This window comes from Catellatospora tritici (genome assembly GCF_019083965.1).
In the GTDB taxonomy this organism is placed as follows: Bacteria; Actinomycetota; Actinomycetes; order Mycobacteriales; family Micromonosporaceae; genus Catellatospora; species Catellatospora tritici.
Genome location: NZ_JAHRCY010000005.1, coordinates 57,672 through 115,342, shown reverse-complemented (window position 1 = coordinate 115,342; position 57,671 = coordinate 57,672). Strand labels below are relative to the sequence as shown.

General features: G+C 73.2%; 38 protein-coding genes (2 of these 38 cut by a window edge). 25 read left to right on the top strand and 13 right to left on the bottom strand.

Translation table 11 applies throughout. The features are described from left to right. The 3 genes from KUA19_RS44525 to KUA19_RS12720 form a co-directional block, all read left to right on the top strand. Window positions 1-2,111, top strand: the 3' portion of a protein-coding gene (locus tag KUA19_RS44525; RefSeq protein ID WP_217396169.1) for a non-ribosomal peptide synthetase. The gene continues 916 nt to the left of window position 1, outside the view; the window shows 2,111 of its 3,027 coding nt (coding positions 917-3,027); its start codon lies off the left edge, out of view; its stop codon occupies window positions 2,109-2,111. Beyond that, window positions 2,108-10,303, top strand: coding sequence for a non-ribosomal peptide synthetase/type I polyketide synthase (locus KUA19_RS12725; RefSeq protein ID WP_217396168.1), 8,196 nt, complete (start codon window positions 2,108-2,110; stop codon window positions 10,301-10,303). The genes KUA19_RS44525 and KUA19_RS12725 overlap by 4 nt, the downstream gene beginning before the upstream one ends. A gap of 179 nt (window positions 10,304-10,482) precedes the next feature. Next, the gene (locus KUA19_RS12720) at window positions 10,483-10,947 is read left to right on the top strand and encodes a hypothetical protein (protein ID WP_217396167.1); all 465 of its coding nucleotides are present in this window, start codon (window positions 10,483-10,485) and stop codon (window positions 10,945-10,947) included. 20 nt (window positions 10,948-10,967) lie between these two features. Here KUA19_RS12720 and KUA19_RS12715 read toward each other — a convergent pair whose 3' ends face one another. From KUA19_RS12715 to KUA19_RS12700, 4 genes are all read right to left on the bottom strand, one after another. After that, complete coding sequence (locus KUA19_RS12715) at window positions 10,968-11,351, bottom strand: hypothetical protein (RefSeq protein WP_217396166.1); 384 nt, start codon at window positions 11,349-11,351, stop codon at window positions 10,968-10,970. 171 nt (window positions 11,352-11,522) lie between these two features. Next, window positions 11,523-13,829: a M28 family peptidase gene (locus KUA19_RS12710; protein ID WP_217396165.1), complete on the bottom strand. Its 2,307-nt coding sequence runs from the start codon at window positions 13,827-13,829 to the stop codon at window positions 11,523-11,525. A 95-nt stretch (window positions 13,830-13,924) separates the two neighbouring features. Beyond that, complete coding sequence (locus KUA19_RS12705) at window positions 13,925-15,361, bottom strand: pectinesterase family protein (RefSeq protein ID WP_217396164.1); 1,437 nt, start codon at window positions 15,359-15,361, stop codon at window positions 13,925-13,927. 1 nt (window position 15,362) lies between these two features. Then, window positions 15,363-16,847 carry an RICIN domain-containing protein gene (locus KUA19_RS12700; RefSeq protein WP_254549190.1) on the bottom strand — a complete coding sequence of 495 codons (1,485 nt, stop codon included), beginning with the start codon at window positions 16,845-16,847 and terminating at the stop codon, window positions 15,363-15,365. A 337-nt stretch (window positions 16,848-17,184) separates the two neighbouring features. Between KUA19_RS12700 and KUA19_RS12695 the strand changes: the two genes are divergently transcribed. From KUA19_RS12695 to KUA19_RS12680, 4 genes are all read left to right on the top strand, one after another. Next, window positions 17,185-19,359 carry a sigma-70 family RNA polymerase sigma factor gene (locus KUA19_RS12695; RefSeq protein WP_217396163.1) on the top strand — a complete coding sequence of 725 codons (2,175 nt, stop codon included), beginning with the start codon at window positions 17,185-17,187 and terminating at the stop codon, window positions 19,357-19,359. A 543-nt stretch (window positions 19,360-19,902) separates the two neighbouring features. Further along, window positions 19,903-20,439 carry a GNAT family N-acetyltransferase gene (locus tag KUA19_RS12690; protein ID WP_217396162.1) on the top strand — a complete coding sequence of 179 codons (537 nt, stop codon included), beginning with the start codon at window positions 19,903-19,905 and terminating at the stop codon, window positions 20,437-20,439. A gap of 148 nt (window positions 20,440-20,587) precedes the next feature. Continuing rightward, window positions 20,588-21,214, top strand: a complete 627-nt coding sequence (locus KUA19_RS12685) for a helix-turn-helix transcriptional regulator (RefSeq protein ID WP_217396161.1) — start codon at window positions 20,588-20,590, stop codon at window positions 21,212-21,214. A 32-nt stretch (window positions 21,215-21,246) separates the two neighbouring features. Continuing rightward, window positions 21,247-21,699 (top strand): DUF3291 domain-containing protein, encoded by a 453-nt coding sequence (locus KUA19_RS12680; RefSeq protein WP_217396160.1) that lies wholly within the window; start codon window positions 21,247-21,249, stop codon window positions 21,697-21,699. A 72-nt stretch (window positions 21,700-21,771) separates the two neighbouring features. Here the strand turns inward: KUA19_RS12680 and KUA19_RS12675 are convergent, their stop codons facing one another. Next, window positions 21,772-23,562 carry a bifunctional metallophosphatase/5'-nucleotidase gene (locus KUA19_RS12675; protein WP_217396159.1) on the bottom strand — a complete coding sequence of 597 codons (1,791 nt, stop codon included), beginning with the start codon at window positions 23,560-23,562 and terminating at the stop codon, window positions 21,772-21,774. A 340-nt stretch (window positions 23,563-23,902) separates the two neighbouring features. Here KUA19_RS12675 and KUA19_RS12670 point away from each other — a divergent pair, with 340 nt between their 5' ends. Further along, a complete protein-coding gene (locus KUA19_RS12670; protein WP_217396158.1) occupies window positions 23,903-27,040 on the top strand; it encodes an AfsR/SARP family transcriptional regulator in 3,138 nt (1,045 codons plus the stop codon). A gap of 56 nt (window positions 27,041-27,096) precedes the next feature. Here KUA19_RS12670 and KUA19_RS12665 read toward each other — a convergent pair whose 3' ends face one another. Genes KUA19_RS12665 through KUA19_RS44520 form a run of 3 tightly spaced genes read right to left on the bottom strand, consistent with a single transcriptional unit; the run spans window position 27,097 to window position 29,016 of the window. Then, complete coding sequence (locus tag KUA19_RS12665; RefSeq protein ID WP_308167419.1) at window positions 27,097-27,927, bottom strand: LLM class flavin-dependent oxidoreductase; 831 nt, start codon at window positions 27,925-27,927, stop codon at window positions 27,097-27,099. Further along, a complete protein-coding gene (locus tag KUA19_RS44960; protein ID WP_372451789.1) occupies window positions 27,867-28,211 on the bottom strand; it encodes an LLM class flavin-dependent oxidoreductase in 345 nt (114 codons plus the stop codon). The genes KUA19_RS12665 and KUA19_RS44960 overlap by 61 nt, the downstream gene beginning before the upstream one ends. Continuing rightward, complete coding sequence (locus KUA19_RS44520) at window positions 28,153-29,016, bottom strand: CPBP family intramembrane glutamic endopeptidase (RefSeq protein WP_217396157.1); 864 nt, start codon at window positions 29,014-29,016, stop codon at window positions 28,153-28,155. Before KUA19_RS44520 ends, KUA19_RS44960 begins: the two co-directional genes overlap by 59 nt. Window positions 29,017-29,090: 74 nt before the next feature. On the opposite strand from KUA19_RS44520, the gene KUA19_RS12655 reads away from it, so the two are divergent. The 7 genes from KUA19_RS12655 to KUA19_RS12625 all read left to right on the top strand — a co-directional run bounded on the left by KUA19_RS12655 (window position 29,091) and on the right by KUA19_RS12625 (window position 38,963). After that, entirely contained in the window at window positions 29,091-29,921 is an 831-nt protein-coding gene (locus KUA19_RS12655; RefSeq protein ID WP_217396156.1) for an aldo/keto reductase, read from the top strand. Window positions 29,922-30,179: 258 nt separating this feature from the next. Further along, window positions 30,180-34,382, top strand: coding sequence for a type VII secretion EssC family protein (locus KUA19_RS12650; protein ID WP_217396155.1), 4,203 nt, complete (start codon window positions 30,180-30,182; stop codon window positions 34,380-34,382). 112 nt (window positions 34,383-34,494) lie between these two features. Continuing rightward, window positions 34,495-34,797, top strand: a complete 303-nt coding sequence (locus tag KUA19_RS12645; RefSeq protein WP_217396154.1) for a hypothetical protein — start codon at window positions 34,495-34,497, stop codon at window positions 34,795-34,797. Window positions 34,798-34,807: 10 nt separating this feature from the next. Beyond that, a complete protein-coding gene (locus KUA19_RS12640) occupies window positions 34,808-36,445 on the top strand; it encodes a hypothetical protein (protein ID WP_217396153.1) in 1,638 nt (545 codons plus the stop codon). Window positions 36,446-36,480: 35 nt separating this feature from the next. Further along, the gene (locus KUA19_RS12635; protein WP_217396152.1) at window positions 36,481-36,756 is read left to right on the top strand and encodes a pyrophosphorylase; all 276 of its coding nucleotides are present in this window, start codon (window positions 36,481-36,483) and stop codon (window positions 36,754-36,756) included. Window positions 36,757-36,816: 60 nt separating this feature from the next. Continuing rightward, the gene (locus KUA19_RS12630; RefSeq protein WP_217396151.1) at window positions 36,817-38,211 is read left to right on the top strand and encodes a protein kinase domain-containing protein; all 1,395 of its coding nucleotides are present in this window, start codon (window positions 36,817-36,819) and stop codon (window positions 38,209-38,211) included. Beyond that, entirely contained in the window at window positions 38,211-38,963 is a 753-nt protein-coding gene (locus KUA19_RS12625; RefSeq protein ID WP_217396150.1) for a LamG domain-containing protein, read from the top strand. The genes KUA19_RS12630 and KUA19_RS12625 overlap by 1 nt, the downstream gene beginning before the upstream one ends. Before the next feature lie 91 nt (window positions 38,964-39,054). Here the strand turns inward: KUA19_RS12625 and KUA19_RS12620 are convergent, their stop codons facing one another. Further along, complete coding sequence (locus KUA19_RS12620) at window positions 39,055-39,606, bottom strand: hypothetical protein (protein WP_217396149.1); 552 nt, start codon at window positions 39,604-39,606, stop codon at window positions 39,055-39,057. A gap of 225 nt (window positions 39,607-39,831) precedes the next feature. Here KUA19_RS12620 and KUA19_RS12615 point away from each other — a divergent pair, with 225 nt between their 5' ends. Next, window positions 39,832-41,052, top strand: a complete 1,221-nt coding sequence (locus KUA19_RS12615; protein WP_217396148.1) for a serine hydrolase domain-containing protein — start codon at window positions 39,832-39,834, stop codon at window positions 41,050-41,052. A gap of 73 nt (window positions 41,053-41,125) precedes the next feature. Here KUA19_RS12615 and KUA19_RS12610 read toward each other — a convergent pair whose 3' ends face one another. From KUA19_RS12610 to KUA19_RS12600, 3 genes are all read right to left on the bottom strand, one after another. Next, window positions 41,126-44,374, bottom strand: a complete 3,249-nt coding sequence (locus tag KUA19_RS12610) for a GH92 family glycosyl hydrolase (protein WP_217396147.1) — start codon at window positions 44,372-44,374, stop codon at window positions 41,126-41,128. A 219-nt stretch (window positions 44,375-44,593) separates the two neighbouring features. Continuing rightward, on the bottom strand, window positions 44,594-45,760 hold the full coding sequence (locus KUA19_RS12605) for an anhydro-N-acetylmuramic acid kinase (RefSeq protein WP_217396146.1): 1,167 nt from the start codon (window positions 45,758-45,760) through the stop codon (window positions 44,594-44,596). 13 nt (window positions 45,761-45,773) lie between these two features. After that, entirely contained in the window at window positions 45,774-46,385 is a 612-nt protein-coding gene (locus KUA19_RS12600) for a HEAT repeat domain-containing protein (RefSeq protein WP_217396145.1), read from the bottom strand. Window positions 46,386-46,504: 119 nt separating this feature from the next. Here KUA19_RS12600 and KUA19_RS12595 point away from each other — a divergent pair, with 119 nt between their 5' ends. From KUA19_RS12595 to argJ, 4 genes are read left to right on the top strand one after another with little or no spacing between them, the layout of a single operon-like run. Continuing rightward, window positions 46,505-47,620, top strand: coding sequence for a GNAT family N-acetyltransferase (locus KUA19_RS12595; RefSeq protein ID WP_217396144.1), 1,116 nt, complete (start codon window positions 46,505-46,507; stop codon window positions 47,618-47,620). Next, window positions 47,617-48,864, top strand: a complete 1,248-nt coding sequence (locus KUA19_RS12590) for an ATP-grasp domain-containing protein (RefSeq protein ID WP_217396143.1) — start codon at window positions 47,617-47,619, stop codon at window positions 48,862-48,864. The genes KUA19_RS12595 and KUA19_RS12590 overlap by 4 nt, the downstream gene beginning before the upstream one ends. Continuing rightward, entirely contained in the window at window positions 48,861-50,078 is a 1,218-nt protein-coding gene (locus KUA19_RS12585; RefSeq protein WP_217396142.1) for an MFS transporter, read from the top strand. Before KUA19_RS12590 ends, KUA19_RS12585 begins: the two co-directional genes overlap by 4 nt. Window positions 50,079-50,101: 23 nt before the next feature. After that, window positions 50,102-51,259, top strand: coding sequence for a bifunctional glutamate N-acetyltransferase/amino-acid acetyltransferase ArgJ (gene argJ / locus KUA19_RS12580; RefSeq protein ID WP_217396141.1), 1,158 nt, complete (start codon window positions 50,102-50,104; stop codon window positions 51,257-51,259). On the opposite strand, the gene KUA19_RS12575 is transcribed toward argJ, so the two are convergent. Continuing rightward, window positions 51,247-52,299 (bottom strand): acyl-CoA dehydrogenase family protein, encoded by a 1,053-nt coding sequence (locus KUA19_RS12575; RefSeq protein WP_217396140.1) that lies wholly within the window; start codon window positions 52,297-52,299, stop codon window positions 51,247-51,249. The genes argJ and KUA19_RS12575 overlap by 13 nt on opposite strands. A gap of 296 nt (window positions 52,300-52,595) precedes the next feature. On the opposite strand from KUA19_RS12575, the gene KUA19_RS12570 reads away from it, so the two are divergent. The 5 genes in view from KUA19_RS12570 to KUA19_RS12550 are tightly spaced (at most 17 nt apart) and all read left to right on the top strand, a layout consistent with a single transcriptional unit that may run on beyond the window. Continuing rightward, the gene (locus KUA19_RS12570) at window positions 52,596-53,315 is read left to right on the top strand and encodes an enoyl-CoA hydratase/isomerase family protein (RefSeq protein ID WP_217396139.1); all 720 of its coding nucleotides are present in this window, start codon (window positions 52,596-52,598) and stop codon (window positions 53,313-53,315) included. Continuing rightward, window positions 53,312-54,673 carry an asparagine synthase C-terminal domain-containing protein gene (locus tag KUA19_RS44515; RefSeq protein ID WP_217396138.1) on the top strand — a complete coding sequence of 454 codons (1,362 nt, stop codon included), beginning with the start codon at window positions 53,312-53,314 and terminating at the stop codon, window positions 54,671-54,673. The genes KUA19_RS12570 and KUA19_RS44515 overlap by 4 nt, the downstream gene beginning before the upstream one ends. Before the next feature lie 2 nt (window positions 54,674-54,675). Beyond that, on the top strand, window positions 54,676-55,416 hold the full coding sequence (locus KUA19_RS12560) for an NRDE family protein (protein WP_217396137.1): 741 nt from the start codon (window positions 54,676-54,678) through the stop codon (window positions 55,414-55,416). Next, window positions 55,413-56,798, top strand: a complete 1,386-nt coding sequence (locus tag KUA19_RS12555) for an aldehyde dehydrogenase family protein (RefSeq protein WP_217396136.1) — start codon at window positions 55,413-55,415, stop codon at window positions 56,796-56,798. The genes KUA19_RS12560 and KUA19_RS12555 overlap by 4 nt, the downstream gene beginning before the upstream one ends. A gap of 17 nt (window positions 56,799-56,815) precedes the next feature. Then, a protein-coding gene (locus tag KUA19_RS12550) for an acyl-CoA synthetase family protein (protein ID WP_217396135.1) crosses the window boundary here: on the top strand, window positions 56,816-57,671 show its 5' portion. 248 nt of this gene lie beyond the right edge of the window; only the first 856 of its 1,104 coding nucleotides appear in the window; the start codon lies at window positions 56,816-56,818; its stop codon lies beyond the right edge, outside the window.

Genomic DNA, 57,671 nt, shown 5'->3' with positions numbered 1-57,671 from the left:
CGTTCGACCGCCTGGTGGAGGCGCTGCGGCCGCCCCGGGACCCGGCTCGGCTGCCGCTGGTGGACATCCTCGTCACCCACACGGCCGACGGGCTGCCCGAACTCGACCTGCCCGGCCTGTCGGCGCGGGTGCGGCGGCTGCCCACCGGCCTGGCCAAGGCCGACCTGACCGTCGAGGCCGCCGCCGGGGACGTGCACCTGGAGTTCGACCGCGACGTGCTCGGCCCGGACACCGCCGACTGGCTGGTCAGGGCGGTCACCACCCTGGTCGCCGCGCCCGACGAGCAGCCGCTGTCCGAGGTGGATCTGCTGTTCCCCGGGCAGGCCAAGGCGCTGTCGGCGTACGACGACGGGCCTGCCGTGACGGCGACGCCCGCGACGATGCCGCAGCGGTTCGCGGCGGTGGTCGCCGCCCACGCCGACGCGCCCGCGGTGGAAGCCGACGACGGCACCCGCACCTACGCGCAGTTGGCCGATGAAGTGCACCGCTGTGCGGCGGCGCTGGTACGGGCCGGGGTGCGGCCCGGGGATCGGGTGGGCGTACGCGCGGCCCGGTCGGTGTCGTGGCCGGTGCTGATGCTCGCCGCGATGTACGCCGGGGCGGCTCCGGTGCCGCTGGACCCCGGCTACCCGGCCGCCCGGCTGGAGGCGATGACGACCGCCGCCGCAGCGGCGATGGTGCTGGACGCGCCGCTGGACGCCGAGCCGCTGCCACTGCCGTCGGTCACCCCCGACGACCTCGCGTACGTGATCTTCACGTCCGGGTCGACCGGGCAGCCCAAGGGTGTCGCGGTCGAGCACGCGAGTCTGGTCCGGCTGGCCGACCACACCATCGCCCGGTTCGGCCTCGGGCCGGGCGACCGGGTGCTGCAGTTCGCCACCCCGAGCTTCGACGCCGCGATGTGGGACCTGGTGCTGGCGCTGTTGTCGGGCGCGACGCTGTGCCTGGCCGCCGCCCCGGCGCTGCTACCGGGACCGGTGCTGCGCGCGACGCTGCGCGACCGGCGGATCAGCTACGTGCTGGTGCCGCCGAGCGCGCTCGCGCTGGTGCCCGCCGACGAGCCGCTGCCCGACCTGCGGGTGCTGGTCAGCGGCGGCGAGGCGTGCCCGGCCGAGCTGGTGCGGCGGTGGGCGCCTGGACGGCGGTTCTTCAACGCGTACGGCCCGACCGAGAACACGGTGGTGGCGACCCTGTGGGAGGCCGCGCCCGGCCAGCCGGTCACGCAGCCGCCGCTGGGCGAACCTCTGCCAGGCGTGGGGGTGCACCTGCTCGACGAGGCGATGCGGCCGGTGCCGCCGGGGGTGCCCGGGGAGATCTTCCTCAGCGGCGCGGCCCTGGCCCGTGGGTACATCGGACGCGACGACCTGACCGCGGCCGCGTTCACCACCGGGCCGGGTGGCAGGCGCTGCTACCGCACCGGTGACCTGGCCGTGCGCGACGGCGCCGGGCGGCTGCGGTTCACCGGCCGCCGCGACGGACAGGTGAAGATCCGCGGGTTCCGGGTGGAGCCCGCCGAGGCCGAGCACGCGCTGCGCGCCCAGCCCGAGGTGACCGCGGCGGCGGTGGTCGCGCGGACTGGCCCGGTCGGGACGGAGCTGGTCGGCTACTACGTCGCGGCCGGGGTGCCCGGACCCGCCCCGGACGGACTGCGGGCGGCGTTGGCGCGGACGCTGCCGGGGTACCTGGTCCCGGCGCATCTGGTCGCCGTTCCGGCGCTGCCGGTCACGGCCGGCGGCAAGCTGGACCGTGCCGCGCTGCCCGACCCGGTCGTGCCCGTGCGCAGCCGACCACCCCGGCCGGGCCTGGAGCAGACCGTCGCCGCCGCGTGGTGCGAGGCGCTGGGCCTGGCCGAGGTCGGGGCCGAGGACAACTTCTTCGACGTCGGCGGCCACTCACTGGCGCTGGCGCGGGTCCACGCCCGGCTCTGCGTCGACCTGGGCCGGGACCTGGCCGTGGTGGACCTGTTCCGCCACCCGACGGTCGCCGCGCTGGCCGCGCACCTGTCCGGACCCGACACCGTCGCGGCCGCGGCCGCCGACGGGCGCGACCGGGCCGCACAGCGACGCGCCGCCCAGCAACTGCGCCGCCCGACCGGTGGAGGCGGGCGGTGACCAGGATCGCGGTGGTCGGCATGGCCGGGCGGTTCCCCGGCGCGGCCGATCCGGAGCAGCTGTGGCGCAACAGCCTGGCGGGCATCGAGTCGCTGAGCCGGTTCGACGTCGCCGACCTGGCCGCGTCCGGGCTGGACCCGACTCTGCTCGCTGACCCCGCGTACGTGCCCGCCGCCGGGGTGATCGACGGGGTGGACCGGTTCGACGCCGCCCTGTTCGGCTACTCCCCCCGCGAGGCGGAACTGCTCGACCCGCAGCACCGGCACTTTCTGGAGGTGGTGTGGTCGGCGCTGGAGCACGCCGGACGCGACCCGCTCGGGCTGGACCTGCCGGTGGGCGTGTTCGGCGGCGCGAGGCTCAACACGTACCTGGTGGAGAACCTGCTGCCGCACCGGGGCGGGTTCGACGACCTGGCGCTGCTGGGCACGCTGGTCGGCAACGACAAGGACTTCCTGGCCACCGGGGTCGCCTATCGGCTGGGGCTGACCGGGCCCGCGATGACGGTGCAGACGGCGTGCTCGACGTCGCTGGTCGCCACGCATCTGGCCTGTCAGAGTCTGCTGTCGGGCGAGTGCGACCTGGCGGTGGCCGGAGGCGCGGCGATCGCCGTGCCGCACCTGGCCGGATACCGCCACCACCAGGGCGGCATCTACTCCCCCGACGGACACTGCCGGGCGTTCTCGGCCGACGCGGCGGGCACCGTCGGCGGCTCCGGGGTGGCCGCGGTGGTGCTGCGGCGGCTCGACGACGCGCTCGCCGACGGCGACCCCGTGCACGCGGTCATCCTCGCCTCGGCGGTGAACAACGACGGCCGTCGCAAGGTCGGCTTCACCGCCCCGAGCGTCGAGGGCCAGACCCGGGTCATCGCCGAAGCCCTGGCCCTGGCCGACGTGAACGCCGCGACTGTCGGCTACGTCGAGGCGCACGGCACCGGCACGCAGCTGGGCGACCCGATCGAGGTCACCGCGCTGACGGCGGCGTTTCGGGCCGACACCGACGCGGTCGGATACTGCGGCCTCGGGTCGGCGAAGCCCAACGTCGGCCATCTCGACGCCGCCGCCGGGGTGACCGGCCTGATCCGGGCGGTCCTGGCGGTACGGGACGGGATGGTCCCGCCGACCGTCCACTTCCGGCACCCGAACCCGGCCACCGGCCTGGAACGCAGCCCGTTCTTCGTGGCCGCGACGGCGCAGCCGTGGCGGGTCGCCGGGCCGCGCCGCGCCGGGGTCAGCTCGTTCGGGATCGGCGGCACCAACGCGCACGTGGTGCTGGAGCAGGCCCCGCCACGACCGGCCACCCCCGTCGGGGCCGGGCCGGAGCTGCTGGTGCTGTCGGCGGCCACGCCGCAGGTCCTCGACACCGCGCGCGAGCGCCTGGCCGAGGCGCTGACCGGCGCGGACCTGCCGCTCGGGGACGTCGCGGCGACACTGCGACACGGCCGCACCCCGATGGCGTACCGGCTGGCCGTCGTCGCCGACGACCCGGCTCGGGCCGCCGTCGCGCTCGGCCGCGCCGCGCCGTCGACGGCCGACGCCGATCCCCGGGTGGTGTTCCTGTTCCCGGGCCAGGGAGCGCAGCGGCCCGGCGCGGGAACGCACCTCTACCGGACCGAGTCGCACTACCGCGACGCGATCGACCATGCCGCGGCCGTACTGCGTCCGCGGTTGGGCCTGGACCTGCGCGATCTGCTGCACGCCGACCCGGACGACCCGCAGGCGGCGGCGCTGCTGACCCGGACCCGGCTGGCGCAGCCCGCGCTGTTCGCCACCGGCTGGGCGCTGACCCGGCTGTGGCGGTCGTGGGGGGTCGAACCGGCCGCGTTGGTCGGGCACAGCCTGGGCGAATACCTCAGCGCGACCGTGGCCGGGGTGTTCGCGCCCGACGACGCGCTGCGGCTGGTGGCCCGGCGCGGCGAGCTGATGGACGCGCTGCCCGGGGGCACGATGCTGGCCGTCCTGTCCGGTCCGGAGGCCGTCGCCGACCTGGTCGGCGGTGAGGTCGCGCTGGCGGCCGTGAACGCGCCCCAGGTGTGCGTGCTGTCCGGCCCGGATGAGCGGATCGCCGAAGTGGCGGTCGAGTTGGCCGGGCGCGGCGTGCGGACCCGGCCGGTCACGACCTCGCACGCGTTCCACTCGCCGATGATGGCCCCGGCGGCCGACGCGCTGCGGGCCGAGATCGCCACCCTGCGGCTGGGCACCCCGGCGATACCGTTCACGTCCAGTCTGACCGGTCAGTGGATCACGCCTACGCGGGCGGCAGATCCGGACTACTGGACCGAGCAGCTGCTGAGTCCGGTGCGGTTCGGCGACGCGCTGGCGGCCGCGACGGCTGCCGGGGCGGGTGTGCTGCTGGAGTTGGGACCAGGGCGCACGCTCACCGGGTTGGCGTCGGCGCAGGTGGGGGCGGGCTGGGCGGCGTACCCCGGGCTGGACGCGGGCGACCCGGCGACGGTACTGCGCGCGATCGGTGCCGCGTGGTGTGCGGGCGTACCGGTGGCACCGTCGGCCGCCGACGCCGGCAGGCTGTGGCGTCGCGTTCCGCTGCCGACCTACCCGTTCGACCGGCGCCGCTACTGGATCGACCCGCCTCGCCGTGCCACCGGGACGGCGCCCCTGCCGACGGTCGCGCCCGAGACTCCGGTGGCCGAGAGTCCCGTGGCGGAGACCGGGATGCAGCCGGACGTCGCCGCCCAGGTCGCCGAGATCTGGCGTGAGCTGCTGGGCGCGGCCGAAGTGGACAACGACGACGACTTCCGGGCCGTGGGCGGGCACTCGCTGCTGGGTGCGCAGCTGGGCGGCCGTTTGCAGGCCCGGTTCGGGGTGCGGCTGAACCTGGGCGACGTGCTGGCCGCCGGGACGCTGGGCAAGCTGATCGAACTGGTGCGCGAAGCCCTGTCCGAGGGCACCGTCGCCGCGTCACGCGTCGTTGCCCGCCCCGCCGACGCGGGCGCGCCGCTGACCTTCGCGCAGCAGCGGCTGTGGGTGCTGGAGCAGCTCGACCCGGGCACCGCCGTCTATCACCTCCCGTTCGTGCTGCACCTGCGCGGACCCCTCGACGTGACCGCCCTCGAACGGGCGCTGTCGCGGGTGCTGGCCCGGCACGAGGTGCTGCGCGCCAGGTTCACCGTCATCGACGGCGACCCCGCCCAGCCCGCCGCCGCGCCGCAGCCGGTCACGCTGACCGTGCACGAGCCGGGCGACCTGGACGCCGAGGTGCGTCGCCCGTTCGACCTGGCCACCGGACCGGCGATCAGGTTCCGGCTGGAACGGCTCGGCCCGGACGAGCACCGGCTCGTCGTCACGGCCCACCATCTGCTGCTCGACGGCTGGTCGGTCGGCGTGCTGGTGTCCGAGCTCGGCCGCGCCTACGCCGACCCGGACGCCGACCTCGGCCCGGCGCCGGTGCAGTGCGGCGACGTCGCCCACTGGCAGCGCGCCGCCGACACCGGCGGCCTCGACTTCTGGACCGAAGCCCTCGACGGGTACGACGACCAGCCCGCGCTGCCCTTCGGCTCGGCCACACCCGGCACGATGCCGAGCGGACGCGGCGGACGCGTCGAGGACCACCTCGACCTGCCCGCGACGCCCCGGCTCTACCCGCTGCTGCTGGCCGGGCTGGGGGTGCTGCTGTCCCGGCTGGGCGGCGCGGACCGCCTGGTCGTCGGCAGTCCCGTCGCCAACCGGCCGCACCCCGAACTGGAAGAGACCGTCGGCCTGCTCGCCAACACCCTGCCGATCCCGCTGGACCTGCGCGGCGAACCCACCGGGCGGCAGTTGCTGGCCCGGGTGACGTCGACCGTCGACGAGGCCCTGGCCCACCAGCAGGTGCCGTTCGAGCGGATCGTCGCGGCGGTCGGCGGCGGCCGTCGCGCCGAGCAGCATCCGCTGTTCAACGTGCTGCTGGTGCTGCAGAACGCGCCGATGCCGCCACTGCGGCTGGGCGAGCTGGACCTGACCGTGCAGGACGTGCACACGGGCACCGCGAAGTTCGACCTGACCGTCGACGTCACCCCGGTCGACGGGCGGCTGCGGGTGTCGTTCGAATACTCCGCCGACGCCTGGTCGGCACAGACCGCCGGGCGGATGCTCGCCCGGTATCTGCGGCTGCTGACGGCGCTGGCCGCCGACCTCGACCGCCCGGTCGGGCAGCTGCCGCTGCTCGACGCCACCGACTTGGCCGAGATCGCCGATTGGACGAGCACATCCGCGCTGCCGGAGCGGACCGTCACCGAGCTGGTCGACGCGGCCGTCGCCACGACACCCGACGCCCTGGCGGTGTCGGCGACAGACGGTGAGCTGACGTACGCGCAGCTGTCGGCGCGGGCCGACGCGGTGGCGGAGCTGCTGCACCGGGGCGGCGTCCGGCCCGGGGACCGGGTCGCGGTCTGTGCCCCGCGCGGGTCGGGCAGCGTCGCCGCGCTGCTGGGCGTCCTGCGTACCGGGGCGTGCTACGTCCCGCTGGATCCGTCGTATCCGGCGCCGCGCCTGGCCGCGATGCTCACCCGGGCGCAGGCTCGGCACGTGCTCACCCTCGGCGAGCCGGAGTTGCCGATCGAGGGGCGGACAAGGCACCGGATCGAGGACGCGGTCAGCGGACGGCGTGCGCCGCGGCATCGGGTCGAACCGGACGCGCTGTGCTACGTGGTCTTCACGTCCGGTTCGACGGGCCAGCCCAAGGGCATCGGGTTGGCGCATCGGGCCCTGGCGAACCTGGTGCAGTGGCAGGTCGAACGGTCGGCCGCGCACGGGGCAACCCGGACGGCGCAGTTGACGCCGTACAGCTTCGACGTGCACTTCCAGGAGGTGTTCGCGACCCTGGCGGCGGGCGGGACGCTGGTCGTGGCCGCCGACGAGCTGCGCCGCGACCCGGCCGAGCTGCTGCGCTGGCTGAACGCCGAGCGGGTCGGACGGCTGTTCCTGCCGTACGTCAGCCTCGCCGGGCTCGCCGACGCGGCCCGCCGCGCCGACACGGTGCCCACGTCGCTGCGCGAGGTCGTCACGGCCGGGGAACGCCTGCAGGTCACCGCGCCGGTACGGGAGCTGTTCACCCGGCTGCCCGACTGTGTGCTGGACAACCACTACGGCCCCGCCGAGAGCCATGTCGTCACCGCCGAGCTGCTGACCGGCGACCCCGCCGACTGGCCCGCGCTGCCCGCCATCGGCACCCCGCTGCCCGGCGTCGAACTGTCCGTACGCGACCGCTGCGGCGGCCCCGCCACCCCGGGCGCGCCGGGTGAGCTGGTCATCGGTGGGGTGCAGCTGTGCGACGGTTACCTCGACGATCCGCAGACGACCGCGCGGCGGTTCCACGACGGCCGGTACCGCACCGGTGACCTGGTGCGGCGGTTGGCCGACGGCAGATTGGAGTACCTGGGCCGGACCGACCAGCAGGTGAAGATCCGTGGGCACCGGGTCGAGCCGGAGGAGATCGAGACGGTGCTCGGCGGGCATCGGCTGGTGCGCGAATGCGCGGTGGTGGCCGGGCCGGGGCCGGACGGCAGGCTGCGGCTGCTCGCGTACGCCGTAACCGAAGCCACCGGCCCGCAGCTGCGCGAGTGGCTGGCCGCCCGACTGCCCACGCACCTGGTCCCGGCCCGGATCACGGCCCTGGCCGAGCTGCCGCGTACCCCCAGCGGCAAGGTCGACCGGCGGGCCCTGGCCGCCGTCACCGCACCGGTCGCCGCGCCCGCCGCCGCGCGGCTCGGCGACGTACGCGCGGCCCTGGTCGCCGACGCGATGGCGGCCGTGCTCGACCAGCCCGTCGGCCCGGACGACGACTTCTTCGCCCTCGGCGGCGACTCGATCCTGGCCATTTCCCTGACCGCCCGCCTCACCGAAGCCGGGATCGCCGTCGCACCCCGCGACGTCTTCACCCACCCCAGCCCCGCCGCCCTGGCCGAGGCCGCCGGTGCCACGGTGGACACCGTGCTGCCCGCCACGCCGCGTCAACTCGCGCTGCGTCAGGCCCGTCCACATCAGGCGGTGCTGCCGCAGCCGGGCCGCGTCGACCCGGCCGAGCTGCGCAAACTGCTCGACCGGCTGGTGGCCCGCCAGCCCGCGCTGCGGGCCCGCCTCACCGGCGCGGTCCTACGGCTGCCCGCGCCCGAACAATCGGGTCAGGACTCCCCGCTGGTCGAGGTCGACCTCACGGACTTGAGCCCGCTGGAGGCGTCAGAGCACGCCCGACGGCTCGCCGCGGACGCCGGGCGCGGGCTGTCGCCCGAGCGAGGTCCGGTGCTGGCCCTCGTGCTGTGCCACGGACCGGACCGGGACCTGCTCGCCCTCGCCGCCCACCCCGCGATGCTCGACGAGGCGTCCTGGCGCGAGCTGTGCGAGCGGCTCGGCGGGGAGCAGGTCGACGTCCCCGAAGGTGTCGACCGGTCCTGGGCGCGCTGGCTCGCCGCCCCCGTCCGGCCGCCCCGGCGTCCGGCCGACAACGCGCATCGGTCCTGGCCGCAGGAGGTGTACGCGGCCGGAGTGCTGCTGTCCGGCCACGATGTCGCCCTGATCCGCGACACCGCCCCGGCCGCAGCCCGCCGTGATGGCGCACTGGGCCAGTGGGAACGGGAGGTGTTCGTCCCGGCCGACCCGGTCCCGGCCGACCTCGCCGAGGCGCTGCGCCGGGTCAAGGACGCCACCGCGACCGTGCCGCCGGACGCCGATCCGGTGCCGGTGTCCCAGGCGGGAGCGTCGCTGTCGCTGCTGCGCGGCGTCGCACCGGCCGCGACCCTCACCCCGGCCGACTTCCCGCTCGCCAGACTGGACGCCGACGGCCTGGCCCGGATCGTCACCGCCTACGGCGTACCCGACGACGTCTACCCCGCCACGCCCCTGCAGCGAACCATGCTGGCCCGGATCGCCGACGGCGCCCGGCCCGGCCTGTACTCGGTGCGTACCACCGACGCGCTGCCTGCCTTCATCGACCCGGTCGCGCTGCGGGCCGCGTTCGACGCGCTCGTCGCCCGCCATCCCATCCTGCGCACCGCGTTCGTCCAGGACGGGCTCGACGTGCCGGTGCAGGTGGTGTGCGCGCGGGCGACCATGCCGTGGACCGATCTCGACTGGCGCGACGCCGCCGACCCGGCCGAGCTTCGGCGGCGCCTGCGCGAGCACCTCGACGCCGACTTCACCGCCCCGTTCGACCCCGCGAGCGCACCGCTGGCCCGGTGCACGCTGATCCGGCTGCGCGGCGGCTACCAGCTCGTCTTCACCGCACACCACCTGCTGCTCGACGGCTGGTCACGGTCGCTGCTGCTGCAGGACCTACCCGCGCTGTACGCCCGTGCGCTGACCGCCCGACCGGCCGCCGCCCGCCTACGTACCGCCGCACACCAGCTGTCGGCGCTGCCCCGACTCGGCCTGGGCGCCGCCCGGACGCTGTCGCGTGCCCAGCGCGAGCAGCACCTTCCTGCCGACCCACCGACCCCGGGCGACCACGCCGCCGCCCTCGCCGCCGTCGCGCCCGCGGACGAATACTGGGACCGCTACCTGCGCGACAGCCCCCGCGGCACGCCACTGCCGCCGGCCGCCCATCCGGATGCGGCAGGCGGCTACGGTCGACGGACCGCCGACGCGGAACACGCCACCATCGACGCGCTCACCCGGTTGGCGCGCGATCACGGCATCACCACGGCGGTCGCGGCCCAGGCGGCTTGGGCGACGGTGCTGGCGCAGCAGACCGGAGCAGCGGAGGTCGTGTTCGGCGTCACCACGTCGGGCCGTCGGGCCGAGCTGCCCGGATACGACCGGATGGTGGGATTGTTCATCAACACGCTGCCGCAGCGGGCCGTGCTCGGGCCGGACACCACCGGGTTGGATCTGATGCGGCGGATCCAGGCCGACGCCGCCGCTGCCCGGGAGGCCGAGCACGCGGCACTGGTCGACCTGGAGCGTCGGCACGGCGGTCGGCTGTTCGGCAGCATCGTCGTGGTCGACAACTTCCCTCAGCACGCCGGGCAGCACGAGCTGGCGGCGCTGCTGCGCCGGGGGCATCCGTTCGCGGGCGAGCACTTCGACCTGGGCATGACCGAGTTCCCGCTGCGGCTGGAGGTCATCCCGGTCGACGGGCTGCACGTAGCGCTCGGCCACCACCGCGACGAGTACGGCGACGCCGACGCCGACGCCCTGCTGTCCGACTGGCTGACCACCCTGCACCGCCTGGCGAAAGAGACCCTTTCCCCCGCCGCGCGTTGAACGCGCGGCGGGGCCCGTTCGGGCGGCGCCGGTCGGAACGCGTCGGCGGGCAGCCGCTGGGTGGCGATCGCGGGCGGGACTCCGGCCGGTAGCTGACCGCCGTCGGCGTCCTCCGCCGCGCGGACCTCCACGGTCCGCAATCGATCGATAGTCATCGAGCGGGGAGCTATGCTGCCCGCATGTCTGAACCCTCAGGAAAGCCGCACGCCACGCGGCCGCACACGGCTCACCTTGTCGCGGCCTGGTTGTGCGCGGCGGGAGCGGCGGCGACGGCGACGTTCTTTGTCCTCGCGCTGGCTTCGGGCAGTCTGACCGGCCGAGACGACACGACCGTGGGCGGCGCAGCCCTGGTCGCCGTCGTCCTGTTCCTGACTGTGACCGCGGCCGTCGCTGCCCTGCTCGCTTATGCGGGCCACGCCGTGTGGAGCCGTGGCCGTCGGCTGCCGGCCGGGCTCCTCGGCGGCGTGGCGCTGGTGATCGGAACGGCTGCGCTGCTCGTGGAGTTCGCCGAGTCCGGCGGCAGGGAGGAAGGCGCGCTGGTCGGATGGGGCGCCATGGCAACCTGGGCGCTGGCCCTGCTGGTGGCGGTCTCGATTCCAGCACGCGCGCAGGTACAGCCTGGCGAATTGGCCAACCGCAGGTAAGCCCGAGTGCCGCTGCCGTACTAGGACCATGGCCAGGTGATGACCTGCCAGTCGTGGATACGGGAATCCATCGCGTCGATCCGCTGCCGGAGCGAGCGCGCGTCCGCCGGTGGGAGGACCGGCAGCACGCGATCAAGCAGCAGCCGGTCCGTCAGCGGGTCCGGGCAGCAGCCCGATTCGCCGCAGCCGCGGATCCGCACCCGGCGGGCATCGTCGGCGTGGGTGAACCGCTCCCATCCGCGCAGAGCTTCGAAGACGGCACCTGGCCGTAGTTCGAGTCGCTCCAGCCGCGCGATCTCGGCGAGTCCTCGGGCGGAGATGTTCGAGGCGAGCGGGACGCGCTCGCCCGGCTGGCGGCGACGAGGCAGGTCGGCTCGTACTCTGGCCGGTGCTCTACGAGCCATGGGCCTTTCGAGTGGTCGTCATTTCGAGATCGTCGCATGCCACCGAGCGCGCACGCGAGCCTATTGCGGCGCCCTGCCTGCGGCCACGTGGAGGCCCGCCGCCCCGCTGGCGGTCGATCTGCCAGCCGAGGCCGGCGGGCTCGGGGACGTCCGGGCGGCCTCGGCTGAACGTCACGGCAGCGTGAAGGTCTTACCCGCCAGGGTGGCGTCGGTGGGCAGCGGGCCCGCTGCCAGCCCGGTCGGGCGCGGCCGCAGTCCCGGTACGTCGCCGAAACCGTCGGTCCGGTCGGTCACCCGCACCGTCACCGGCCCGGACCCCGCGAAGCGCAACCTCACCTCGATACCTTCGGACGGCAGGGCGTGGAACTCGAACCCCCAGCCCCACTTCCCGGGCCGCGCCGGCGCGCCGTCGACCGGCACCTCGACACCGTCCACGGTCGCGGCCACCGGCTGCGGCCCGTCCGTGGCCACGTGGAACGACAGCACCCCCGCCGAACGGGTGGAGCGCAATGTGAACACGACCGACCCGGCGCCGGTGGCGCCCGGCTTGATCGCCAGCTCCGGCGGCGCCAGGGCGATCGTCGGAGCGGGGCCGGTGTGGTAGTCCGACAGCAGTCCGCCGACCAGGGTCGGGAACTGCGGTTCCACCGACTCCACCCGCCCGGTCAGGTAACCGGTGGTCCAGGCGTCGGGGGTGGCGTCGGGCGAGAGCCAGCGGGCCGTGCCGGAGTCCGCGTCGTACGCGTAGAGCAGGTGTGACGGGCGCGGATGGTCCGCGTCGACCGGGTCGGTGACCAGCCCGGCGGCCAGCAGCGCCGCGACCGTCACCGCCGCGACCGCCGCGACCAGCCCGGCGCGGCGGGGTACCAGCAGGTCCAGCAGCGGCAGCGCGGGCACGGCCAGCAGCGCGATCAGCGCGGCCGGGGCCGCGCCCAGAGCCAGCCCCAGCGCCGGATGGAGCAGCGCCACCACCGGCGCCGTCACGAGCAACGTCGCCAGCGCACCCACCTGCACCGCGATCGGCCACCACGGCACCAGGGTCGGCCGGGCCAGCGCGACACCGCCCGCGACCGCGCTGACCAGCACCGGCAGGCTGAACAGGTACGACGCGCCGGGCGCGAGCAGCGCCAGCGCCAAGCCCAGCAGCCCCAGCCAGGTCAGCCCACCGGCCGACAGCGCCGCCGCGCCCAGCCGCCGCCGCATCAGCAGCCACCAGCCAGCGGCTGCCAGCAGCGCGGCCCCGGTCAGCGCGGCGCGATACCAGCCCGGTTCGTAGGTGTCGCCGAGGACGAAGGCCCCGTACTCCGGCCGGAGCGCGACGGCGAGCTGCCACAGTGCGACCGCGAGCAGCACGGCCGCGATGACGGGGACCAGCCCCGTGCCGAACGCGACGGCGTACCGGCCGAGGCTGAGCTGCCCGGCGCGGCGGGCCAGCGTGACCAGTCCCGCCAGCGCGAGCAGCGCGGCGACGGCGAGGGGCAGGACCAGCCCGTTCGGGTAGCGCACGAGGCCGAGCGGGGTCCAGAAGTAGGTGTCGGCGCCGTCGTCGAGGTGGGCCAGGTCGGCGTCGCCGAGCGAGCGGGCCAGGGCCAGCACGAGTTCGCCCTCGTGCTGGAGGCTGGCGCCGTCGACGTGCTCGGCCGAGTCACCCGGGGTGTGGTAGCGCGGTGATCCGTCCAGGTAGGCGACGTTGAGTCCGGCGAATCCGGCGTCGCGCCACTCGGTGAAGTCGGTGTCGTTGGGCAGCCGCCGGTAGACCTCGGCCGACAGGGAGAACCCGAGCGGCGTGGGCGTGTCGGCGTAGTGGCCGATCAGCGAGCTGTTGGCGGCGGAGGTCTCGAACATCAGCGCGGGTCCGCGGTCCCCCCGTGCCTCCAGGTTGACCACCACCGCCCCGGCCGGGTCGGGGTGGCGGGTGTCGAGGAACAGGCGGGCGCCGAGCAGCCCTGGCTCCTCGCCGTCGGTGAGCACCAGCGCGAGGTCGTTGCGGGCGCCGGGGCCCTGGCTGAGCGCACGGGCGGCCTCCAGCAGCGCGGCGACCCCGGCCGCGTCGTCGTTGGCGCCGGGTCCGGTGCGTACCGAGTCGAAGTGGGCGGTGAGGTAGACGGTGCCGGTGCCGGCGGTGCCGGGGCGGCGGGCGACCAGGGTGGTGACGCGTCCGATCGGGACGGGCGTGCCGAGGCGGGGGTTGGCGGCGGTGCCGACGATCGGGTCGAGCGTCCAGCCGAGGCCGCCGAGCTGCTGCGCCAGGTACCCGAGGACGCGGGCGTGGGCGGCGGTGCCGCTCGGGTGCGGCTGGGCGGCGATGGCCCGCACGTGCTCCATCGCCCGGGTGGCGGAGAACCGGTCGGCCGGGGCGGCCGCGGGCGCGGGCGACGGCGGCCGCATGCCCAGCATCACTGCCGTCGCGGTGGCGAGCAGGACGAGCAGGGCGGCGGCGCCGGTCAGCGCGGGGCGGCGGAGAGAGGTCGACTGCACCCGGGGAGTGTATGCGGTCATGGAAATCCCCGAATACCTCTGCGGTGCGGCCGGTCCGCGCCGGACCCGGACACCCGGCGCGGACCGGCCGTACGTCAGATCGGGTTCCAGCCGTCCGATCCGGCCAGGTACTTCTGCGGCGTGTAGTTGGCCGCCTGGGCGTCGCTCAGTTGCGGCCGGTTGCTGTTGACGCCCGCCCCGGCGCCGGTGTTGCGGTATTCCAGGAACCGGGCGTTCTGCCAGGTGCTGGTGGACATGTCGGTCCACGGCTGGGCGGTCTTGATGGTGTTGGTGAGGGTGGACTCGCGGTAGAGCACCTGCGCGTCCTGTCGCCACGGCCGCCCGAGCTGGGTGGTGTTGGCGGTGGCGCCGGAGACGGTGGACTTGTAGATCAGGATGCCGTACAACCGGTCGGCGGGGGTGCTGGCGGCGGTGATCGGGCCGCCGGTGGTGCGCTTCTCGTAGATCTGGCAGGCGTTGAAGACGGCGATGCCGCCGCCGTAGATGAAGTCGACCGTGCCCTCGACGTAGGAGTTGACGAAGTAGACCCGGGCCGAGTTGTTCACCAGCAGGGTGTCCTGGTTGCCCAGCAGCCGTATGTTGTCGAACCTGCCCCGGTCGACGTTGAGGTTGAGCGCCAGCGCCTGCACGCCGATGCCGTAGTCGTTGGAGACGGTCAGGTTGGTCGCCGCGAAGTCGTGCCCGAACACCGTGATCGTCGAGCCGTTGTTGGCGCTGCCGTCGGCGGCGTTGTGGTTGTTCACGATCACGGTCGCGCCGGCCGACGAGCCGAGACCCTGCAGGGTGACGTACGGCCGGTCGGTCGGGATCACCACGGTCTCGCGGTAGGTGCCCGCCTTGATCGTGATGACCCGGCGGCTGGTGTTGCCCGAGGGCACCGCGTTGATCGCCGCCTGGACGCTGGTGTACTGCCCGGTGCCGTCGGTGGCGACCGTCGGGGTGCCCGGCGGGGTGCTGGGCGCGGTGCCGACCAGGTTGAACGCGATCTGCATCCGCGCGATGTCGGCGCAGGACTCCTGCACGATCGGGTTGTTGCCCGCGGTGGAGCCGTCCTTGTCGCTGACGCACTGCGCGGTCGCGGCGCTGACCACCAGGTACTTGCCGGACGCCGCCGACGAGGCGGTGAAGGTCCACAGTTGGTTGGTCTGCGCCGCGCAGCCCCACTGCTGCAGCTGGGTGCCGGAGGTGGTGGAGGCGCCGGGCACATCCACGCACATGCCGCTGTTGATGTTGACCAGCTGGAACTTGCCGGAGTTCGCGACGACCCGCCACTGCTGCCGGGTGGCCCCGGCCGCGCAGGCGGCCTGGGTCAGCTTGGTGCCGCTGGCCGTCGAGGAGCCGGGCACCTCGACGCACTTGCCACTGACGCCGGGCACCAGCGTGTAGACGCCGCCCGCAACCGGGGCGACCGCCGCCTGCGAGGTGGCGGGCAGCAGCAGCGCCGTCGCCGACGCCACCACGACCAGGGCCAGCGCGGCCGGCAGCGGCCTGATTGCACGGGTACGGGTCATGTCAGGCTCCGATGTTCGACTGGGGACCGGCGTACGTGGTGACCAGCGCGGGCACGTTGGCGGCCGGGTCGAGGGTGTAGGCGTAGAACGACGACGGGTCGAACGCCGACCCGTTGGTCGTCGCCTTGCCGGTGCAGTTGACGAGGATGCTGCCCCGCTGCACCAGCTGCGCGGCCGTGGTGTCCGGGTAGTACGGGTTGGCCACGTTGGCGAAGTAGCTGTTCTCCAGCACCATCTTGGTGGCCCCGCGCGACAGGTTGCCGTACGAGGTGACGTTCTGCAGGTAGTTGTTGTACAGGTGCGCGTAGGCGACGTTGTCGGTGCTGGGATTGCGCTGGTTGGTGTCGTGGATCCAGTTGTGGTGGATGGTCATCCGCGCGGTGACGTTGTCGGTCCAGCCGATGCCGAAGGTCTTGTTGTGGTCGGACAGCACGTTCCAGGACACGGTCAGGTAGGTGGTGTCCTTGCGGCTGTCGATCAGGCCGTCGTTGGTGTGGGTGATCAGGTTGTGGTCGATCCAGATGTGGTCGGCGGTGTCCATCTGGATGCCGTCGTAGTCGAAGTCCTTGTCGTCGGGGTCGTCGGAGGCGACCTCGGTCTCGCCGATCGTCAGGTTCCGGATGATCACGTTGCGCACCCCGATGCCGAGGAAGATCCCGCCGTGCAGGATCTTGCCGTTGCGACCCACCCCGATCAGGGTCTTGTTCGAGGTCACCGGGATCTCGTAACCGAAGGTGGGCACGGTGATCGCCGCGTTGATCCGGATGGTGTACGGCGACGACGACGTCGCGTACGCGAGCAGGTCGGCGTACGTGGTGACGGTGACGGTCGCCCCGCCCGCGCCACCGGTCGTCCCGGCGGCGAACCCGTCGGCGGTGTTGGACCAGGTCCGGCCGGACGCGGTCGGGCTGGGCGCGGCACCGACCAGGTTGAACGCCCACTGCATCCGGGCGACGTCGGAGCAGGTCTCCTGCACGATCGGGTTGTTGCCCGCGGTGGAGCCGTCCTTGTCGCTGACGCACTGGGCGCTGGAGACGCTGGTGATGCGGTACTTGCCGGACGCGGCGGCCGAGGCGGTGAAGGTCCACGACTGGTTGGCCTGCGCCGAGCCGCAGCCCCACTGCTGCAGCTGGGTGCCGGAGGTGGTGGCGGCGCCGGGGACGTCGACGCACATGCCGCTGTTGACGTTGACGAGGTTGTACGCGCTGCCAGCGGTGGCGACCCGCCACTGCTGGCGGGTGGCCCCGGCCGCGCAGGCGGCCTGGGTCAGCTTGGTGCCGGAGGCGGTGGAGCTGCCGGGCACCTCCAGGCATTTGCCACTGGCGCCGGCGACCACGGTGTAGACGCCGCCGGGCAGCGGTGTGGTGGCCGCCTGCGAGGGCAGCATGTTCACGCCGACCACCACGGCGGGCACGGCGACCAGCACCGCGGCGGCGCTGATCAGTCGCGTTGCGGTCCGGGAACGGGGACGGGACGGTTCGGGCATGGGATGGCCTTCCTGCGCGCCCCGCGAGGCGCGCACCTGGTGGGACCGCCGCCTCTGGCCGTAGGGAGGGCAGACGCGCGGTCCGGCGGGTCGGCACGCCTGCCGGGCGACAGGCCTGCCGACGGCGGCGCGGTCCTGCGGACCGGTGCAGCCGTCGGCAGTAGACGGATGGCGCCACCTTCGGATAACACAATCCGAACAAGATTCTTTCCCGGTACGGCGTTGACCTGCGGATAGCAGAGACTTCACGCAGTCTTTACAACAAACTCGACGCTGTGCCACGATGGCGCCCGCGCCCCGCACCGGACCCCCGTCCCATCCCGGAAACGGCTCGCCGATGAATCCCGCCCCCGACACCGGACTGGTCCGCGCGGCGCAGGCCGGTGACCCCCGTGCGCGCCAGGAGCTGTTCGCCGCCCACCTTTCGCTGGTGTACAACGTGGTCGGTCGCGCCCTCGACGGGCACCCGGACACCGACGACGTGGTGCAGGAGACGATGCTGCGCGCCGTGGCGGCGTTGCCGAGGCTGCGCGACCCGGACCGGTTCCGTTCCTGGCTGATCGCCATCGCGGTCCGGCAGACCCAGGAGCGGGGACGGGCCCGCGGCACCGCCCAGGCCCGCCTGCGGCAGCTGGCCGACTGGACCGAGTTGCCCGACCCCGCCGCCGATCCGGAGGGCGAGACCCTGGCCAGCGTCAGCCTGTCGACCCAGCGGCGCGAGGTCGCGGCGGCCACCCGCTGGCTCACCCCGACCGAGCAGAGCCTGCTCGCGCTGTGGTGGCAGGAGGTGGCCGGTGTGCTGACCCGCACCGATCTGGCGGCGGCGCTGGGCATCACCGTCGCCCACGCGGCGGTCCGGGTGCAGCGGATGAAGGCGCAGCTCGACCTGGCCCGGCAGGTGGTGCAGGCGTGGCGGGCCGATCCGCGCTGCCCCGGCCTGGACACGGCCGCCCGAGATCCTCGGCGCCGTCAGGGTCCGCTGTCGCTGCGCCGGGCCGAGCAGCACGTCCAGGACTGCGCGGTGTGCGCCGGACGCCTGGCGCCGCTGGTGCCCGCCGAACGACTGCTGACCGGGGCCACGCTGCTGCCGGTCCCGGTGGCCCTGGCGGCGAAGGTCGCCGGGCTGCTGAGCACGGGTGCGGTCGCCACCAACGCCGGTTCGGTCGGCCTGGCGGTGGGCGACTGGCTGCGCCGAGGCGTCGCCGGACTGAGCGCCAAGACGGCCGTCATCGGCGGATCGTCGCTGGCCGCGGCGACTGCGGCGGCGGTGCTCGCCGTCCACTACCTGCCCGCGTCCCCGCCTGCGGCAAAGGCCGACCCGCCCCAGCCCACACCCTCGGCATCCGCGCCCGCCACCGCGCCGAGCCCGAGCGCGTCACCGAGCCCGTCACGAGCACCCGCGGCGGCGGCCCGACCGGTCACCGGTGTGGCCGCGGCCGAACTGTACGTGGCACCCGGCGGCAGCGACACCAACCCGGGCACGCTCACCGCCCCGCTGGCCAGCCTGAACCGCGCCGTCGAACTGGTCCGGCCCGGTCAGACCATCGCGCTGCGTGGCGGCACCTACCGGGCGACCGGCCCGGTCACCATCACCACCAGCGGCACCGAGTCGCAGCGGATCACCCTGAGCAACTACCGCGACGAGCAGCCGGTGCTGGACGCGACCACGATCCGCGACAACCAGTGGTACGTGACCCAGCGCGCGTCGTACTGGACCGTGCAGGGCCTGACCGTGCAGCACGCCAAGACGTTCCCGTACGTCTGCGTGAGCTGCCGCGGCTCCGTCTTCCAGCGGTTGTCGATGCACGACAACGGCGCCACCGGGTTGGTGCTGCGCGGGCCCGGCACGGTCGGCAACCGGGTGCTCGACAGTGACTTCCACGACAACCACGATGACGCCGCGCACGGCGCCAACGCCGACGGGGTCGCGTTCAAGGACGGCGACGGCGCGGGCAACGTGATCCGCGGCTGCCGCGCCTTCCGCAACGCCGACGACGGCGTCGACCTCAGCGGGTTCGCCGACCCGGTGACGGTGGAGCGCAACTGGGCGTACGGAAACGGCGTCAACCGGTGGGGCCTGGCCGACTTCGCCGGGGCGGGCACCGGGTTCAAGCTCGGCGGCGGCGACCCGGTGCCGGCCGCCAGGCACGTCGTGCGGGACAACGCCGCCTGGGACAACGCCAGTTACGGTTTCACCGAGCAGAACAACCCCGGTGCGATCACGGTCACCGGCAACACGGCGTTCCGCAACGGCGGCGACGGGTTCGCGTTCTGGTACTCCCCCTCGGTACTGGAGGCGAACCTGGCGCTGGGCAACGGCCGCGACGACAACCGGGGCGACACCGCCCACGAGAGCGGCAACTCGTGGAACCAGAGCGGTTGGACCGTGGCGCTGCTGCGCAGCGCCGATCCAGCCGCGGCCGAGGGTCCCCGCCGCCCGGACGGCACACTGCCCGGCACCACGTTCCTGACCCCGACCCGGCCCGGCGTCGGGGCGAAGATGGCGCCCTAGGCCTGGTCGGGTGCCCGCGTCACTTTCCGCCGTTCCGGGAGTCCCCGGTCGCGGCGTTTTCAGGCCGCCGAGAAAGTCCGGAAGTCGCCGTGCATCATGTTCCGGACCGTCTCGCAGAACGCGACCATCGCCTCCATCCTCTGAATCATCATGATCATCATCTTCTGCAACCAATAATCGTGGTGCCACTCCACTTCGTACAGTCGTCACTCATCCCCTTCACGTCACATATTCGGCTTCGGTACACCGTCCCCGATGACCGGCCGGACCGCAGGTGTGATGCCCATGGGAAAAACCGTCCGACCCATCCTGGAAACGTTGCCGAAGAGGCCTGTTCCGACAGGCCGAAACACACGCCTCCGCCTTGCCTGAAATTCCCGCCCCAGCCGCCGTCCGCAGTGTTCTCATCGGGTCTCGCGAGCGTCACACGGGCAGATGTCGCCATCCATTCGAAAGGTACTTTTCTTGTTGAGCGACGCTGCCGGTCGGTCAACGGGAAACGACGCACCCTCGCCTGCGTCGCTCGGCTGTTAGGCTGCGCGCATGTCAGCCTTGGGCGTCGTCGCCTGGCCGCCCGAGCCGATCAGGACCGAGCGGCTCGTGCTTCGCGAGTCCGAGGCCCGGGACCGTGCGGTGTTCATCGAGCTGCTGGCCTCGCCCGAGGTCCACACCTACCTCGGCGGCCCTCGACCGCGACCCGAGCTTGAGCGCGAGCTGCCCGAGGTGCCCGAGCGGGCGCCCGGGAGTTTCGTCGTTGAGCTCGACGGGGCGATGATCGGCCTGATCCTGCTCAGGAGAGCGACGAAGCACCGCCCGGCCGCCGTGGGCAAGGCCGACCTCGGTTACCTGTTCCTGCCGCGGGCGTGGGGATTCGGGTACGCCGCCGAGGCGTGCGCGGCGGCACTCGACTGGTTCGACAGCGCCCTGCCCGGCGAGCCGGTGGTGCTCGCCACCCAGACCGCCAACGTCAGCTCGATGCGGCTGGCGGTGAAGCTGGGCTTCACCGAGGTGGAGCGGTTCCATGCCTGGGATGCCGAGCAGTGGCTCGGCCTGCGGTCCCCGGTCACGCCGTCCGCCTGAGCCCAAGGTCGCCAGGGGTGCGTTTCCGGCCGCCGACAGGCGGCAGCCGTGATCTCACGGCGAGCGGACAGGGACCGTGCTCCCGGCAAGCCGAACGTGTCGGCCGACCCCGCGCCACCACGACGGGCGCGACGGGCACACTTCCAGGGTGAACGACGATCTCGACGCGGTGGCCGCACTCCACGACCCGGTCCGCCGGGCGCTGTATGAATTTGTCGCGGCCCAGGGGCGCCCGGTCGGGCGCGAGGAGGCAGGGCAGGCGGCTGGCATCTCCCGTACGCTGGCCGCCTTCCACCTGGACAAGCTCGCCGAGGCCGGGCTGCTGGAGATCGACTTCATGCGACTGACCGACGCCAAGCCGGGTCCGGGCGGCGGCCGCCCGGCGAAGGTCTACCGCCGCGCCCGTACCGCGCGCAAGGTCACCCTGCCCGAGCGCGACTACGAGCAGTTGGCGGGCCTGCTGGCCGAGGTCGTGCACGACCTCGACGCCGACGACCGGGCCATCGCGGCGGCCGGTGCCGCCGGGCGGCGGCTGCACCAGCCCGGCGCGTGGCACCAGACGCTGCGGGACCGGGGCTACGAGCCCTATGCCGACGGTGACCGGGTGCGGCTGCGCAACTGCCCGTTCCACCAGGTCGCGCGGGATCAGCCGCTGCTGGTGTGTGCGATGAACCTGGCCCTGTGCCAGGGCCTGGCCGGTGCGGACGCGACGGCCGAATTGGATCCCCGCCCCGACGAATGCTGCGTCTCCTTCTCTAAAAACAAAAATTGTTGACATAGAATCACTGCCGGTGATCTGCTGTGGGTATGCATCTCGCGCAGCTGAACGTCGGGCACCTCATCGCGCCCGTCGACGCCCCGGAAATCGCCGAGTTCATCGCCCTGCTCGAACCGGTCAACGCCCTCGCCGACGAGGCATCCGGCTTCGTGTGGCGCCTCAAGGCGTCCGAGACCGACCCGACCGCGACCTACATCCATGATTTCGGCGACGACCTGCTGCTCAACATGTCGGTCTGGCGCACCCGCGACGACCTGTGGAACTACGTCTACCGGACCCGGCACCTGGCGGTGCTGCAGCGGCGCCGCGAGTGGTTCCAGCGGTCGCTGGAGGTCAGCAGCGTGATGTGGTGGATTCCCGAGCAGCATCTGCCGACGGCCGACGAGGGCATGGTGCGGCTGAGCCGGCTGCGCGAGCAGGGCGCGGGTCCGGAGGCGTTCACGTTCAAGGACTTCCACGAGGCATCGGCGGCGGTCGCCTGACCTGCCACGCGACCGAAGGAAGAAGCCGTCCCGCCCGGAGTCGGGCGGAACGGCTTCAGGAAGCGGCGCAGATCAGAAGACCGGAACGCCCGCGCGGACCAGGCGCCAGTTCGGCTGGAAGAAGTCGGCCGGGTCGATGACGCCCTTGGCCTGTGCCCAGTCGATGAGCAGCTGGCGGATCTCCTGCTGGGCGTTGTAGACCTGCGGCTTGACGATGCCGGGGAAGCCGCCGCCGCCACTGCGCCGGTAGTTGTTCACCGCGACCACGAACTGGTCGGCGTCGGCCACCGGCGTGGTCGTGCCGCCGTGGTACAGCGCCACGATCCGCTGCCCCACCGGCTTGCTGATGTCGATGTCGTAGTCGACGCCGGACAGCGTGTCGTAGTTGTAGTCCGGCACCGCCGGGTCGCTGATCACGGCCGGGTCGACCGTCTCCCCCGGGGCGAACGTGCGGAAGTACTTCGCCGAGTACTCCAGGTAGGCACGCACCTCGGCGCCGGTCAGCACCACCGCTTCGAGGGTGTTGTCGTAGATGTACAGCCCCGCGACGTCCTTGATCTTGACGTCGCCCGCCGGGAAGAGCGCGGTGCGGCTGAACGGCGCCGAGATCGACAGCACCGGCAGGCCCGCGTACGAGGTCGAGGCCAGCGCGGCGGCCACGGTCTCGGCCTGCACGTTGTTGATGAAGTCCAGGATCGGCGTGTCGCGGTAGCGGGACTCCGCCGCCGACAGCTCGACGACCGAGGTGGCGACCACCTGGTTGATGTAGGCCACCGTCGTGTCGTGCTGGGCCCGCACCGCCGCGACGACCGCCGGGTCCTCGACCACGGTGTTGGTGTTGAGCATCGTCGCGTGCTTGCTGACGACCTTCCAGCGGCCGCGCTCGCGGCTGAGCGTGAAGTCCATCCGGGTGACCCGCTGGCCCCACTTGGACGGCTCGGAGGTCAGCACCTGCTCGCCGGTCTGCGTGTTGGTGACGAACTTCTCCACGATCTCGCTGTGCGCGTGGCCGAACAGGATCGCGTCGATGCCCGGCACCTGCTGCGCGATGAGCGCGGTCGGGTTCTCGTTGGGCAGCTCGGTGCCGTAGCTGGACACGCCGCTGTCACCGCCGTGCGCGGAGATCAGGATGATGTCGGCGCCGCGGTCGCGCATGATCGGGACGTACTTGGCCGCGGTGGCGATCATGTCCTCGAAGCGCAGCACACCCTCGACGTTGGCCCGGTCCCAGATCGCCACGCCCGGGTTGGTCAGGCCGAGGATGCCGACCCGCAGCGACGGCGCGTCCGGACCGAGCGATACCTTCTTGATGACGTACGGCGTGAACGCGGGCTGGCCGCTGCGGGCCTGGACCGCGTTGGCGGCCAGCGCCGGGAAGCCCAGCTGCTTGATCCACAGGTCGAGCAGCGGCAGGCCGTAGTTGAACTCGTGGTTACCCAGCGTCACGGCGTCGTAGTCGATGACGTTCATCGCCCGCGCCATCGGGTGCCGCTCACCGGTCGAGGTGATCGGCTGCTGCTTGGCGTAGAACGTCGCCAGCGGGGTGCCCTGAATGGTGTCGCCGGCGTCGAGGACCAGCGTGGCCTTGCCCCGGCGCTCGGCGCGGATCTGGTTGACCAGGGTGGCGACCTTCGCGACGCCGACGTCGTTGTGCGCGCTGTCGTCGTACTCCTTGTCGCGGTAGTAGTCCCAGTTGAAGACGTTGCCGTGGGTGTCGGAGGTGCCCAGGACCGTCAGATCGTAGGTCTGGGGCTGCCCGCCTGCCTGCGCCGGAGCGGCGACGGCCAGCGGGCCCACGACGGCGGCCGCGGCCGCGCCGGTGAGCAGCTGCCGCCGGGACGGCATGCCGGAGGGTGGGGTCATCTCTAGTGCCTTTCCGAGGGGGTCGCGCCCGGTGGGGCGCCACCACGCACCCTAGTCAAACGGGTGATCAGCTCGCCATCCGATCGGCATGGACGCATAGCCGCATGTCCAACTTTCAGCGGGAAGGTGCGGGCCGCCGGCTCGGCGATCAGCGGCCATGCCGCGCACGTGCACGGGCCCGGCCAGGGGCTTACCCCGGCCGGGCCTCGAGTGGAGGCGCCGTGCTGCCCACCCCCGTGGCGGCAGTCCGTGCCTGTGCCACAGAGCTTGCGGTGCCGCCCTTACCACCGGCTTAACACCGGTGGCAGGCGCTCGGCAGCGGTCGGCTACGGTGCGCTCCATGGTCGACTTCCTGTTGCTGGGCCCCCTCGAGGCACGCCACGAGGGCAGGTCCCTCGATCTGGGCCGACGGCGGGCGGAGCGGTGCCTGCTCGGCATCCTCCTGCTGGAGGCGGGCAGCGTGGTGCCGGCCGACCGGCTGGTGGACCTCATCTGGGACGCCGAACCCCCGGCGACCGGGCGTTCGATCCTGCAGATCTACATGTCGCGGCTGCGGTCCGCGCTCGACCCGGACCGCGACGGCCGCTTCGGGGTGCAACTGCTGGCGCGCGGCGACGGGTACCAGGCCCAGGTTCGGCCCGAGGCTGTCGACGCGCACATCTTCCGCGCCCGCACCGAGCAGGCGCTGGCCGACCCTGACCCGGCCGACCGGGCGGCGACCCTGCGCGAGGCGCTGGCATGGTGGCGCGGGCCGCTGCTGGCCGGCGACATCTCCGACAGGCTGCGCGACCGGCTGGGCGCCGGGCTCGCCGAGCTGCGGCTACAGGCGTGGGAGGCGTGCCTGGAAGCCGACCTGAGCCTCGGCCGCCACCGCCGGGCGGTCGGCGAGCTGGCCGAGCTGGCGCAGGCACACCCGCTGCGCGAGCGGCTGATCGCGCTGCACATGCTGGCGCTGTACCGCAACGCCCAGCCCGCGGAGGCGCTGGCCACGTTCCGCCGCACCCGCGAACTGCTCGTCGCCGAGCTGGGTGTGGAGCCGGGCCGCGATCTGCACGAGCTGCACCTGCGGATCCTCAACGACGATCCGGGGCTGGAGTTGCCCGCGCCGGCGGCCGTCGCGGTGAGCGGCCCGCCCGCGCCGCGCACCCTGCCGCGCCGCATCCCCGACTTCGTCGGCCGCGCCGCCGAGCTGGCCCGGCTCACCGACGGGGTCGAGGCGGGACGGGACGGCCGGCAGACCGTGGTGATCAGCGGCATCGCGGGCATCGGCGGCGTGGGCAAGACCGCGCTGGCCCTGCACTGGGCACACCAGCACGCCGCGCGCTTCCCCGACGGCCAGCTCTTCGTCAACCTGCGCGGGTTCGACACCGCGGCACCGCTGCGGGCCGCCGACGCGCTGGCCGTCCTGCTCGGCGCGCTGGGCGTGGCGCCCGATCGGATCCCCCTCGACGTCGAGAGCGCGGCCGGGCTGTACCGGTCGCTGCTGGCCGGTAAGCGCATGCTGATCGTGCTGGACAACGCCCACAACGCCGCCCAGGTACGGCCGCTGCTGCCCGGTGACGACACCACCACTGTAATCGTGACCAGCCGCGATGCGCTGGCGGGGCTGGTCGCGCAGGAGGGTGCGGCGCTGCTGCACCTCGACGTGCTCAGCGCCGCGGAGTCGGTGCGCCTGCTCGCCGAGATCATCGGGCCGGACCGGGTGGGCACCGACGCGGCAGGGCTGGACGCGCTCGCACGGCTGTGCGGATACCTGCCGCTGGCGCTGCGCATCGCCGCGGCCCGGCTCACCGCCGACCCCCGCGCCGACGTCGCCGGGCTGGTGGCCGAGCTGTCCGACAGCGACCGGCTCGGCGGCCTGGCCATCCACGACGACCCGCAGACCGCCGTACGGATGGTGTTCGAGCACTCCTACCGCGCCCTGAGCCCGGCCGATCAGGAGCTGTTCCGGCGGCTGGGGCTGGTGCCAGGACTGGACTTCCCGAGCGCGGCCGCGGCCGCGCTCGCCGGAGTCGACGCGGAGCAGGCGGAGCGAGGGCTGCGCCACCTCGCCGACGCCCACCTGGTCACCGAGACCGTTCCGGGACGCTTCACCATGCACGACCTCCTGCGCGAGTACGCCGAGTCACTGTGCGAGCAGGTCGACGGCGAGACGGCCACCCTCGGGGCGTTCACCAGGCTCACCGACTGGTATCTGGAGCAGGCCGACGCCGCCGCCCGGGTGCTGGACCCGAACATGGCCCGCATGCGCGAGGCCCCGCCGGTGACCGTGGTGTACGCGAGCCGGCCGGAGGCGGCGGCCTGGCTCGACACCGAGCGGGCCGCCCTGGTCAGCCTGATCGTCCGGGCGGCCGTGCTGCGGCTGCCGCAGGCCAGCGTGCTGGCCGACGCGCTGCGCCCCTACCTGGCCTACCGGGCGCCGATCGACCTGGTCCAGGCCGGGTCGGCCGCGCTGGAGGCGGCCGAGCACACCGGCGACCTGCGCGCCCAGGTGGCGATGCACCTCGGCCAGACCAACGCCATGTACATGATGGACCGCCACGCCGAGGCTATCGCCGCCGGCGAGCGAGCCAGGGCCATCGTCGAGAAACTGGACTGGCCGCTCGGGCGGCTGACCACCGCCAGCCTGCTGGGCACCGCGCACCTCACCGCCGGCAACCTCGGACAGTCCGCGCAGTACAGCCGCGAAGCGCTGGAGATCGCCCAGACGCTGGGCGCCGAGCACAGCGTGGCCGTGGCCAGCGGACGGCTGTCGCTGCTGGCCCTACTACGCGGGCACCTGCCCGAGGCGGCCCAGCGTTTCGAGGACGCCAACAAGCAGCTCGGTCCGGGCGTCGAGCTGGCGGTCGGGCTGTTCAACCTGGCCGAGGTCTGCCTGCTGCTGGGCGACACACCCCGCGCGGCCGACCTGGTGGCGCAGGCGATGGCGCAGATCGCCGACGCCGACAACCCGGTCGTCGAGGCGTCGGCGCGGATCACCCGCGCGGCGGTCGGCCTGGCCCAGGGGCAGCTCGACGCCGCCCTCGCCGACGCCGAGCGGGCCGAGCGGGCCCTCGTCGAGGCGACCCATCCCCAGGTCAAGGCGCACGGGGAGTACATGCTGGCCAGGGTGCTGCTGGAGCAGCAGCGCCTGGACCGGGCCGAGGCGATGATCGAGGCGGCGCTGCGCACCAACGCGCAGATCGGGATGCGCCACTCCGAGGTGGAGACGCAGACTCTGTACGCCGATCTGCTACGGCGCCAGGGCCGCCTCGACGAGGCCGCCGCCACCGCCCGCCAGGCGCTGGACACCGCGCTGGCCTGTGAGTACGAGCTGCTGGCCGGGCAGGCCCGCACGGTCCTCGCCGAGATCCTGCTCGCCGCGGGCGACCGCGCGGCGGCCGCGCAGCAGGCCCGCAGGGCGCTGGCCGAGCAGGATGCGCTCGAGCACACGCCAGGCGCGGAACGGGCCGCGCGAGTGCTGGCCGCGGCTTCCTGACCGAACGGGCAGCCCCGATCGCTCGACCGGGCTGCCCGTTCCGCGCGAAGCGGCCGTCAGCGGACCAGGTGCGGGGCGACCTGCTCGGCGATCAGTTCGAAGGACCGGACGCGGGCGGCGACGTCGTACACGAGCGTGGTGAGCATCAGCTCGTCGGCCCCGGTGCGGGCCAGCAGCGCCGACAGCTGGGAGGTCACCGTCTCCGGCGAGCCGAGTGCCTGCCCGTCGCGCCGGGCCAGCACGAACTCTCGCTCCATCGGCGTGTACGGGTACTCCGCCGCCTCCTGCGGGCTCGGCATCCGCCCCGGGCGTCCCTGCCGCAGCAGCAGGAACGACAGCCCGGCCGGACCGGCCAGCCATTGCGCCTCCGCGTCCGTCGGTGCGCACACGGCGCTGACCGCCACCATCGCGTACGGCTGCTCCAGCCAGCGCGACGGCCGGAACGCGTCCCGGTAGACGGCCAGGGCCACGTCGGTGTTGGCGGCGCTGAAGTGGTGCGCGAACGAGAACGGCAGTCCGAGCCGCCCGGCCAGGCGGGCGCTGAAGTCGCTCGAACCCAGCAGCCAGATCGCCGGGGCGTCGCCGCGACCCGGCACGGCCGTGACCCGGGGCGTCCCGGTGCCGGTGCCGAAGTAGTCGATGAGCCGGGCCAGCTCCTGCGGGAAGTCGTCGGCCGACAGCGCCTCCATGCTGCGGCGCAGCGCCAGCGCGGTGACCTGGTCGGTGCCCGGGGCCCGGCCCAGGCCCAGGTCGATACGGTCGGGGTGCAGCGCCACCAGGGTGCCGAACTGCTCGGCGACCACCAGCGGGGCGTGGTTGGGCAGCATCACCCCGCCCGAGCCCAGCCGGATCGAACTGGTGTTCGCCGCGAGGTGGGCCAGCAGCACGGCCGGGCGGAGCTGGCGATGCCGGGCATGTTGTGGTGCTCGGCGACCCAGAACCGCCGGTAGCCCAGCTGCTCGGTGCGCTGGGCGAGCCGGGTGGTGTGCGCCAGCGCCTCGGTGTGGGAGGCGCCCTCGGCGACGGGGCAAGGTCGAGCACGGACAGCGGTACAGAGGTCACGAGGATGGTGAACCCTGCCCGGCCCGGATCGCTTCCCGACCCGACGAAGATCACATGCCGGGCGCCGACGCCCGCAGCGCCGGAACAGCCGGCGGCTCCAGCTGCTCATCCGCGCTCGGCCCCGACGCCTGCGGCACCGCCTCGGCCGACGCCTGCGGCACCGCCTCGGCCGACGCCTGCGCCACTGCCGGCGCCTCCACCCGGGGCTTCGGGCTGACCTGTGCGGGGACCAGGAGGAACACGGCCAGGTCGTGGCAGACGTGCACGGCGATCCCCAGCAGGATGCTGCCCGAGGCCAGGTAGAGGGCGGTGAACAGCACCGTGAGGTAGGCGACGCCGAACAGGCCACGGCGGCCCTGGTAGGCATGCCCGGCCAGGAACAGCACGGCGCTGGCCGACGCGGTCAGGGCGACGGGCAGCTGATACTGCTCGGCGACCGCGCCGATGAGCAGCCCCCGGAACACCACCTCCTCGGTGACCCCCGCCGAAACCGCCACCAGCGCCGCCAACAGCCGCTCGTGCCGATCGCGCGGCAGGAGCACGGTCATCCCGGCAGGCACCGGTGCTCCGTTTCCCCGGCGCAGCCGACGACGCAGCCCGAGCGTGCCCGACAGCAGTGCCAGCATCATGAGGGCCGCCAGTGCGTAGTCGAGGCCGTCGCCGCCGGGCATCGTCCAGCCCGCGTCGGGCGCGGTGAGGTCAGGGCTCACGAGCACCGCGAGGGGCACCAGCGCCGCGGTCGCCCAGGACAGGACGATCATGCGGCGGTACACCTTCGGCCGCAGGGACGGATCGGCGGTCAACCGCTGCACCAGCAGTCCGCGGCGACGGACCGACCGGACCGCGTTGACCGCCGCAGCGCTGGCGACCAGGCCGAGCAGGATGTGGGTCAGGACTTCAGCGAGAACGCGCACGGGGGATGATCTTCCCGGCGCCGCGCTGCGGCCACAACGCCTGTTCGGCCAGTCCGTACGCGAGGATGGTGGGCATGAGTGACGCGACGACGGTGCGGCTGGCGCGCGGGGCCGTGATGCCCCGCCTTGGACTGGGCACCTGGCCCATGGACGACGCGCAGGCCGCGCGCAGTGTGGTGGCGGCGGTCGAGGCGGGGTACCGGCTGTTCGACACGGCCGAGAACTACGGCAACGAGCGCGGTGTCGGCCAGGGTGTCCGCGACTGCGGGCTGCCTCGCGAGCAGCTGTTCGTCACGACGAAGTTCAACGCGCAGTGGCACGGGCGCGACCTGGTCCGCGAGGCGTTCGACGGCTCGGCGCGGCGACTGGGCCTGGACTACGTCGACCTGCTCCTGATCCATTGGCCCAACCCGGAGCAGGACCGCTATGTGGACGCCTGGCGGGGCATGCTGGACCTGCTGGCCGAGGGTCGGCTGCGGGCGGTCGGGGTGTCCAACTTCAAGCCCGCGCACCTGCGGCGGCTGCTGGACGAGACGGGCGAACTGCCCGATGTCAACCAGATCCAGCTCAGCCCGTACACGACGCGTGCGCAGGCGCGGGAGTTCCACGTCGAGCACGCCGTCGTCACGCAGACGTGGAGCCCGCTCGGACGGGGCACGGAGCTGCTGGAGGAGCCCGTGATCGTGGACGCGGCCAAGGCGCACGGGCGCACCCCGGCCCAGGTGGTGCTGCGCTGGCACCTGCAGCTGGGCCTGAGCACCGTGCCGAAGTCGGCCCACCCGCAGCGGATGCGCGAGAACCTCGCCGTGTTCGACTTCGCGCTGACCGACGCCGAGATGGCGCTCATCTCCGGGCTCGACCGGGGCGAGCAGGCCGCCGCCGACTCCGACGCGTTCGGGCACTGACGACGCCTCCGCACCCGACCGGCGCCGTCGGCGGCCAGAGCCCGCTCGATCGTGCGGTCTCGGGGAAAGTGCACGAATCCTGGGCGGAATTCCGGCACTTTCCCGGAGACCGCACCGATCTTGGGCAACGGAGAGCGGGCTGCCCTACACCTCTCGGTTGAGTGTCTACTCCGGAGGATGGACCGCGACGGCCCGCCGCGGTTGCACGCGCTCGCGGCCCGGCCGCTGCCACCATGTGGCCGGGGAGGTGGTGCGGCGATGCGATTCGTCTTTCGCCTGGCCGAGACTGAACATGAGCTGGAGCTGCGGCTGGGCCGTCCGGACGCGACGGTGGCCGATCTGGCGGCGGCGCTGGGCCTGGGCGGTGACCTGCTGGTCGACGGCAAGGTCAGCCGGGCCGAGACGGCGCTGGTCGAGTCCGGGCTGGTGTCCGGTTCGCAGGTGAGCGCGGCCGGGGCGGAGCCGACCGTGGCGCCGCCGCCGCTGGCGGTGCTGCGCGTGGTCGGCGGCCTGGAGGCGGGCCGGTCGGTGCCGCTGCACACGGGGCGGACGACCCTCGGCCGCGCCCCCGAGGCCGGGATCCGCCTGGCCGCCCCGGACGTGTCCCGCGTGCACTGCGCCCTGGACGTGGCCCTCGACGGCCGGGTCCAGGTCAGCGACCTGTCCTCGCTCAACGGCACCGACGTCGACGGGGAACGGATCACGGGGCCGGTGACCGTCGGCGCCGACGACGTGATCTGCCTGGCCGGGCAGGTGCTGGTCCGGGTGCTGCCGTCGACCCGCCTGGAACGGGTCCAGCACGTCAACCCGGTGCGCGAGGCCCGTCCCGGCGGCACGATGCCGTTCAACCGGCCGCCCCGACCGGCCGTGGCCGCGACGGCCGAGGCGGTGCGGGTGCCGGGGGCGCCGCCGTCGCCGCACCGCACCCCGTTCAACCTGGCGCTGTTCTTCGGTCCGCTGGTCATGGCCGTGGTCATGGTGATGGTGCTGGGCGACTGGCGGTACGCGCTGTTCGCGCTGCTGAGCCCGATGATGTTCATCGGCGAGTTCGTCGAGCAGCGCACCCGTGGCCGGATCAGCCTGCGTCGCGGTCGCCGCGACCACGCCAAGGCGCTGGAGGCGGCACGTACGCGGCTGGCCGCGCTGCGGGTCGCCGAGATCCGGGCCCGGCGCGCGTACGGCCCTGACCCGGCTGAGCTGCTGGCCCTCGCCCAGAGTCCGGGCGTACGGCTGTGGGAGCGCCGTCCCGACTCCCCCGACTTCCTCCAGCTCAGCGTCGGCGTCGCCGACCAGCAGTGGCAACCGGTGCTGGTGGCCGAGGGCGGCCAGGAACCCGACCCGGCCGCCGTGCGGGAACTGGGCATGCCGGAGGTGTTGCCGCAGGTGCCGGTGCTGGTGTCGGCCGCCGCCGGAGCCGTGGTCGGGTTGCAGGGCGACCGGTCGGCGGCGCTGGCCGTGGCCCGGTCGCTGCTGTGCCAGGCCGTGGTGACCAGCGGCCCCGCCGACGTGACGGTGGCGGTGTTCACCGACACCGACCGCGCCGCCGACTGGGACTGGACGAAGTGGATCCCGCACGGCACCCAGCCGCGAGCGGGCACGGCGCGGCTGGTGGCGGTCGGCGACGAGCAGTCGTCGTCGCTGGCCCGCGCGTTGCTGGCGGCCGGGGCACCCGAGGAGCGGCAGCGACGACAGGTGCTGCTCGTGGTGGTCGACGGGGCCGCGCTACTGGAAGGGCGGCCGTGTCCGCTGCGCGAGCTGCTGGCCACGGGCGCGGTGCCGTGCGGGGCGATCGTGCTCACCGACCGGCTGCCCGCGCTGTGCACCTCGGTGCTGACGGTGGGCGGGGACCGTACCGGACGTCTGTCGCAGGTCACCACCGGTGCGGAGGTCACCGGGATCCTGCTGCAGGGCATGGCCGAGCGGTACGCCCGCCGTACCGCGCGCGCCCTGGCCCGGTTCGACGACCCGGAGCTGCCCACCGACGGCGCGGGCCTGCCCGACCGGATCAACCTGCTGCCGCTGCTCGGTCTGCCCGAGGTCAGCGGGGGTGCGTTGGCGGCCCGCTGGGGCGCCAACGCCGACGCGCTGCGGGTGCGGGCGGTGCTGGGGGTCAGCGAGCGGGAGCTGTTCGGCATCGACCTGGACGACGACGGCCCGCACGGCCTGATCGCGGGCACCACCGGGTCGGGCAAGAGCGAACTGCTGCGCACGATGATCGCGGCGATGGCGGTGGAGACCGATCCGCAGCATCTGACGTTCGTGCTGGTCGACTACAAGGGCGGCGGGGCGCTGGACGAGTGCGCCCGGCTGCCGCACGTGGTGGGCCTGGTGACCGACCTGGACGAGCAGTTGGGCGAGCGGGCGCTGCGGTGCATGGAGGCGGAGCTGAAGTATCGCGAGCACGCGCTGCGCGACGCCGGGGTCAGCCACGTGCGCGACTACCAGCGGCTGCGGCGTACGCAGCGGCCGGAGCTGGAGCCGATGCCGCGGCTGGTGGTGGTGATCGACGAGTTCGCGACGCTGGTCAAGTCGCTGCCGGACTTCGTGGACTCGCTGGTGAGCATCGCGCAGCGGGGTCGCAGCCTGGGCATGCACCTGATCATGGCGACGCAACGTCCGGCGGGTTCGGTCAGTGACGCGATCAAGAACAACGTGAAGCTGCGGATCGCGCTGCGGCTGGAGAGCACCGGCGACTCCCTCGACGTGATCGACAGCCCGGTGGCGGCGGGCATCGGCAGCCGCCAGTGGGGCCGGGCCTACTACCGGCTCAGCGCCCGGGAGATGCTGCCGGTGCAGACGGCGCTGTCGACGGGGGTGACTCCGACCGACTCGGCCTCCTCGGCGGTGGCGGTGGTGCCGTTCGGGCTGGTCCCGGCGGCGCGTGCGGAGGCCGCCGACACCGACGGCGAGCACGATCTGCTGCGGATCGTGGGTGCGGCCCAGGCGGCGTGCCAGGCGGCGGCGATCGCCCCGGCGCGCAGGCCGTGGCCGGATCCGCTGCCCGCCGTCGTCACCCTCGACGAGCTGGGCCCGGTGCACCGGGGCCTGCAGACCGATCTGTCCGGGCGGCCCGCGATCGCGCTGGCCGACGATCCGGACCGGCAGGCGCAGTACCCGGTCGGCTGGGACCTCGACGCCGGGAACCTGCTGGTGTACGGGGCGGTCGGCGCCGGAACCACGACCGCCCTGGCGACGCTGGCCCTGGCCGCCGCCACGGCCGCCCCGCCGGACCGCCAGCACCTGTACGTACTGGACCTGGGCGCCGGTGAGCTGGCGCCGCTGGAGCGGCTGCCGCACACGGGCGCCTACATCGGGGCGGCCGACCGGGAGCGGCAGTCGCGGCTGATCCGGCTGCTGCGCCGGGAACTGGACGCCCGCAAGGCCGGTGCGCCGCAGACGCCGTGGCTGGTGCTGATCGACAACGTGGGCGCGCTGCTGGCCGACTACAACCGGGACGTGGCCGGGATGGCGCTGGCCGAGGAGCTGTCGCGGGTGTACGCCGACGGTCCGGCCGTCGGGGTGCACCTCGCCGCGACCTCGGACCGCTCCGGGGCCGTGCCCGGCCCGTGGGCCGCGTCCACCCAGCAGAAACTGCTGCTGCGCCTGGCCGACCCGAACGAGTACGGCGTCTTCGACGTGCCCCGGGTGGCGGTGCCCGCGTTCACGCCGGGCCGGGCCGTGGTCGCCGCGACCCGGCAGGTGGTGCAGCTGGCCTGTCCGGGTGGCGAGCTGGCCGAAGCGGTGGCCGCAGTCGGCGCCGCGTACCCCGGGGCGCGGCGCAGCGCGCTGTCGGTCGGGGCGCTGCCGCCGCAGGTCCGGCTGTCCGAGCTCGGGGTCAGGGCGGAGCTGGGCGCGGAGCCGTGGTCGCTGCCGATCGGCGTCGGCGCCGAGTCGCTGTCGGCCACCGGCCTCAGCCTGTACGAGCAGGAGCACGCGGTCGTCACCGGCCCGTCGCGGTCGGGTCGCAGCACCGCGCTGTGCACGATCGCGCTGGCGGCGCTGGCCGCCGATCCGGCCCCCGCGGTGGTGGCGTTCACACCGCGCCGCTCGCCGCTGCGCGAGGTGGACCCGCGCGTGCGCTCCTGCGCCGACCACGACTCGCTGCGCTCGGTGCTGTCGGCCACCGACCGGCCGACGCTGCTGCTGGTCGACGACGCCGAGGCGGTCACCGACCAGGTCGGCGACATGCTGGACACCTGGCTGGCCAGCGGCGGCCCCGGGCGGCACCTGGTCGCGGCGGGGCGGGCCGAGGGCATGCGGCGGGCGTACGGCGGCTGGATCCAGCGCGTACGCGACTGCCGTACCGGCGTGCTGCTGGTGCCCGACCACGACCTCGACGGTGACCTGCTCGGGGTGGCCCTGCCCCGGCACGACCGGATGGCGCCGCTGCCCGGCCGCGGGTACCTCGTGGCCAACGGGACGGTGGACGGGATCCAGCTCGCCCTACCACCGGGGTTGTAGGCCGCCTACCGCCGTCGGCGGATGTCGATTTACATCCGCCGCCGGTCGACCGGGCCCATGGCCGACTGCGAGTCTCGGCATCGGACAGTCGAGGCGCCTGGGGAGGATCGCGATGGTCGAGCCGTACGAGCGGGTCAACTATGACTACGCCTCCGCCGATCAGCTCCGCGCGGCGCTGGTCGCGGCCGTGGACCGGACCCATCAGGTCATCGAGCAGCGGCGCGGCGAGCGACGCCGCCAGCTCGGCGACCAGCCGGGCCTGAGCTGGCAGGGCAAGTACCGCCGCGATTTCGACAGCGACTTCAACCGTCAGCAGAAGGCGCTGATGGCGCTGGAGGAGGACCTGCGCGACGTGCTGCGGGTGCTGGACCGCACCACCCAGCAGGCCCACGACGCCAACCTGCGGCACCGCTGAGGCCGCGACGATGGGAACCAGTTCCGCGATCCCGGAGAACCTGCTCGCGTACGCCAACAGGTGCGTCCCGGCCGACGAGGGCCTGCGCGACCTCGTCCTGGGGCAGCTGCGCCCGGCGATCCTGACCTTCTTCAGCCGCAACGTGCCGCGCGACGACGGGCAGAACATCGACCTGGGGCCGCTCAGGGCACGCCTGGGCGGCGTCTGCACGACCGGCTCGGTCGACGCCAGGCTGCTCGCGACGGCCAACGACGCGGCACGCCTGGACGCGTGGGTGAAGCTCATCGGCCGGGGGTTCCAGATCGCGGGCGAGCAGGGGCCGCCGCTGCAGGGCCCGCTGCCGCAGGGCCAGAAGTGGCCGGTGGTGTTCCATGCCGACGACGACGCCCTGGGCAACCTCGCCGCGAACCTGACCAACGACTCGGGCGCGGACCTGGCCGCCAAGGCGAAGGCGGGCGCCAACGACCCGGCGGTGATCAAGTGGGTGTCCGAGCAGCTCGGGTTGCACGGCAACGACCCGTACTACCTCGCGGCGGTGTTCAACAATCTGGACCCCAACGACATCGCGCGGCTGCTGCGCGACCCGGCCAACGGCAAGCTGCTGGCGTACGCGTTCGCCAAGAACCTGATCACGCCCGAGGCGGCCGCGAAGATCGTCGAGGCGATCAGCCACATCTCCGGGGGCTACGAGATCAGCCCCGAGCACCAGTACATCCCCGCCGACTCCCGCAACGCGCTGCTGAAGTACCTCGCCGCCGACCCGGCCGCCGCGAAGTACTTCCTCAACGCGATCGGCACCGACGGCTGGAAGAAGCTGATGAACCTGTACGCGGGCGCGCCGGTGCCCGGCTCGCACTCGTACCCGCTGGAGGTCCTGCAGACGGTCCTGGCCGACACCAAGGATCCGGCCGAGGTCCAGCGCCTGCTGGACCTGCTCGCCGAGAACCTGCCGGGCAACGTCGACGAGAAGGAGTTCGAGCAGATCAAGCCGCTGCTGCAGGACATCCTGCGCACCAACGTGCCGAAGCTGCTCGGACCGATGCCGCCCGCGAGCGACAACATCGTCGAACTGCAGGACTGGGTCAACAAGTACGCGATCGCGATGGACGGGTTGAAGAAGTTCGGCGACTGGGTCGACAGCCACTACGAGGACGTCACCAAGCGCAACCAGTTCTTCCCGCAACTCTTCCTCAGCATCACGGTCGACCTGGCGACCGAGAAGCTCACCGGACTGCTGCCCGGCGGCAAACTCACCGAGCTCTCCGTCGACCAGCTGATGGGGCTGCTGCCCGACTGGCAGGGCAAGCTGCTCGACCTCCTCGAGGTCAAACCCGGCGACGACATCGACCCGCACAAGTTCCCGCGGACGATCGCGCTGTCCGGCATCATCCACGCCCTGGCCGAGCAGGGCCGGATCAAGCTGCCCGGACAGGACGGCAAGGTGACCTGGGCGCAGCTGGAGAAGGACCCCGACTTCAAGAAGATGTTCGAGGCGTTCATCGACAACCAGCCGCCCGAGGACAAGGACAAGTACGACGACTGGTTCAAGAAGCGCCGCGGCCTGCTGCAGTGGGCGCAGAAGTACCACATCGACGGCGGAACGCTGTTCACCGTCGTCGACACCCTCGACAACAACATGCTCGCCTAGCCGTCCGGCTGGGGCACCGAACCGAGGAGGAACAGATGGCAACAGTCAAGGTGACCGATCAGGCGCACGCGGACGCGCAGCGCCTGCTCGGCATCATCAACAACCAGATGCCCACGCTCATCAGCCAGCTGCAGACCACCGGCCGCGCGCTCAAGGACCCCAACAACTGGGACGGCCCGCTCGCCGTGCAGTACCGGGGCGTGTGGGACAAGGCCGAGGGCGACCTGACCAAGTGGAAGGAAGCGCTGACCGAGCTGCAGCAGTCCGTCCAGAAGATCCTGACCAACATCTCGCGCGCCGGCGGCGCGTGAGCCGACCGACCGGGCGGTGCCGCACTCCGGCACCGCCCGCCCGCTCTGGGAGACACGGCGATGGACGACGGTCCCGAGCTCATCGACGGCTACCGTGACCTGGTACGGATCGGTCACGGTGGCTTCAGCGTGGTCTACCGCGCCCGCCAGGTCAGCTTCGACCGCGACGTCGCGGTGAAGGTGCTGATGGTCGGCTCGGACGAGTCGCTGCACCGCCGCCTCCTGCGCGAGGCGCGACTGACCGCCCAGCTCAGTGGTCATCCCAACATCGTGACCGTCCTGGACGCCGGCACCACCCGCGCCGGGCGGCCATACCTGGCGACCGAACTGTACGAGCACGGCTCGCTGCACGACCGGGTGCGCGCCGACGGGCCGCTGCCAGCCGCCGAGGCCGCCCGCATCGGCGTGAAGATCGCCGGGGCGCTGGCCGCCGCGCACGAGGCCGGGGTGGTGCACCGCGACGTCAAGCCGGGCAACATCCTGCTCTCCCGGTACGGCGAGCCGGTGCTGGCCGACTTCGGCGTCGCCTGGCTGCTGGACGGCCACACCTCGGGCACCATGCTCGACGTCTTCTCCCCGCACCACGTGGCCCCGGAGACCATCGACGGCGGCCGCCCCGGCCCCGCCGCCGACGTGTACGCCCTCGGCTCGACGCTGTACCAGCTGGTGAGCGGGCGGGCGCCGTACAGCGGCGAGGGTGACGAGTCGGTCGCGGCGGTGCTGTGGCGGACCGTGCACGATCCGGTGCCGCGCTTGGACTGCCCGCAGCTGCCAGGCCTGGCCGATGTGCTGGCCAGGGCGATGGCCAAGGATCCCGCCGCCCGCCACCCCGACGGCACCACGCTGGCCGCCGCGCTGCGGGCGCTGCTGACCGCCGCCGGCCCGGCCCCGGCGCCGGCCGCGCCCGCCTCGCCGGAGGCGACCCAGTTCCGGCCCGACCGGGTGCTGGTCGCACCCGCGTCCTCGGTGGTCGCGCCCCGCCGCCGGTACGTGCTCATCGGCGCCGTCGCGGGCGCGGCGGTGCTGCTGGCGTCCGCCGTCGCGGTGCGGTCGGGCACCGCCCCCGAGCCACGGGCCGGTGGTCCCGGCTCCACGACGGTCACCCCGGTGGACACCGCCCCGGAGCAGGCCCGACCCGGCATGGTGTCGGCGCAGGAGGAGCAGGGGTCGGTGCGCGTGCGGTGGAGCCCGGCGCCGGTGTCCGGCGGCCCGATGGTGGTGCAGGTGCTGCCGACCGGGACCGGGATGCGCACCCGCACCGAGCCGGTGCCGCCCGGCGCGACACAGTTGCTGGTCGGCGGCCTCGACCCGAACACCGGCTACTGCCTGCGCGTCGGGGCGGTGCTGGGCGAGCAGGCACCCGCGCCGGTGGTGTGGTCGCGTCCGGCGTGTGTCCGTCAAGCCGAGATGCGCGGCCCGTACGCCGAGGCCGCCCCCACGCCGGAGGTGCGCTGATGCCCCGAGTCACGACCCTGCTCGGTTCGGGCGCGGCCGCGCTGCTGGCCGTGTCGGCGGTGGCGGTGCTGGTGTGGCCGCGCCAGCCCGATCCGGCACCGGCGCCGCAGGCCGGGCCGGAGACCGTCACGTCGGTGAAGTTCCTGGTCGACGACGTCGGGATCGCCGCCGCCGACTGCCCGCGTGGCGTGGGCTGGGCCGACGACCCGGTGCACGGCGAGGTGATGACGCTCCGCGGCGCGGGCGAGTTCTGCCAGACCAGCGGCCCGATGATCCGTACGGCGGGCAGTTGGTCGGTGGCGGCGTGGGTGCGACTGGCCAAGGCGCCGGACGGGTACGCCATGACGTTCGTGGCCCAGGACGGCGCCTACGCCAGCGGCTTCTACCTGCAGTACAGCTGGTTCCATCGCAAGTGGGTGTGCAACTGGATGCAGGCCGACATGATGAACCCGACCCGCAACGCCGCCTCGGTCTCCGACGAGCCGGTGACCACCCAGTGGACCCACCTGGTCGGCACCTACGACGCGAGCACCCGCAGGCTGCTGGTCTACGTCAACGGCGTACCCGGGCACGCGGCGACGATCGGCAAGCCGTGGCAGGCGGGCGGCCCGCTGACGATCGGCCGTGGCAAGTGGGACGGCAAGTCCAGTGACCTCGCGCAGGGCCAGGTCACCGACGTACGCGTGTGGGGCCGGGCGCTCAAGCCGGAGGAGGTCATCACGCTGCGCGACGCGGCGACCCGCGCGTCATAGCACCGCCGAACCCGCCCTCCGCGGACCGGGTAAGGAAGGGCACCTTCTTATCGCTTTGCGTGGAAGAAGGCGCCCTTCCCAACATCGCGGCTCAGTCACCGCTCCAGCCGAAGAAAGAGATCTCCGCCGGGGTCGCCTCCTCGTACGCGATGATGTACGCGCCGTACCAGCGTCCGAATCCGTTGACGGCGTGTTCGGCCACTGCCTGGCGTACCGCGGCAGGGGTCGGCCGTCGCGTGCCGAAGACCTGGTCGAGCAGCTCATCGGGCACGGGCGCCACCGCACCGAACTCCGGCTCGGCCGCGACGTCGGTCATGTCGATCACCGAGTGGGTGCCCGCATAGGGCTGCGCCTCCAGCAGCGAGTCGGGCCCGTCCACGACCACGTGGGCGGCACGCCACTCCGTACGCGCGTCGGAGTCGTCCGGTTCCCAGTCGTCCGGGCCGAAGGCCTCCAGCAGGGCCTCCCGTTGCGACTCCACCGACCAGGCCACGAATTCGTCCTCGGTCATGGACAGCGCCGTCTCGTTCGGCGCCACCCGATAGAACGCCCGCGCGTGATAGGCGTTCCAGCGAGCCTGCCGCAGTGCGGCGTCGAGGTCGTCCTGGTAGGGCACATGAGCGTGCCAGGCCGATGCTCCCATGATCGACTTTCTCCCCGTCGAGGTGAGTGGTGGCCGCACCATACCGGCGAGCCACGACATCGCCGCGGCGAGACGATTCGCGGGTCCCCGGCGGCCGCATTCCGAGGAATCCCCGCTCGGTGCCCTGCCGTCTGGTGTACTCCGTAAGAGGGCACCGGGCCCACCGGCCACGGTCAGCCGGGTCGGCACGGGGGGCGTGGGATGCGACGGTTGCGGGTAGGCGGCATGGTTCTATCGCTCGTGCTCGTGGCCGCCGCGAGCGCCTGTGGCCAGATGTCGGTCGGGCAGTGGGCGCGGACAGCGCCCGAGGCGACGCCACCGGCCTACGCCGCCGGGCTGGAGGCCCAGATCCAGGCGATCATGGACAACATGAGCGTGCCCGGCGCGGTCGTGATGATCACGTCGCCGGAACAGGGCGACTGGACCCAGACCTTCGGCCGTCAGGCGGTCGTCGGGAACGCACCCGTGACCGTCGACGACCGCTTCCGCATCGGCTCGAACACCAAGACCATGACCGGCACGGTGCTGCTCCAGCTGGCGCAGGAGGGCAAGATCGGTCTGGACGATCCGGTGTCGAAGTACCAGCCGCAGGTGCCCAACGGCGACAACATCACGATTGCCCAGCTGCTGGAGATGCGCAGCGGCCTCTACAACTACTCCGAGGACGAGCAGTTCAACGCCCGCATCGACAACGACCCCGGCTACGTCTGGCAGCCCGAGGAGCTGCTGTCCATCGCGTTCGCCAAGCCGCCCTACTTCGCCCCGGGTGCCGGGTTCCACTACTCCAACACCAACCTGATCCTGGCCGGGCTCATCATCGAGCAGCTCACCGGCGGCACCCTGCAGGACGCGTACCAGCAGCGGATCTTCGGCCCGCTCGGCCTGGGCCAGACGCTGCTGCCCCCGGCCGCCGACGCGAGCATCCCGGCGCCCCACCCGCAGGGCTACATGTTCGGCACGAACGTGAGCACGCTCAACGACCCCGCGCTGCCCCCGGCCGAGCAGGCGGCCGCCGCCAAGGGCGACCTGCTGCCCCGGGACGTCACCGACAGCAGCCCGTCGTGGACGTGGGCCGCCGGTGGCGTGATCTCCACGGCCGCCGACCTGACCCGGTACGTCACGGCGCTGGTGGGCGGCGGGCTGCTCGACCCGGCCATGCAGAAGACCAGGATGGACAGCATCAAGCCCATCCCGACCCCGGACCATGCCGACGTCGGGTATGGCCTGGCGATCGTGAAGTTCGGGCCGCTGTATGGCCACGACGGCCAGATCCCGGGGTACAACTCCTTCATGGCGCACGACCCGGCCAGCAAGAACACGGTCATCGTGCTGACGTCCCTCTTCGCCGGGCCGAACGGCAAACAGCCCGCCAACGTGATCGCTGAGGCCATCATCAAGGCGCTGTACGGCGAGTCACTGGTCCCGTCGCCCTCGTCGACGCGGTGAACGATCGACAGGTGGGCGTCCGCGTGTCGGTGCGGATGCCCACCTGTCAGCGTGTCGGGCGGCTAGCGCCGCGTCAGTTGTAGACCTCGAACTCGTAGAGGCGGACGGCGGTGTTGCCGTCCTGGGCGGGGGTGATGACGTTGACCTTCACGTAGCGGCCGGTCGCCGCGACGGCGTGCGCGCTGACGTTGGCGGTGTTGCCCCGCGCCTGCACCACGGTCGTCCAGGTCGTGCCGTCGGGCGAGGTCTGGATGTCGTAGTCGCGGGTGTTCCAGGTCGCCGACTCGCCACCCGCTCCGGCGTGCCGCAGCGTGAACGACGTGATCGCGTACGACTGACCCAGGTCCACCTGCAGGAACTTCGTCGTGGCGGTGGTGCAGAACTTGTCCGAGCCGCCGCCGCTGACCGACCCGTTCACCGCCTTGGCCGGGCCCTCGTTGGTGTTGCACGCCGCTGAGCCGGTCGCGGCCTTGTTCAGCGCCACGTTGGTCGAACCCGACGAGCCGGGCGTGCCGTATGCCTCGAACTCGTAGATCCGGGTCGGGGTCGCCGCCGACTGGGTGCCGGTGATGACGTTGATCCGGGCGTACCGGCCAGTGGCGCTCACGTTGTGTGTGGTCGTGGCGGCGGTGTTGCCACGCGCCTGGACCACGGTCGTCCAGGTGGTGCCGTCGGGCGAGGTCTGGATGTCGAAGTCCTTGGTGTTCCAGCTCGCCGACTCACCGCCTGCGCTCGCGTGCCGCACGGTGAACGACGTGATCGCGTACGACTGCCCCAGGTCCACCTGCAGGAACGCCGACGCGGCCGCCGAGCAGAACTTGTCCGACGTGCCACCGGTCCACGAGCCGTTGACTGCCTTGGCCGCGGCCTCGTTGGTGTTGCACGCCGCCGAGCTGGTCACCGGCCGGTTGAGGGCGATGTTGGTCGGCCCGGTGCTGGTGGTGTCGAACGACGGCGGCGCGTCGGCGGCCGCGCTGCCCCAGCCGGTGTTGGCGGTGGTGCCGAGGGTGAAGTCGAGCGTGCCGCCGTTGGCGACGAACGACTCGGCCAGCCACGGCTTGGTCGAGGAGCTGCCGTTGACCGACAGGGACTGGACGTAGAAGGTCGACGCGGACGCGCCGGGGGCGTTGATCGTCAGGTTGACGCCGTTGCCCCGGTGGATGACGACCTGCGGGAACAGCGGGCTGGTCAGCAGCAGCTCGGCCCGGCCGGGTGCGAGCGGCTGCAGGCCCATCGCCGACCAGGCATACCAGGCGGACATGGCGCCCAGGTCGTCCTGGCCGGGGATGCCGCCGGGGGCGTTGGACCACATCGTGTTGAGGATCTGCCGAATGGTCTGCTGCGCCTTGTACGGCTGCCCGGAGAAGTCGTACAGCCACGGCGCCCCGATGGACGGCTCGTTGTCGAGCTCGGACTTGAGCCCACCCGCGCCGGACAGCGCCCAGCTGCCGTCGGAGTTGTGGAAGAACGTGTCCAGGCGGCTGTTGGCGGCGGCGTTGCCGCCCATCTTGTCGAACAGCCCCTTCACGTTGTGCGGGACCATCCAGGTGTACTGCGCGGCGCTGCCCTCGGCGAAGCCGTCGGAGTTGGCCGGGTTGAGCGCGGGCCAACTGCCGTCCTCGCGCCGGTTCTGGATGTAGCCGGTCGCCGGGTTGTAGACGTTCTTCCAGTACTGGGCACGGGCCAGGAACGTCTGCGCGGTCGCGGTCTGGCCCAGGCGGGCGGCCAGCTGCGACAGGCCGAAGTCGGCCGCGACGTCCTCCAGGGTCTCCCCCGCACCGCCCCAGGCGTTGCTGCTTTCCGGGATGTAGTGGATGCTCAGCCACTTGTCCAGCGACGGCCGCTCCCCCACCACCATGACGTTCCAGCCGCTGCTGCTCAGGTCGTCGGCGGTCACGGTGGTGGCGGCGTTGACCATGGAGGTCAGCGCGGCGGAGGCGGCGAAGTTGGTGCCGCCGAAGGCGTAGATGCTGGGCAGCGCGGCGTGCGCCGGGTCGCCGGTCATGACGTGGGTGCCGCCCTGGTTGTGGGTCCAGCGGTCCCACACGCCGCCGTTCTGGTTGGCCTGGTTGAGCAGCGACTGGGCCATGTCGCCGCCGATGTCGGGCCGCAGCAGCGTGACCAGTTGCAGCTGGCCGCGGTAGACGTCCCAGCCGGAGAAGTTGGCGTACTGGGCGGACTGCCCGGCCGACAGCGAGTGCACCTGCTGGTCCATGCCGGTGTACTGGCCGTTGGCGTCGCTGAACACGTTGGGGTGCTGCAGCGAGTGGTAGAGCGCGGTGTAGAAGGTGGACTGCTGCGCGGTGGTGCCGCCGGTGATCTCGGCGCGGCCCAGTTCGGTGTTCCAGGCGGCCGTGGCGTTGGTGCGGACCGTGTCGAAGGTGGTCCCGGCCGGGTTCTCGGCGTTGAGGTTGGCGGTGGCGTTGGCGGCGCTGACGTACGAGATGCCGACCCGGACCCCGACGGTGCGGCCGGAGGACAGGTCGAAGCTGACGTAGCCGCCGGAGCCGCGCCCGGCCACCGGCCAGCCGTCGGTGCCGTACGTGGTGCCGCCGCCGGCGGTGGTGGTCCCGGCCCGCAGCGTGCCGTCCTGCCAGGTGCCGGTGGCGGCGAACGGCTTGTCGAACACCGCGGTGAAGTACAGCGTGTAGTAGCTGCGGCGGCCGATCGCGTTGATGTAGCCGCAGAAGTTTCCGCTGGTCACCGAGCCGCTGATGGTGCGGTTGGCGCTGTCGATGCTGACCGTGGCGGCGCTGGAGCCGACCTCGGAGCTGGACGTGCGCACCAGCATGCTGGCGGTGCCCGCCGGGTAGGTGAACTTGCCGGAGCCGGTGCGGGTGGTGGCGGTCAGTTCGGTGTCGACACCGGAGCCGAGCAGCACCCGGTAGTAGCCGGCGGTCGCGGTCTCGTTGCTGTGCGAGAAGTTGCTGGCGTAGGTGGCGTCGGTGGTGTCGGCGCTGGGTGAGGAGCCGACCGTGCCGACGTACGGCATGAACGGGATGTCGCCGGAGGCGCCCGCGCAGCCGGTGCCGGACAGGTGGGTGAGACTGAACCCGCGGGTACGGGTGACGTTGTACGAGTACCCGCCCGGCTCGACGGTGCGGGTCTGGTTGCCGCCGGTGTTCTCGGGGCTCCACTGCACCATCCCGAACGGGGTGGTCGCGCCGGGCAGGGTCTCGCCGCTGTTGCTGGTGCCGATCAACGTGTTGACCAGCCCGGCCGGATTGGTGACGGCCGCGGCGGCGGGGGTAGGCGCCGCGGTCAGGACCGTCAGGCCGAGCAGCAGCGCCAGTGGCGCGGGTAGCGCTCTGCGCAGGTGCATTGCTTCCTCCAGGTGAAGACAACGTTGTCAATCGCGGCCGCGCAAAGGCATCGGGCGTCGATGCGTGATTGTGCGAGAACCGCCGATCGATCGAAGGTTATCGGTCAGGGCGCGCGACGGGAAGAGCCATCCCGCCGCGAGCGTCGTCAGGCACTTCCGGCCCGGCGATCGCGATGAGGTCCAACAGCCGACCGAAGGCCGGGCCCGGAGACCGTCCGGTCAGCCCAGCCGCAGTGCCAGCGGGGCGGCCGGCAGCGGCGCGGGAAGCAGCAGCGGGCCGTCGCCCGGCACGAGCGTGCCCAGGACGCGGCCGCCGCCCGCTCCGGTCGCCGAAGGGACCGTGCCGGGCAGTCCATGTGCGGTGTACCAGCCGAGCAGCGCGAACGCGATCGCCTCCTTCGCGGCGCTCGGCGCGCCGAACGCGTCGCTGGCCGCGATCTCGACACCGGGCAGGCGGGCCGCGAGCATCGCCATCAGCGTCGGGTTGGCGCAGCCGCCGCCGGAGGCGACCAGAGTGTCCACCTCATACCGCCGGACCTGGTCGGCGACGGTGGCGGCGGTGAGCGCGGTGAGGGTGGCCATCAGGTCGACGTCGGCGACCGGCGGAAAGGCCGCGAGCGCCGCATCCAGGTAGCCGGCGTGGAAGAGTTCCTTGCCGGTGGTCTTCGGGGCGTCGCGACCGTAGTAGGGCTCGGCGAGCAGGTGGGCGAGCAGTTCTCGGTGGACGGTGCCCGCCGCCGCGAGCCGCCCGTCGGTGTCGTGGGCGTGCCGTCCGCCGGTGACCCGCAGCGCGGCGGCGTCGATGAGGGCGTTGGCGGGGCCGGTGTCGAAAGCGAGCGGGCCACTGCCGCCGGTCGGGCGCGGCACGGTCAGGTTCGCGATCCCGCCGAGGTTGAGCGCCGCCGGCCGGCCGGGCAGGCCGGACAGCAGCAGGGCGTCCATGAGCGACACCAGCGGCGCGCCCTGACCGCCCGCGGTGATGTCACGGATGCGCAGGTCGGCGACGACGGGGACGCCCAGCCGTTCGGCGATCCAGGCCGGTTGGCCCAGCTGCAGCGTGCCCAGCACCTGACCGTCGTCGACCCAGTGGTAGACGGTCTGCCCGTGCGAGCAGACCAGGTCGACCGACCCGACCCGGTCGACGGCCTGGGCGGCGGCCGCGGCGAACGCCTGGCCGATACCGGTGTCGAGGGCGCAGACCTCGGCGAAGGTCAGCGACGCCGGCGGCAGGGTGGCCGCGAGCTGTTCGCGCAGCCGATGGGGGTACGGAGTGGTGTCGGCGTACTCGAGGCGGCCGTGCAGTTCGTCGCCTGCCAGCCTGAAGTCGACGACGGCGACGTCGATGCCGTCGTGCGAGGTGCCCGACATCATGCCCATGATTTTCATGCTCGCGCCCTGTTCAGCCGAAGTAGTGGTCGCGCGGCGGACGTCCGGCGCGCAGGTCGCGCAGGGCTCCGTCGGCTTCCTGGCGCAGCAGTGGGGTCAGGTCGGCGGACCGGCGCAGGGTCTCGTACTCGATGATCGCGGCGGCCGGGTCCCAGGTGCTCAGTGCGCGGCACGCGCTGGCCCGCACCACCGGCTCGTGGTCCTTCAGCGCGGCCAGGACGGCGGCACGGGCCCGCGGAACGTCGTGGTGCTTGGCCAGCGACCGGACCGCGTTGCAGCGGTGCAGGTAGTCGCGGTGTCCGCTGTGCTCGCACAGGATCTCGACCGCGCGCGGGTCGTCGACGTCGCCGAGGATGACCAGGTGGGTTGTGCTGATCTTTCGCGGCAGCCTGGCCAGGTACTGGGCCGGGTCCATGGTGGCGGCCACCCACAGTGCCGATGACCAGGCGTCGCCGCGGCTCCGGTCGCGGACGCCGGGCGCGATGTGGCCGTCGCCGCCGCCGTAGTACAGGTCGAACACCCGCTGCGCCCCGGCCGGGCCGGTCGCGACGAGCGCCGCACGGGCGGTCTCGTCGTCGTAGGTTGCCATGAAGGCGGAAAGAGCAGCGTCGATCTCCTCGTACATGATCGAAACCTAGCATCCGGATGCGATCGGCAGGGGCCTCACGACCGGACACCTGTCGATCCGGCACTACAGTTGCGGCGGTCGATCGACATCCCGTCGTCTCAGCGGAGGCACCCGACATGAACCAGGCCGTGGTCCACCTCGCAACGGCGCAGGCGCTGCTGCCGTCCGGTTGGGACGGGCTGGCCGGGCCGGACGACGTTTTCCTGACGGGTCGCTGGCTGCGGGTGGTCGAGGCGGTGCACGCCACAGCACCGCGCTACCTGTGGTGCGAGCGCGGCGGTCGGATCACGGCGGGCCTGGCCACGATCGTGGCCGACGCGTCCGCGCCGTGGGTGATGGGTCGGCCTGACGCGATCGTGGCCGCGAGCGTGTCGGCGAGCCGTGCCGGTGCCGCGCGGCTGCTCGACGAGGTCGGCGGTGACCCCGCGACGCTGCTGCCAAGTCTGGCCCTCGGCGGCCGCCACATCGGCCACACCCGCGTCCTACACGACGGCACCGATCCGGCCGGTGACACCCGGCTGCTGCTGGACGCCGCCGCGGACCTGGCCCGCGAGTCGGGCTGCGTGTCGCTGGCGCTGCCGTACCTGGACGAGACCGACCACGGGCTGGAGTCGGCGCTGGCCGCGCGGGGATGGCGGTCGTGCGTGGTGGGCCGCTACCACCGGTTGGCCGTGCCCGCCGACGGATTCTCCGGTTGGCTGGCCGGGTTGACGTCCAAACGGCGCAACAGTGTCGCGGCCGAGCGCCGTCGGGTGGCGGCGGCGGGGGTGCGGATCGCGCGCACCACCGTGGCCGGGCTGCCCGACCTGGTGGCGGCCGCCCGACTGGAGGCGGGGCTGCTGGGCCGGTACGGCATCGAGTGGCCGGTCGAGCGGGCGGCCTCGATCCTGTCGCTGGTCGGTGGGCAGTTCGGCGACGACGCGATCGTGCTGGCCGCGTACGCCGGGGACGCGCTGGTCGGGTTCACGCTGGTGCTGGCGTACGGCGACCAGTGGTACGCCCGCCAGGCCGGGTTCGACTATTCATTCCAGCGCACTCACCGCGCGCCCCTCTACTTCGAACTGTGCTACTACCGGATGCTGGAGCTGGCGGCGGACGCGGGCATCCGTACCATCCACTACGGACTCGGCAGCGAGGACGCCAAGATGTGGCGCGGCTGCGTCTCGACCGAGCAGCGTTGCTGGGTGGGGCCGGTGGCCCCGGCCGAGCCCGGGAAGGGCGGTGCCCCGTGACCGGCGTGCTCGCGATGGTGGAGACGAGCCTGGCCCGCTTCGGCCTGACCCCGATGCTCGCGGCGCACCGGCTCGGCCTGGAGGTGGTGCTGCTGAGCACCACCTCGCAGCGCTACCTGGGCTACGGGCCCGCCCGGCAGGTGTTCGACGAGTGTGGCGTGTCGGTGCGCCAGGCCGATACCGCCGATGTGGAGGCGGTGCTCGACGCGCTGGCGGACCTGCGGCCGCGACTGCGCGGGGTGCTGTCGGTGACCGACTACAACGTGCACGTGGCCGCGGCCGCGGCGCAACGGCTGGACCTGCCCGGACTGTCCCCCCGGGCCGCGGCGACGGCTCGCGACAAGTCGGCCGCCCGCCGGGAGTGCGTGCGGGCGGGGGTGCCGGTGCCGGGGCACGCCTGGGTGCGCACCGAGGCCCAGGTGCGGGTGGCGGTCGAGGAGGTCGGGCTGCCGTGCGTGGTCAAGCCGCTGACCGAGTCGGGCAGTGTCGGGGTGACGCTGTGCCGGACCCTGGCGCAGGCGGTGGCCGCGTGGCGGGCCATCGACGCGGTGCGCACCGACTACCGGGGGCGACCGAGGCCGCCGGGTGCGCTGGTCGAGGAGTACCTGCTGGGGTACGAGTGCAGCGTCGAGACGGTCGCCGACGGCGCCGGACGGCACGTGATCGGGGTGACCGACAAGCTGCTCGGCGCGCATCCGTACTTCGTCGAGGTGGGGCAGAACTTCCCGTCGGTGCTGCCCGAGGCGGTGCGCGCGGACTGTGTCGCGCTGGCGCACGCGGCGCTGGACGCGGTCGGGCACGACTTCGGCGCGGCGCACGTGGAGATGCGGGTGACCGACGACGGGCCGCGCCTGGTCGAGATCAACCCGCGGCTGCCCGGCGGCATGATCACCGATCTGGTACGGCACAGCCTCGGCGTCGACCTGGTCACCGCGGTGGTGGCCCTGCACACCGGCCAGCACGCCGACCTGACCCCGACGCGGGCGGCCGGGGCGGCCGAACGGCAGCTGGTGTCCCCCGCCGACGGGGTGCTCCGCTCGGTGCACGGCGCCGACCTGGCCCGCCGGGTGGCCGGGATCGTCGAGCTGGAGCTGGAGGCCGAGCCCGGCGAGCGGGTCAGCGCGGCACGCAGCAACGTGGACTATCTCGGGCATCTGCTCGCCGTCGGCGGCAGCGCCGGTGAGGCGGCCCGGCGTGCCGATACCGCGTTGGGGCAACTCGTGGTCGAGGTGGAGCGCCGGTGACCGGCGCGCGGGCCTGGGTGCCCCGGGGGCCGGGTGTGGTCCGGTTCGGACTGGCCGGGTTCGTCAACGCGGTGGGCACGGGCGTGTTCTACCCGTACGCGCTGATCATTCTGACCGCGCTCACCCGGCTGCCGCTCGCGGCCGTCGGCGCCGGGCTGACCGTGACCGCCCTGGCCGCGCTGCCACTGCTCGGCCCGGTCGGTCGGCTCGTGGACCGCTGGGGCCCGCGCCGGGTGTACGTGGCGGCCGGACTCGCCCGCGCCGCCGCCTACGCCGGGTACGCGCTGCTGCCCGGCCTGGTGCCGTTCCTGGCGTGCAGCCTCGTGGTGGCGGTGGCCAACCGGGCCGAGCAGATCAGCACCCCGCTGCTGGCGGCGGGCCTGGCTCCGGCCGACGGCAAGGAACGGTGGCTGGCGCTGAGCCGGGTGGTGTTCAACGCCGGGGTGGCGCTCGGGGTGCTCGCGGGCAGCCTCGCCGTCGGCGCCGGAGCGCACGGCGCGATGCTGCTGGCGTGGGGCAACGCGGTCAGTTTCGCCGCGGCGGCGGTGCTGGTGTGGACACTGCCGCAGGTGGCGGCCGCGCCGCGGCCGACGGCCCGGCCCCAGCGGCCGTGGCGCGACCGGCCGTTCCTCACCGTGAGCGCGGTCGTGACCGTACTGTGGTTCACCGCGCTGGCGGTGGAGGCGGCGCTGCCGGTGGTGCTGATCGAGCGGCTTGGGCTCCCGCCGTGGCTCGTCGGCGGGCTGTTCGGGCTGAACACGGTGCTGCTGGCGCTGCTGCAGCTGCCACTGAGCGCCCGAGTCGAACCGCTGCCGCCCCGGGCGGTGCTCGCGGTCGGGGCGCTGCTGCACGCCGCGCTGCCGCTGGGGCTGCTCGCGGTGTCGGCCGCGACGCCCGGGGTGGCGGTCGCCGCGCTGGTGCTGGCGGTGGCGATGGCCGCGTACACGCTGGGTGAGCTGCTCGGTTCGCAGGCGGGTTTGGTGCTGCTGGTGCGGCTGGCACCCGAGCAGGCGAGCGGCTCCTATCTGGCCGGTCATCAGTTGCTGATCGGTGCCGCCTCGGCGCTGACGCCGGCGCTGGTGACGGCCCTGCTGGCGGCCCCGGCCGCACTGTGGTGGGGGCTGGTGGCGGTGGCCGTGGCGGCGGGGGCGACAGCGGCGCCGATCGGCGTCGCGGCGGCCGCCCGGGGTGCCGGTAAGGTCAACGCGCAGTGATCTCAGCAAGGGAAAGGCGCAGCATGGACAGCACGACGGAGCTTCGCGGTTTCCGTATCCACACCGCCAACGTCGGCCTCAAGGACGAGTCCGACGACTTCACGGTGATCGCCTCCGAGGTGCCCGCGGTGTGCGCGGGCGTGTTCACGCAGTCGCGCTTCGCCGGGCCGAGCGTGGTGCTCAGCCGTGAGAGCGTGGCCGACGGTGCCGCGCGGGCGATCGTGGTGCTGTCCCGAAACGCCAACGTGGCCACCGGCAAGCAGGGCCTGGACAACGCCCGCGAGGTGCGCGGCGCGGTCGCGGGCCTGCTCGGGGTGACCGACACCGACGTGGTCATCGCCTCGACGGGCGTCATCGGCCGCCAGTACCCGATGCCGGAGATCCGGTCTCGGATGGGCACGATGAGCTGGCCGTTCCCGGGCGGGGACTTCGCCGCCGCGGCGCGGGCCATCATGACCACCGACACGCATCCGAAGCTGCTGTCGGCGCGCTGCGGCGACGCGACCGTGGTCGGCATCGCCAAGGGCGTCGGCATGATCGAGCCGAACATGGCCACCCTGCTGACGTTCTTCTGCACCGACGCGCAGCTGGAGCAGCCGGTGCTGGACCAGGTGTTCCGCCGGGTGATGGCGCGCACGTTCAACGCTGTCAGCATCGACACCGACACCTCGACCAGCGACACGGCGGTGGTGCTGGCCAACGGGCTGGCCGGGCCGGTCGACCCGGCCGCGTTCGAGGCGGCGCTGCACGAGGTCGCGCTGGGCCTGGTGCGCCAGATCGTCAAGGACGGCGAGGGCGCCAGCAAGCTGATCGAGGTGCGGGTCACCGGTGCCCGTGACGACGCCCAGGCCAAGCGGGTCGGCAAGACCGTGGTGAACTCACCGCTGGTGAAGACGGCGGTGCACGGTGCCGACCCGAACTGGGGCCGGGTCGCGATGGCGATCGGCAAGTGCGAGGACGACCTGGACATCGTGCCCGACAACTGCACCATCGGCTTCGGCGAGGCCGAGCTGTACCCGGCCGAGGCGGGCGAGCAGGAGCTGGAGCAGCTGCGCGGCTACCTGCGCGGCGACGAGATCGTGATCACGATCGACCTGGGCATCGGCGGCGGCGCGTTCACCGTGTACGGCTGCGACCTGTCCGAAGGGTACATCCGCATCAACGCCGACTACACCACCTGAGCCGCCACCGGCAGACCGGCTGACCAGGCCCGCAGCAGCGCGCCGCGGACGGCGCCGGTCTGCGCCTGGGCCAGGAAGAACGAGGCCGCTCGGGTCAGCCGGGCGGCCTCGTGCGTGTCCTGGAGTCCGGCGCTGCCCGCGGCCACGGCGGCGGCTCCGGCGGCGGTCTGCAGCAGCGCGGTCGCCTCGCCACGCAGCGCGAGCCGCCGGGCCGGGTCGCCGCCGGAGTCGGCCAGGGCGTAGGCCTCGCCGCGCAGGCCATCGAGGCGGCCGCGCAGGCGTTCGGCGAGCTCGGCGGCGTCGTCGAGGCGGTCGGCGGCCGACTCCAGCAGCGCCAACGCGGCGGCGGCCACACCGAACACGGCCGGTGGGGCGTCGAGCACGCGGGCGCGGCTCCACTCGCGCCACTGTCCGACGGTGCCCACGGCCGCGACGTCGGCGTGTGGCACGGCCAGGCCGTCGCAGGTGAGGCTGACCGTACCGGTGCCTTCCAGGGCCGCCAGCCGCATCGGTGGTCCGGCCCGCAGGCCGGGCAGTTGCCGGGCGGGCACGAGCGCGGCGACGACCTGCTGGCTGTCGTCGACGGCCAGCAGCAGCGCCACGTCGGTGACGCCCCAGCCGGTGTAGAAGGGGGCGGTGCCGTCGAGGATCCAGCCGGACGCGGTGGCGCGGGCGGTCAGCGGCCGGTCGGGCAGCTTCGCCAGCTGCGCCGAGGCGATTCCGGCCAGCCGGGTGCGGTCGGCGCCGCGCAGCCGGTACGGGATCTGCGCGCCGGGGGCCGACAGCAGGTCGAGCACGGTCTGGTGCTGGGCGTGCACGAACCAGGTGACCGGGCAGGCGCCCGCCAACACCTCCTGGACGGCGCGGACGGTCGCGGCGGGGGTGTCGACGGTCAGGTCGAGCAGTCCGGCGCGGCCCAGCTCGTCCACGTGCGACTTCGGCATGCCGTACCGGTCGACCCGGGCGGCGGCGGGGCGCAGCACTCTGGCTGCCAGTTCGGCCGCGGCGCCCACGGGCTCCGGGTGGCTGCTGTCGGGCATCGGCCGTGTGTCTCCCGGTGCGGGCTGGTTGGCGACAGCTGCCTTGACGGTCCAATGTGTCGCCATTTAATCTTGGAACCGGCCGTTAAATATAGGTCAATGCGCCGCTGTTCGCACACATGGATGCGTTGGTGCGCATAGGTTCGGGACAGAGCGGTCCTTCCCCATTGATGTCAGCACTGACCTGGCACATCGCATCCGAGCACGATCCGGCTACTGCGGAAGGCTAACTCATGGGGGAAACCGCCGCATCGACCGCCACGATGACCGCCGAGGTTCTCCCCGGGCGAATTGCGTTGGTCGAATTCAGCGCCGCGCACGAGCAGAATCCGTTCAGCCGCGCCCGCATGCGCGAGCTGCGCCAGACCGTGCTCGACCTCGACGGTGACGAGAATGTCGGCGCCATCGTGCTGTACGGCGGCGAGAACCGCTCCTTCGGCGCGGGCGGCGACTTCCACGAGGTGTCGGAGTTCACCGGCGGCGACGAGGTCGACGCGTGGATCGACGACATCACCGACCTGTACACGACCCTGGCCTCGGTGCCCACGCCGATCGTCGCGGCCGTCGACGGGTTCGCCATCGGCATCGGGCTGCAGATCGCGCTGTGCTGCGACTACCGCATCGGCAGCGAACGCAGCCACCTGGTCATGCCGGAGTTCCAGCTCGGCATCGCCTGCAATTTCGGCGGGTTCATGCTGGAGTCGGTGGCCGGGCGCAGCGTGATGCAGGCGATGCTGTTCACCTGCGCGCGGTGGGATGCCCGGCGAGCCCTGGCCGACCGGCTGCTGCAGGAGACCCAACCCCCGGCGCTGGTGCTGCCGCGGGCGCTGGAGCTGGCCCGGACCATCGCCGGATACACCACCGCCGCGGTGCAGTCGACCCGGCCGCGGATCAACGGCCCGTTCGTGGCCGGGCTGGAGCGGGTGCGCGCCGAGGGCAAGCTGGCGCACCGGCGGGCGTTCGCGGCGGGCGAGGCGCAGCAGCGGATGCGGCGCGTCATCGGGCGGCAGCCGTGACCCACGCCTGGTTCCTGACCGCGACCGCCCCGGTGCCGCCGCTGGCGGCGGCCCTGGTGGGCGGCGACAAGGCTCCCTACGTGTACGGCAGCTACCCCGATCTCGGTGACGGCTCGTCGTGGCGGGCCGGGCCGACCGAACGCACCGGCGTCGAGGTCGACGCCGACGGTTTCACCGCCACCACCTCCCCACTCAACGAGATCCCGCTGTACCTGGTCAATGACCGGTTCCACGGCCGGGTGCTGGTCTGCAGCGACGTGTTCGTCGCCGCGTCGGCCGCCGCCGCGTGGGGCCTGCCGCAGGCCGTCGGCGATCGGGCCGCCATCCACCGGGAGGGCAGCACCGCGCTGCACGGCGTACGACGGCTGGTGCCGGGGTCGGTGACCCGGGTGCGCCGCCTCGGCTCCGGTTGGGCGGTCGACACGTCCGACCAGGTCGACCCGCTCGACGCGGCACTGACCCCGACGCTGACCGACCCCGTGGCGGCCGGTGCGGCGTTCGTGTCGGCGCTGGGCGACGCCGTGCGGGCCTACACCGACCCGGCCGCACCGGTGGCCACGATGCTGTCGGAGGGCATCGACTCCGGGGCGGTGACCACGCTGGCGCACCGCGCCGGGCTGCGGGTGACCGCGTACAGCGCGGGCACGCCGTGGGGGGACGAGTATGCGGGGGCGGCCGAGTTGGCCGGTTACCTGGGCATCGCGCACCGGCGCATCGACCTGACCGCCGCCGAGCTGATCGGGGCCGTGCCGGAGGTGATCCGGGTGCTGGGCCACGCCCACCCGGAGAAGGTCGACATCGCCGTCACCGCGGTGGCGCTGCTGCGCCGAGGGGCGGTGGTCGAGCCGCAGGTGCTCACCGGGTACGGCAGTGACCTGCTGAACCTGGGGCTGCCGGTGACGACCCGCGATCCGGACGAGCTGATCGGGATCATCCGCGAGGGGATCGACGACACCCGGTACAGCGGCGAGCTGACCACGGTGTTCGCGACGGCGCGGGGCAAGCGGCTGCTGCACCCGTACTGGCATCCGGACGTGATCGCGACCGCGTTGGCGGTGCACCCGCACTGCAAGGTCGACGGCGGGCGGGAGAAGGCGTACTTCCGGGCCGCGATGGCCCGGCAGCTGCCCGAGCCGATCGCGTGGCGGCGCAAGGTCGCCGTGCACCACGGCGGCGGACTGCAGCGCGGACTGAACGCGTGCTTCGGCGGCGCACAGGCCAAGGCCGAGGCCTATCTGGACTGCTTCGACACGGTCGCCGCGCGGGTGCGCGTCGACCCGCTCGGCGCCGCCCACGCCGACCACTCCGACGCGGTGGCGCGGCTGCTGGCGCGGGCGCCCGGCATGCCGCGGAGCTGACCGTGTGCACGGTCGCGCTGCGATACGCGCCGGACACCCGCTGGCCGGTGCTGCTGCTGGCGGTACGCGACGAGTTCACCGACCGACCCTGGCTCCCCCCGGCCGCCCACTGGCCCGGATCGTCGCTGATCGGCGGCCTGGATCTGGAGTCCGGCGGCACCTGGCTCGCGGTCGACCCGGCCACGACCAGCGCGGCCGTGGTGGTCAACGCGGCGCCCGCCGCGACCGGCGGGACACTCAGCCGCGGCGAACTGCCGCTACGGCTGCTGTCGGACGCCGCCGACCCGGCGGCGGACTGGGTGGCGAGGGCGCGCGGCGGCTTCCACGCGCTGCGGATCCGGCCCGACGGGCTGACCGTGTGGAGCTGGGACGGCAGCGCGCTGCGGCAGGCCGAGGTCGGGGCGGGACGGCACGTGCTGCTGTACCCGGGACTCGACGATCCCGACCACCCGCGCGCCCGCACGGCCCTGGCCTGGTTGGCCACCCTGCCCGAACCGGACCCGCGACCCGGGCTGACCCCGACGTCTGCCTGGGGTGCCTGGACCGAACCGCCGCACGACCTGCTCGTCGACACCGAACACGGTGGCCGCCGCTACGCGTCCACCTCGGCCGCGCTGCTCGCCCTGGGCGCGGACGGGCTGCTGCGCTACGACTTCACCGCCGATCCCGCCGCCGACACGTGGGCGCCCGTACGCCTACCGGCCGAAGCCGCCGCGCCGCTCACGAAGGGGGCTGCCGCGTGACCGACCTCGACGTGCCCATCTGGCTCGGCGACCGGGCCTTGACGACCTCGAGCAGCCGCGCTCTGACCGGCGCGGACGGTTCCGTGGTCGCGCGCGTGTCCGTCGCCGGACGTCTCGTCCAGCAGCAGATGGTGCAGCAGGCCAGACAGGTCGCCCCGGCGCTGCGCGAGGTCGACGACCAGGCCTGGTTCGACCTGTTCACCAGGGCCGGGGCCCGGGTGCGGCGCGAGCTGGAGGCCGGGCGGCACGACCGCGAGCTGGACGCGCTGTCGGCGGCGACCGGCCTGCCCCGGCTGCGGGTGCTGCGTGGGGTCGCCGCCGTCGCCGACCACCTGGACCACCTTGACGCGATCCTGTCCGCCCAGTCCCCCGATGGGAGCCTTTCGGCGTACCGCACCGGCGTGTGCGGGCGGCCGTGGCGGTGGCTGCCTGCCGGAAGCACCTGCATGGTGCGGGTGCCCGCGAACTTCCCCACCATCATGATCGAGTGGCTGCAGGTGCTGGCCGCCCGGCGACCGACCCTGGTCAACACCTCCGACCGCGATCCGTTCGTGGCGGGCATCTTCGTCGCCGCGCTGTACGCCGAGGGCCTGCCGCCGGGCGCCGTCTCGGTGTGCCACGGCGACGCCCCGACCTGGCTGCGCCTGGCCGACCAGGTGGTGTGGCCCGGTGAGGACGCCCCGCCGGACCTGTCCCCCGCCCGGCTGAAGACCTACCACTTCGGCCGCAGCAAGACCGTGCTGCCCGACGCCGATCCGGCGCCCGAGACCTGGGACCGGCTGGCCCGGCTGGCGTTCCAGGGCTCCGGTCGGCTGTGCACCAACATGAGTGCCCTGGCCGTCGTCGGTGACCGGGCCGACGCGGCGTCGGCGGCGCGGCGGCTGGCCGAGGCGTTCGCGGCGTACCCGGTGCTGCCGCTGGCCGATCCGGCCGCGCGGGTGCCCGCGTTCCCCGCGCGCAGACTCGCCGACGACCTGGTCCGGCTGCTGCGCCGCGAGATCGCGGCGGGGGCCGTGGACGTCACCGCGGCCACGGGCCTGGGCCGTGAGCTGCTGGTCGAGCTCGACGGCACGGTGTTCCTACGCCCGACCGTGCTGCTGGTCGAGCCGGGCTCGGCACTGTTCGGGATGGAGCTGCCGTTCCCGTGCACCGTCGTGGCGCCGGTGACCCGCGAGCGCGTTGCCGCCGTGTGCAGCCCCTCGCTGATCGTGTCCGTGGTCGGCGATGACCCGGAGCTGGTCGAGCGGCTGCTGGCCGAACCCGGCATCACCAAGGTCTTCTCCGGCGGGCACGTCGACCGGGCGTACGAGCCGGTCGACCCGCAGGAGGGCTACCTGGCCGACTTCCTGTTCCAGAAGAAGGCGCTGCACACCGGCGCGTGACACCCGAAGGAGGCCCCGTGCCGCCGTCCACCGGACTCAGGCCGGTGACCGACGACGACGTCGTCCGGATCATCCGCCGCCACCTGCACCCCGACACCGGCTCGCCGTACTGGCGCGACCGCGACGCCGCCCTGGGCGCGTCCGGGTACGACAAGGTCGGCGGGTTCGCCGACGCGCAGGCCCTGGTGGGTCTGCGGGACGAGGACGACCAGCTCGCCTACGAGGAGGCGACCCGGCGCCGCCCGGTCGAGGACTTCATCCCCGCCGACGTCGTCGCGAGCGAACGGTTCCTGTGGGCATCGCAGACCGGCGGCACCACCGGCCTGCCCAAACACGGCACGTGGGGGTCGACGTACTGGAAGCGGGTGCGGGAGTTCTCGCACGCGTTCATGGACCGCTACGGCGTGCCCCGAAACGAGAACTGGCTGTTCATCGGGCCGATGGGGCCGCACACCACGGGGCGGCTCATCGTCGACTTCGCCGAGAGCCGGGGCGGGCGCTGCTTCTCCATCGACCTCGACCCCCGGATCGTGAAGATCTACGGCGAGGAGGGGATGACCGCCGCCTCGGACCGGTACGTGCGCCACATCTGGGACCAGATCGAGGCGATCGTGGTCAGCCAGCGGATCGGCGTCATGTTCTGCACCTCGCGGTTGCTGGAGATGCTGCCGGAGTACCTGGACCCGGGTCTGTTCGCCGGGGTGCGGGCGATCGTGCACGCGGGCACCACGATGGAGCCGGAGACCAACCGGCTGCTGCGCGAATCGGTGTTCCCGGGCGTGCCGGTGATCGGGGTGTACGGCACCTCCACCACCGGGATCAGCTGGCAGAAGCCGTTCGAGGACGCCGATGACCACCGCGTCGTCTACATCC

What these genes read in the sequence shown, in the direction of transcription:
- KUA19_RS12695 (WP_217396163.1), top strand. Translation starts at nt 17,185, where the DNA reads ATGAATCCCGCCCCCGACACCGGACTGGTCCGCGCGGCGCAGGCCGGT.
- KUA19_RS12700 (WP_254549190.1), bottom strand. Translation starts at nt 16,847, where the DNA reads ATGCCCGAACCGTCCCGTCCCCGTTCCCGGACCGCAACGCGACTGATC.
- KUA19_RS12670 (WP_217396158.1), top strand. Translation starts at nt 23,903, where the DNA reads ATGGTCGACTTCCTGTTGCTGGGCCCCCTCGAGGCACGCCACGAGGGC.
- KUA19_RS12595 (WP_217396144.1), top strand. Translation starts at nt 46,505, where the DNA reads ATGAACCAGGCCGTGGTCCACCTCGCAACGGCGCAGGCGCTGCTGCCG.
- KUA19_RS12635 (WP_217396152.1), top strand. Translation starts at nt 36,481, where the DNA reads ATGGCAACAGTCAAGGTGACCGATCAGGCGCACGCGGACGCGCAGCGC.
- KUA19_RS12655 (WP_217396156.1), top strand. Translation starts at nt 29,091, where the DNA reads ATGAGTGACGCGACGACGGTGCGGCTGGCGCGCGGGGCCGTGATGCCC.
- argJ (WP_217396141.1), top strand. Translation starts at nt 50,102, where the DNA reads ATGGACAGCACGACGGAGCTTCGCGGTTTCCGTATCCACACCGCCAAC.
- KUA19_RS12630 (WP_217396151.1), top strand. Translation starts at nt 36,817, where the DNA reads ATGGACGACGGTCCCGAGCTCATCGACGGCTACCGTGACCTGGTACGG.
- KUA19_RS12650 (WP_217396155.1), top strand. Translation starts at nt 30,180, where the DNA reads ATGCGATTCGTCTTTCGCCTGGCCGAGACTGAACATGAGCTGGAGCTG.
- KUA19_RS12680 (WP_217396160.1), top strand. Translation starts at nt 21,247, where the DNA reads ATGCATCTCGCGCAGCTGAACGTCGGGCACCTCATCGCGCCCGTCGAC.
- KUA19_RS12720 (WP_217396167.1), top strand. Translation starts at nt 10,483, where the DNA reads ATGTCTGAACCCTCAGGAAAGCCGCACGCCACGCGGCCGCACACGGCT.
- KUA19_RS12640 (WP_217396153.1), top strand. Translation starts at nt 34,808, where the DNA reads ATGGGAACCAGTTCCGCGATCCCGGAGAACCTGCTCGCGTACGCCAAC.
- KUA19_RS12645 (WP_217396154.1), top strand. Translation starts at nt 34,495, where the DNA reads ATGGTCGAGCCGTACGAGCGGGTCAACTATGACTACGCCTCCGCCGAT.
- KUA19_RS12600 (WP_217396145.1), bottom strand. Translation starts at nt 46,385, where the DNA reads ATGTACGAGGAGATCGACGCTGCTCTTTCCGCCTTCATGGCAACCTAC.
- KUA19_RS12690 (WP_217396162.1), top strand. Translation starts at nt 19,903, where the DNA reads ATGTCAGCCTTGGGCGTCGTCGCCTGGCCGCCCGAGCCGATCAGGACC.
- KUA19_RS12575 (WP_217396140.1), bottom strand. Translation starts at nt 52,299, where the DNA reads ATGCCCGACAGCAGCCACCCGGAGCCCGTGGGCGCCGCGGCCGAACTG.
- KUA19_RS12605 (WP_217396146.1), bottom strand. Translation starts at nt 45,760, where the DNA reads ATGAAAATCATGGGCATGATGTCGGGCACCTCGCACGACGGCATCGAC.
- KUA19_RS12705 (WP_217396164.1), bottom strand. Translation starts at nt 15,361, where the DNA reads ATGACCCGTACCCGTGCAATCAGGCCGCTGCCGGCCGCGCTGGCCCTG.
- KUA19_RS12615 (WP_217396148.1), top strand. Translation starts at nt 39,832, where the DNA reads ATGGTTCTATCGCTCGTGCTCGTGGCCGCCGCGAGCGCCTGTGGCCAG.
- KUA19_RS12625 (WP_217396150.1), top strand. Translation starts at nt 38,211, where the DNA reads ATGCCCCGAGTCACGACCCTGCTCGGTTCGGGCGCGGCCGCGCTGCTG.
- KUA19_RS12610 (WP_217396147.1), bottom strand. Translation starts at nt 44,374, where the DNA reads ATGCACCTGCGCAGAGCGCTACCCGCGCCACTGGCGCTGCTGCTCGGC.
- KUA19_RS12715 (WP_217396166.1), bottom strand. Translation starts at nt 11,351, where the DNA reads ATGGCTCGTAGAGCACCGGCCAGAGTACGAGCCGACCTGCCTCGTCGC.
- KUA19_RS12675 (WP_217396159.1), bottom strand. Translation starts at nt 23,562, where the DNA reads ATGACCCCACCCTCCGGCATGCCGTCCCGGCGGCAGCTGCTCACCGGC.
- KUA19_RS44960 (WP_372451789.1), bottom strand. Translation starts at nt 28,211, where the DNA reads ATGAGCAGCTGGAGCCGCCGGCTGTTCCGGCGCTGCGGGCGTCGGCGC.
- KUA19_RS12620 (WP_217396149.1), bottom strand. Translation starts at nt 39,606, where the DNA reads ATGGGAGCATCGGCCTGGCACGCTCATGTGCCCTACCAGGACGACCTC.